The 57,671-nt window shown below is 67.7% G+C and carries 17 protein-coding genes (1 of these 17 running past the window's edge); 7 read left to right on the top strand and 10 right to left on the bottom strand.

The features are described 5' to 3' along the window. From WS68_RS28045 to WS68_RS23560, 7 genes are all read right to left on the bottom strand, one after another. Positions 1–12,133: the 5' portion of an SDR family NAD(P)-dependent oxidoreductase gene (locus WS68_RS28045; protein ID WP_156429637.1), read on the bottom strand. Its footprint begins 2,963 nt before the window's first position; the window shows 12,133 of its 15,096 coding nt (coding positions 1–12,133); the start codon lies at positions 12,131–12,133; its stop codon lies beyond the left edge, outside the window. Continuing rightward, complete coding sequence (locus WS68_RS28040; protein ID WP_059573046.1) at positions 12,123–27,815, bottom strand: non-ribosomal peptide synthetase; 15,693 nt, start codon at positions 27,813–27,815, stop codon at positions 12,123–12,125. The genes WS68_RS28045 and WS68_RS28040 overlap by 11 nt, the downstream gene beginning before the upstream one ends. After that, the gene (locus WS68_RS23575; protein ID WP_156429636.1) at positions 27,812–38,917 is read right to left on the bottom strand and encodes an SDR family NAD(P)-dependent oxidoreductase; all 11,106 of its coding nucleotides are present in this window, start codon (positions 38,915–38,917) and stop codon (positions 27,812–27,814) included. The genes WS68_RS28040 and WS68_RS23575 overlap by 4 nt, the downstream gene beginning before the upstream one ends. 144 nt (positions 38,918–39,061) lie before the next feature. Continuing rightward, positions 39,062–40,801, bottom strand: a complete 1,740-nt coding sequence (locus tag WS68_RS23570) for a fatty acyl-AMP ligase (RefSeq protein WP_156429635.1) — start codon at positions 40,799–40,801, stop codon at positions 39,062–39,064. 48 nt (positions 40,802–40,849) lie between these two features. Beyond that, positions 40,850–42,193, bottom strand: coding sequence for a cytochrome P450 (locus WS68_RS23565; RefSeq protein WP_231753097.1), 1,344 nt, complete (start codon positions 42,191–42,193; stop codon positions 40,850–40,852). Positions 42,194–42,691: 498 nt separating this feature from the next. After that, a complete protein-coding gene (locus WS68_RS29650) occupies positions 42,692–43,117 on the bottom strand; it encodes a hypothetical protein (protein WP_197419665.1) in 426 nt (141 codons plus the stop codon). A 458-nt stretch (positions 43,118–43,575) separates the two neighbouring features. Further along, entirely contained in the window at positions 43,576–44,541 is a 966-nt protein-coding gene (locus WS68_RS23560; RefSeq protein WP_059573163.1) for a hypothetical protein, read from the bottom strand. A 400-nt stretch (positions 44,542–44,941) separates the two neighbouring features. Here WS68_RS23560 and WS68_RS23555 point away from each other — a divergent pair, with 400 nt between their 5' ends. Beyond that, positions 44,942–45,436: an acyl-CoA thioesterase gene (locus WS68_RS23555; protein WP_059573042.1), complete on the top strand. Its 495-nt coding sequence runs from the start codon at positions 44,942–44,944 to the stop codon at positions 45,434–45,436. Between the two features lie 74 nt (positions 45,437–45,510). On the opposite strand, the gene WS68_RS23550 is transcribed toward WS68_RS23555, so the two are convergent. Continuing rightward, the gene (locus tag WS68_RS23550; protein WP_059573041.1) at positions 45,511–46,902 is read right to left on the bottom strand and encodes a sensor histidine kinase; all 1,392 of its coding nucleotides are present in this window, start codon (positions 46,900–46,902) and stop codon (positions 45,511–45,513) included. Positions 46,903–47,299: 397 nt separating this feature from the next. Continuing rightward, entirely contained in the window at positions 47,300–47,785 is a 486-nt protein-coding gene (locus WS68_RS23540; RefSeq protein WP_059573162.1) for an aminoacyl-tRNA deacylase, read from the bottom strand. Between the two features lie 320 nt (positions 47,786–48,105). Between WS68_RS23540 and WS68_RS23535 the strand changes: the two genes are divergently transcribed. From WS68_RS23535 to WS68_RS23510, 6 genes are all read left to right on the top strand, one after another. Beyond that, on the top strand, positions 48,106–48,315 hold the full coding sequence (locus WS68_RS23535) for a hypothetical protein (RefSeq protein ID WP_059573039.1): 210 nt from the start codon (positions 48,106–48,108) through the stop codon (positions 48,313–48,315). Between the two features lie 191 nt (positions 48,316–48,506). Continuing rightward, positions 48,507–49,853, top strand: coding sequence for a TolC family protein (locus tag WS68_RS23530; RefSeq protein ID WP_059573038.1), 1,347 nt, complete (start codon positions 48,507–48,509; stop codon positions 49,851–49,853). Between the two features lie 10 nt (positions 49,854–49,863). Beyond that, complete coding sequence (locus WS68_RS23525; RefSeq protein WP_059573037.1) at positions 49,864–51,321, top strand: efflux RND transporter periplasmic adaptor subunit; 1,458 nt, start codon at positions 49,864–49,866, stop codon at positions 51,319–51,321. Between the two features lie 53 nt (positions 51,322–51,374). After that, on the top strand, positions 51,375–54,632 hold the full coding sequence (locus WS68_RS23520; RefSeq protein WP_059573036.1) for an efflux RND transporter permease subunit: 3,258 nt from the start codon (positions 51,375–51,377) through the stop codon (positions 54,630–54,632). Positions 54,633–54,636: 4 nt separating this feature from the next. Continuing rightward, positions 54,637–55,320 (top strand): heavy metal response regulator transcription factor IrlR, encoded by a 684-nt coding sequence (gene irlR / locus WS68_RS23515; protein WP_059573161.1) that lies wholly within the window; start codon positions 54,637–54,639, stop codon positions 55,318–55,320. After that, on the top strand, positions 55,317–56,717 hold the full coding sequence (locus WS68_RS23510) for a heavy metal sensor histidine kinase (protein ID WP_059573035.1): 1,401 nt from the start codon (positions 55,317–55,319) through the stop codon (positions 56,715–56,717). The genes irlR and WS68_RS23510 overlap by 4 nt, the downstream gene beginning before the upstream one ends. Positions 56,718–56,836: 119 nt before the next feature. Here the strand turns inward: WS68_RS23510 and WS68_RS23505 are convergent, their stop codons facing one another. Then, positions 56,837–57,112 (bottom strand): DUF4148 domain-containing protein, encoded by a 276-nt coding sequence (locus WS68_RS23505; protein WP_059573034.1) that lies wholly within the window; start codon positions 57,110–57,112, stop codon positions 56,837–56,839. Between the last annotated feature and the right edge of the window lie 559 nt (positions 57,113–57,671).

The following is a 57,671-nucleotide window of genomic DNA, read 5'->3' as shown; positions in this document are numbered from 1 at the left end:
CGGCCGGAACCTCGGTGACGCCGTCGTAGCCGCGGGCGAGCTGCGTCCAGAACGCGTCGACCGAGTCCGCGCCCGGATAGCGGCCCGCGACGGCAACGATCGCGATGAGATCGTCCTCGCCGGCCGCGCGCCGTGGCGTATGTGACGGCTCGTGTGACGGCTCGTGTGACGGCTCTTGCGACCGCGCATCGGGGGCAAGCTTCGGCGGCGTGGGTGCGGGCGTCGCCTGCACGGTCGGCGCCGGCATAGGCGCTGGCGCTGACACGAGCGCCGGCGCGCGGTCTCCCGAAGCGCAGCCGGTGCCGCTGTCGCTGCCCCGCTCACTGCCGCTGCACGCGTCCGAGTTCGCGGCGGGCCAGCGCGCGGCAACGCGATCGCCGTGCTGTTCGACGAAATAATCCGCCAGTTCATCGAGCGTCTGATATTCAAAGAAAATCGTTTTCGGCAACGAACCGAAATCCGTCTCCAGTTCGGCGATCACCTTCATCATCATCACCGAATCGATGCCATAGCGGCCGAGCGGCGCGTCGGCACGAATCCGGTGCTCGGCCAAGCCAAGCTGGGCGGCGACGAGCCGAGTCAGATGCGTGCGGATTGCCGCTTGCCGCGCATCGCCGGGCCGCGCCGCAGGCGGCATCGACGGCGTGCGGGCCGCTGGCGGCGCAGACGCGGCGGGCGCGGCGAGCGCGCGCGCATCAGCTGTATGGTTCGCATCGGCCGCGCGCGGCGCATCAACCTCCCACTGCGCGGCAGCGGGCGCGCGCGCAACCGAACCGCCGCGTGCCGCCTGCGCGGCCGCGCGCAGCCGGGCTGCGTCGCCCGCGACGACCATCAGTTGCTCGGCGTCGAGCGCGAGCGCGCGGTAGAACGCCTGCAAGCCGTCCGGCGTCGACAACGGACGCATCCCGCCATCGCGCCACATCCGCTCGATCTGCGCATCGTCCATCCGCATGCCGCCGTCGCGCCAGTACGGCCAGTTGACCGACACCGTGCGGCCGTGCGCGAGGCCGTCGCGCACGGCTTGCGCTCGCAGCCGCGCGTAGCCGTCCATGAAGCCGTTACCGGCGGCGTAATCGGTTTGGCCGGCGTTGCCGAGCACGCTCGACACCGACGAAAACAGCGCGAAGAACGACAGCGGCACGCGGCGGCTTGCGTCGTCGAGATTCACCACGCCGCGCGCCTTCGGCGCGAGCACGGCGCGAAACTCGTCGGCCGGCTTGCGCATCAGCAGATTGTCGCGAATCACGCCCGCGCAATGCATGACGCCGTCCAGCCGGCCGCACGCGGCAAGCGTCCAGCCGATCAGCCGCTCGACCTGCGCGCGCTCGGCGACGTCGGCGCGCACGTAGCTGACCGGCAGGCCCTCGCGCGCCCAGCGCTCGATCAGCTCGCGGCCATCCTCGTCGAGACTCGAACGCCCGGCGACGACGACCCGGTTGCCAAGCCCAGCCGCGCCGATCGCGTCGACGAGCACCCGCCCGAGCCCGCCGAGGCCGCCCGCGATCAGATACGCGTGCCCGGCGCGCCAAGGCGGGCGCGCATCCGTCGCCGGCTGTTCTTCCCAGCCGAGCGCATAACGTGCGTCGCCGCGATACAGCAACGTGACGTGCGAATCACGCGCTGTCGCATTCGCATTGAGTTTCGATGCGAGCGACGCGAGCGTCTCGAACGGATTGACCGTGATCGCCTGCCCGCGAAACGCCGGATATTCGGCCCGGATCGACAGCAACTGCGCGGCCGTGCCCGCGCGCAACGCGTGCTGCCGCTCGTCGAGCACGACCTGCACGACGGGCGGTGCGCCCTCTTCCGACAGCGCGCGGCGCACGCCGTCGTGCAACGCGAGCACGAGGCGCTCGAGTGTGTCCGGCGCGTCGTGGCCGCCACCGCTGAAGTCATGACACGACGCGCCGGGAAATTGCGCGCTCAGCGCGTCGAACGGCTGCCCAGCCAGATGACAGAAGTACAGATGATGCGTTTTCGGCTGCATGCTTGATTCCCCGCAATTCAAAGATCGGCCGGCACCCAGCACGGCGCCAGCATCACGATTTCGTCCGGCCGCGCGGCCGCGCCCGCCGGCATGCCCGCGCCGGGAGAGCGCGTGGACAAGCCACGGATCGACAGGCAAACCTCGCCCGCGTCGTCGTACAGATCGATATCGAACGCCGCACCGAGCGCGCCGGCGCAGTTGCGCCCATAGCGCGCCGCAACAGCGCCGGTACAGTTCGATGCGCTCGGTCGCGAATGGCAGCGCGGCGAGCGTGCTGGAATCGTTCGCGCCGGCGGCGCTGCGCGCGTCGAACAGCGCGAGCGCCTGCAACGCGCCGTCGAGCAAACCGGGATCGATGGTCCAACGCGCGTGCGCCGTGCCCGCACCGGCAGCCGGCTGCGCCGACAAGCGCACGAGCAGGCTGTCGGGCGCCTCGCCCGCCCACGTGAGCGTGCGCAGCGACGGGCCGTAAACCATCCCGGCCGCCGCGAGGCGCTGATAGAACGACTCGGGCGTCACCGGCAACGGTTGATATCGGCGCCGCAACGCGTCGAGATCGACCGCGCGCGGCTCGGGCAGCACGTCGCGCGTTTCGATCGCGCCCTGGCAGTGGATCGCGGCGGACGAAGCCGGCGCACCGCTTTTCGGCCCGGACGTCAGCGCAAACGACAGCCGATCGCCGTCGCCGCGCTGCAAGCGGACGTCGAGCTCGATCGCAGCGTCGGCATCGACAGGCTCGACCCACGCGAGGTCGCGCAGACGCATCGGCAGCACGTCCTGCGCCGCCGCGCCGGTCGCGGCGTCGGCCGCCGCGCGAATCAGCTCGATTTGCACGGCGGCGGGCAAAAGGGCCCGGCCGTGAATCCGGTGGTCGGCGAAAACCGGTTCGTCGTCATCGATGCGGCTCGTGAAGCGCAGGCCGTCGAGCGTCGACCGGTTCTCGTGCAGCAGCGGATGCAGCGGCGCCGCGCTGCGCGGGCTCGGCGGGCCCGCGCGCATCGTGAGCGCGTGCAGCGATTCGACGCCGAGATCCAGCCAGAACCGCTCCTTGGCGAACGGATAGCTCGGCAAGCTCACGCGCCTCGCCCGCGCGCCGCGGTAAAGACGCGCCCAATCGACGTGCAACCCCTTGACCCACAACGCGAGCAGCTTCGTCCATTTCTCTTTTTCGAACCAACGTTCGATGGCCTCGCGCAAATCGTCGTCGCCTTGCAGCAGGCCGATCGACGCGCGGTGATCGTCGACGCAGCCGACGTGAATGTCGACGCGGCTCGCATGCCGGCCCGACAGGAACGCGTCGAGCGCGCTGCATACGGCTTCGTGCGACGCCGCCGTCAACGCAAGCCGGTGCTCCATCGCTTCCCGCCCGATCTGCAACGTGTACGCGAGATCCCGCAGCGGGACCGGCCGCGCCTCGTCGCGCAGGCGCTCGAGCAGCCGCTCGGCGCGCCCGGTCAACTGCTCGCGCGTGCGGGCGGACAGCACGATGGCCACCGTGCCGGGGTGATCGCCGCCGGCGTCGGCCGGCTCGCCGCGATACTCCTGAATCACCAGGTGCGCATTCGCGCCACCCGCGCCGAACGACGAGACGCCAGCCGTGCGCGGCAGTTCGTCGGCCGCGCCGCCAGCCGTCGGTATCGGACGCGGCCACGGCTCGACGCCGCGCTGTAGCCGGAACGGCGTGCGCGCGAAGTCGATGCGCGGATTCGGGCGCTCCGCGTGCAGCGACGGCAGCAGCGTCGCATGCTGCATTTGCAGCAGCACCTTCGTCACGCCGGCGATCCCGGCCGCGCTCTCGCAATGGCCGATATTGCCTTTCACGGAACCGAGCGCGCACGATGCGCCGCCGCCCGCGCGGGCAAAGGCGTCGGCCAGCCCCTTGATCTCGATCGGATCACCGAGCGGCGTGCCGGTGCCGTGCGCCTCGATGTAGCCGATCTGCGAAGCCGGCACGCCCGAGCGGCGTATCGCCTCGCCGATCACGTCCGCTTGCGCGGCGGGATTGGGCACCGTGAAGCCGCTGGTGCGGCCGCCCGCGTTCAACGCGCTCGCCTTGATGACGCCGTAGATGTGGTCGCCCGCGTCGACGGCTGCTTGCAGCGGCTTCAGGACGAGCGCGCCGACGCCCTCTCCGACGACGAAGCCTTCGGCGTCCGCGCCGAACGCGCGGCATTTGTCGTCGCCGGCGAGCATGCCCATCGTCGACAGGCCCATATAGTGGGCCGGACTCATGATCAGGCTCACGCCGCCCGCGATCGCGCAATCGCACGAGCCGGCGGCGATGCTCTCGAGCGCCAAGTGAATCGCGCTCAAGGACGACGAGCACGCCGTGTCGACCGCCAGGCTCGGCCCTTTCAGATCGAACAGGTACGACACCCGGTTCGCGATCGACCAATAGCTCGCGCCGTTCACGTAATCGGCGTTCATCACGCCGACGAATACGCCAACCCGGTTGCCGGGCGCGAGCGTGGCCGGCGTATAGCCCGCGTCCTCGATGCTGGCGTAGGCTTGCTCGACGAATAGGCGCGCCTGCGGGTCCATCCGCTCGGCTTCGGTCGGGGAAATTTGGAAGAACAGCGGATCGAACGCGTCGATATCGCGCACGAAGCCGCCCCATTTCGTGTAGTGCTTGCCCCACTTGCCGCGTTCGGCATCGAAGTGCGCGCGCCAGTCCCAGCGATCGTTGGGGATCTCGCTGATACAGTTCCGGCCTTCGCGCAAGTTGCGCCAGAATTCATCGAGATCGTCGGCCTGTGCGTAGCGCCCGCTCATGCCGATTACCGCGATGTCGCACGCGCGTGATGCCGTGCGCCGTGCGTCGTCGGCGTTTGGCGGTGACGGGAGCGTCGCGGCGGGCGTGGGCATGGGCTTAGACGCGGGCGACGTGAGCGCGGGCGCCGGCTGCGCAGCCGAAACAGCAGACGCGCCGGCCGCCGTTTCGGCGACAGGCGCGACGCCCACCAGCACCTCCAGCTCCCGGCGGTGCGACGCGACGAAATGCTCGACCAGCCCGCGTATCGTCTGCACCTCGAAGAACAACGTATTGCTGACGTCGCTGAACGACTGATTCAGCTTGGTGACGAGCCGCACCGAATAGATCGAATCGATGCCGTAGCCGTCGAGCGGCTCGTCGACATCGAGACGATCGAACGGAATGTCGAGTTCGGCGGCGATCAAGCCTTTGAAGTACGCGAGGCTCGCATCGACGAGGCGTTCGTATGCGCCATCGGCGGTGCGGACGTCAGCGGCAGTGTGCGCGTCAGCGGCGATGCGGGCGGCGCGCGTTTGCCCGCTGCCCGGCTCATTTGCCTGCCCGCCAGCCGGCGCGGCGGCCTCGGGCGGACGCGCGACGGCGGACGCGTCGTGCGAAATCGCTTGCGAGGACGGCGCATCCGACGCGCGCGCGGCTATCCGGACCACGCCGTCATGCGTCGCGAGCCAAATGCCGTCCACTGCCCGGCGCGGCGCGAACCCTTCGCGGCGCAACGCGTCGCGCACGGCATGCCCGGCCCCGCCGTCGCCGACGAGCAGCCGGCCACCGCGTTTCATCAAGCGTTTCAGGCGGCGCAGCAGCGTGTCACTGCCGGCTTCGCCATCGATGCGCGCCAGCACGAGATCGAACGGCGCATGCGCATCACGCGTCACATCGGACGCCGCGCCGATGCGCAGCACCGGCAAGCCAGACAAGCGCGCGGCGGCCGGCGCTGCCGGCGCGGCGCGCGCGTCGTCCACCGCGCCGATCACATACGCGCCGCATCGCCGCGGATGCGCGAGCAGCCGTTCCGGCAAGCCGGTATCGAGCGCGGCGCGCCCATCGACGTCGAGCAGCGTCGGCGCGGTGTCCATCCGAGCGGCGGCCTGCGCGAGCAGCGCCATCACGCAATCGGCAAAATCGCCGTCGAGTTCGGGCGGCGCGTCGGCAAGCGCGGCGTCGTGCGGCAACACTTGCAGCATCTCGTCCGGCGGCAGCAGCCCGCGCGGATAGGCGACCTGGTCGGTCACCTTCAGCAGCGCCAGTTCGCTGACATCCTGGCCGAAAAGTTGCGCGAGCGCCGCCATCCCGTCGTCGGGCTCGATCGACGCAATGCCGTTGCGCGCCATGATTGCCCGATAACGCGGTGTCGCGCCAACGCCGACACTGCCCCAATACCCCCAGTCCACGACCTTGACCGCGCAGCCCAGATCACTCGCGAGCCGCGCGGCAAGCGCATTCTGGAACAAGCAGCCGGCGCTGTAGTTCGCCTGCCCTGGCGGCGGCGTGAATACGACGGTCGACGAGAAAAACAGCAGAAAATCCGGCGGCGCGTCGCGCAGCGCGATGCCGAGATTGACACTGCTGTCGACCTTGCTGCAGTAGACCCGCCGGAACGATGCTTCGTCCATGTTCGCGAGCGCGCTGTCCTCGAGCACGACGGCCGAATGGATGACGCCGTGAATCGCGCCGAAACGTGCGCGGACAGCCGACAGGCAAGCGTCGAGGGCGGCGAGGTCGCAGGCGTCGGCCTGATAGTAAGACGGCGCGCGCGCGCCGTGCGTGCAGGCGTCGATGCGCGCGCGGATTTCGGCGTCGAGCGCCTTGCGGCCGACCCAAACCACCTGCGCGTCGCACTCCCGTATCGCGTGCGCGCTCCACGCCGCGCCGATCCCGCCCGCGCCGCCGATCACGACATAGACCCCGTTTCTGCGCAACGGCATGCGCTCCGAGCGGGCGTCGAATTCGGCGCGCAGCCATTGTTTCGCGTACCAGCGCCCGCCGCGCTGCATCCGCAGCGTGCCGAGCGCATCGCAAGGCTGAGCCAGCAACGCTTCGAGACGCGCGCCGCCGCCGGCTTGCGCATCTTCTACGCGTTCGATGTCGACATGGCGCACGCGCCAGCGCGGCATCTCCTTCGCGATCGTGCCGACGATGCCGTGCACGCCGCTTTGCGCGAAGTCGAAGCGATCGCCGGGAAAACCGTGCGCCTGCGTTTGCACGACCGTCAGCTCGAATGCCTGGGGCGCAGCCTTCAAATGCTGCAGCGCCTTCACGAGCCGGAACACCGGCAGCACGCCCGCCTGTTGCGCGCGCTCCACGGCGGCCCGGTCGAACGGCGATGCGTCGCTCGACGGCGCGATCCATACGAGATGATCGAAATCGCGCCGGGCGAGCCGCGCTTCGATTTCGTCGCCATCCAGATGAGATTCGAGCAGGATTCGCGCGGCGTGCGCACAGCTCGTCGCGAACCGGTCGAGATCCGCCTGGCTCGCGGCAGCGATGAGCAACCGCGTATCGGCTGTCCGCTCGGCGGCGGCAGCGGGCGCTTCGCTCCAGCGCGGCAGGAAGTAGTACGTCTGCGCGCTCGCGGTCGAATCGCCGCCGCGGTGCGCGGCAGGTGTGGCGGCAGCCGCGTCAGCAGTCTTGGCGGCCGGCGCGCCGCTCGCCGGCGCGTCGAGCCGCAGCGCACCGTAGCCGACGATCGCGACCCGCACGAGTCCGTCTTCGTCGCACAGATCGATGTCGAACTTCGCGACGCGCGCGCCGTCGTCGCGCCGGCGCGCGAGCGCCCACATCACGCGCTCGCACGGGCCGCGCCATTCGATGCGTTCGATCGAGAACGGCAGCAGCGGCCGCGTATCGTCGCCTGCGCCGGCAAATGCGGCGGTGGCCTGCAAAGCACCGTCCAGCAGCGTCGGCGGCATGCCGAACGGTGTCACCAGCGCCGCCGTCTGCGCCGCTTCCACTTCGAGCCGCGCGAGCGCGTGATCGTCGGCCGCGCGCAACGCCACGATGCTCTGGAACGCTGCGCCGTAGCCATAGCCGGCGCCGCGGTAGCGTTGGTACAGCGCGTCGCCCGACACCTCCTGGCCGCAGGCGGCCGATAACGCGGCGAGATCGTGCCGGCGCGCACGCGCGTCGACGAGCGATGCGCTCGCCTGAGCGTACTGTCGCTGCGCGTCGTCGCCGTCGACGCAACGCAGCGCCCATGCGTCGGCGCCGGGTTCGCCGCGCACCTCGATATCGAGCGAGAGCGCAGCGTCGCGCTGCCACGCCGGCTGCAGCCATGCGAGATTGGCGAGCTGAAGGGCGCGAGTGCCGGTCGGCCGCATGCCGCTCGATGCGGCGGCCGCCGCGAACATCTCGATGAACGCCGCGGCGGGCAGCAACCGTTCGCCGTCGATGCGATGATCGTCGAGAACGAATTCGCGGCCATCGAAGCGGCTGCTGAAACGCTGCAAGCCGACGCGCGACGTGTTCGCGTGTAGCAGCGGATGCAGCCAGCCCAGACGGACGGCGTCGGGCGCATGCGCATCGGGCGCGGCCCCGCCCGACTGCTCGATCAGATCCGTGACCCAATAGCGTTCGCGCGCGAACGGATACGCGGGCAACCCGATCTTGCGCGGGCGGGGCTCGTCATATCCCGCCAGCCAGTCGATCTGCGCGCCGTCGACCCACGCGCTCAGCGCGGCATCCAGACCGTCGCGCGGCGAAATCCGCGGCTGCTCCGCATGTGCCGCGCGGGCCTTGCCCGTGCGCACGTTCGCGGCGGCCGCGTCGCCCGCGACGTAGGCGGCAAGACGCGCGCCGAGATCGTCCAGCGACGACGTGATCAGCCCGAGCCGCTCGCTCATCGCCTCCCGGCCGGTCTGCAGCGTATAGGCGATGCGCGGCAGTTGCGCGTCGCGCCAACCGTTGCGGCGCACCGCGAGCAACAGCCGTTCGGCCGACTGCCGCAACGCCGCCGGCGTCTTCGCGGACACGATGATGGCCACGGGCTGCGGCGCGCGCGCCTGCTCGACAAGCTCCGCCCGAGGCTCGACGTATTCCTCGATCAACACGTGCGCGTTCGCGCCGCCCGCGCCGAACGACGAAATCCCCGCGATGCGCGGCAGCTCCGTGTCGACGCCGTGCACCGGCACGACCGGCCGCGGCCACGGCGCCAGCTTGCGCTGCACGCGAAACGGGCTGTGCTCGAAGTCGATGTTCGGGTTGAGCGTGTCGGCATGCAGCGAAGGCGCGAGCTGCCGATGCCGCATTTGCAACAGCACCTTGCTGATTCCCGCGATGCCCGCCGCGCTTTCGCAATGGCCGATGTTCGACTTCACCGAGCCGATCGCGCAGAACTGCCGGTCCTGCGCGTCGCCGCCGAACGCGCGCGCGAGCCCCGCTATTTCGATCGGATCGCCGAGCGCCGTGCCGGTGCCATGCGCCTCGATGTAGCTGACCGCGCGCGGCGCGATGCCCGCCTTCGCGAGCGCGCCCGCGATCACGGCGGCCTGCGCGGCCGGATTCGGCACCGTGTAGCCGTTGGTCTTGCCGCCGTGATTGAGCGCCGATGCGCGAACGATCCCGTAAATCTGATCGCCGTCGGCGATCGCGTCGCGCTTGCGCTTGAGCAATACCGCGCCGACGCCCTCGCCCGGCACATAGCCCTCGCCGCCTTCGCCAAAGCTTTCGCAGCGCCCCTTCGCCGACGCGAAGCCGCCTTGCCCGAGCATCAGGTACTTGTTCGGATGAATCGACACGTTGACGCCGCCCGCAATCGCCATCGCGCATTCGCCGTCGCGAATGCTGCGGCACGCGAGATGCAGCGCGGTGAGCGACGACGAGCACATCGTGTCGAGCGCGAGGCTCGGGCCTTGCAGATTGAACAGGTACGACACGCGATTCGCGATCGACGCCGGATGGCCGGGCACCGCGAACGGCTGTCCGCGCGCCGCGGACTCCGCGCCGAACAGCGGATATTCCTCGTACATCACGCCGACGAACACGCCGACGTGCCGCCCCTTGCCGCCCCCCGGCGCGCCCGGCAGGCTTGCGCGGGTGTAGCCCGCGTCCTGCATCGCTTCATACGCGCACTCGACGAACAGCCGCTCCTGCGGCTCCATTCCAACCGCCTCGCGCGGCGAAATACCAAAGAAAAGCGGATCGAACTTGTCGACATCGTCGATGAATCCGCCGTGCCGGCAATATGTTTTGCCGATCTTGTTGCGCTCGGGATCGTAAAAACGCGCGTGGTCCCAGCGTTCGGGCGGGATCTCGCGAATCATGTCGCATCCGCCGGACAGGCGCGCCCAGAACTCGTCCATGTCGCGCGCGCCCGGATAGCGGCCGGCCAGGCCGATGATCGCGATGTCATCGTCGGAGGCATCGGCCGCACCGGAAAGCGCGGGCGCGGGCGCGGCGGCGCTCGCAGCCGGCAAAGCCGGCTGCGGGCCGGCTCTCGGAGCGTCGGGTAGCGCGCACGCGTCGAGCACGGCGCTTGCATCGCGTGGCTCGGGCTGCGCCGACGGCACCCGCAGGTCAGCCGCGTCAGCTTCGTCAGCCGGGCCGGCCATGCTCTGCCGCTCGGCCGCAATCGCGTCGCCCAGCCGCTGCGCATGCACGCTCACGAAGTAATCAACCAGCTCGCCGAGCGTCTGATGCTCGAAAAAGAGCGTTTTGGACAAACGGCCGAACGTTTGCTCCAGATCGTCGGTGAGACGGATGATCATCAACGAATCGATCCCGTATTGCTCGAGTTGCGCATGCTCGTCGAGCGTGCCGTCATGAAGACGCAGAATCCGGGCAAAGCGGTCGCGAAAGAATGCGAGCGCGCGCTCGCGCAGCCCGGCGTCCGGCGATGAAGGCGATGCGGCCGGCAGGGCTGGTGCGGCTGGTGCGGCTGGTGCGGCTGGTGCGGCTGGTGCGGTTGGTGCGGTTGGTGCGGTTGGTGCAGTCGGTGCAGTCGGTGCAGTCGGTGCAGTCTGCACGGTCGGCGCGCGCCCGATCGGTTCAGCGGCGGCTGGCCGCGATGGCGTTCCGAATGCCGCGCCATCGCCCGGCATCGACGCGCCGGCGTCATCGGCCGCCGCCTCGCGCGGCAACGTCCGGACCGCCAGGCCGTGCAGCAGCGCGACCGCCCGCCCTCGCGCATCGATCAAGTCGACGTCGATGCGGCGCACCACGCCCGCCGCTGTGCCTGCCCGATAGCGACCCCATGCCCACAGCGGGCCGTCGGGCACCGGCGCCGCGAGTTCGAAGCGCTCGAGCGAGAACGGCACGGCGGCAGCCGGATGCTCGACGTCGAGGATGTCGAGGCCGAACGCCGCTTGCAGCGCTGAATCGAAGAGGCCGGGATGCACGACGAACGGTTCGTCCGCCGGCATGCGTGGATTGCGCAGTTCCGCGAGCACCCCGTCGCTGCCGGCCCACAGGCGCTCGATGCACTGATGGCCCGCCCCGTATTCGAAGCCCGCTTCCGCAAGCCGCGGATAGCAGTCCGCGCCGTTCAGCTCGCGTTTGGCGCGCGCGCGCAGCGCGGCGAGATCGACGGGTTCGCGCGCCGGCTCGCCGCGCGGCTCGGCGGCCTCGCCCCGGCCGTGGACGACGCTCGTTCCGGCGGGGCCGTCCGACACGAGTTCGAGCAGCCCGCCGCCCGCCGCCGGCTGGACACGCACACGCACGGTAATCCCGTTCGCGCCGGCCCATGCGGGCTGCAACCAAACGACGTCGCGCAGCACGAGCGGCGGTATCGGCCGGCCGATGGCCCGCAGCGCGCGGCCGAACAGTTCGAGATACATCACACCGGGCAGGATCGACCGGCCGTTGACACGATGATCGCGCAGATAGAAAGCGCCGGCGTCGAGCCGGCATTCGTATGCCGCGTCGATCGGGCCCGGCTCGTCGCTTGCCGCGCCGCGCGCCGGCGGCGTGCCGGACAGCGACGCCGCCGCCCAATGACGGCGCCGCTCGAACGGATAACCAGGCAGACTCACGCGCTTGGCTCCGCCCGTCGCGCCAAGCCGCGCCCACGGAATGACCGCGCCGCCCGCCCATGCCGCGGCGAGTTCGGCTGCGCTTGCGCGGCGGCAGCGTTCGACGTCCCATTCGAGCGCGCCGGCGTCGCGCGCGACACCCCGGACGATGCCCGGATGCGCGGCGTCGGGCGCGGCGGCGAATGCACGAAGCTGCGCGCACAGCGCGTCGAGCGACGTCGCGCAGATCGCGACACGGACCGGCAGCGCCTCGCGCCCAACCTGCAACGTATGCGCGATGTCGTCGAGCGCAAGCGAGCGGGTGTGCGTCAGGTGCGCGCGCAATTGTTCGGCCATCACAGGCAGCGTGTCGGCCTCGACGGCGGACAACAGCACGAGCCGAGGCTCGCGGTCGGCAATGTCATTCAGCATGATGATTTCCCGGAAATTCTTCGAAGAGCACGTGTGCGTTCGTGCCGCCGATGCCGAACGAACTCAACCCGGCAAGACGCGGCGCGCCGCGCTCGGACGGCCACGGCGCCGCGCTCGACGGCAGGTGGAACGGCGTGCCGCGCAGATCGATGTAAGGGTTCGGCGTCGCGCCATGCAGATTCGGCGCGAGTGTGCGGTGCTTGAGGCTCAGCACGATCTTCAGCGCGCCGGCGATTCCCGCGGCGGCTTCGAGATGGCCCACGTTGGTTTTGACGGCCCCGAGCGCGCAACGCGCGGCCGGCCCGCCCGACGCGTCGCGCCAGACCTCCTTGAGCGCGTTGATTTCGATCGGATCGCCGATCGGCGTGCCCGTGCCGTGCGTCTCGACATAGCTCACGTCGCCCGCGCGTATGCCCGAACGCCGGTAAAGCCCCGACACGAGCGCCGCCTGCGCGGCCGGGTTCGGCGCGGTCATCGAGTTCGCGCGGCCGCCGTGATTGACCGCGCTGCCGCGTATCACCGCGTGCACCGGATCGCCGTCCGCCAGCGCGGCCGCGAGCGGCTTCAGGATCATCGCGCCCGCGCCCTCGCCGCGCACGTAGCCGTCGGCGTCGGCCGCGAACGTGCGGCAGCGGCCGCCCGGGCTCAGCATCCGCGCTTTGCCCATCGACAGCGTGATGCGCGGCTCGAGCAGCACGTTGACGCCGCCGACGATCGCCAAGCGGCAGTCGCCGCGGCGAATCGCGCTAATACCTTCGTGAATCGCGACGAGCGAACTCGAACAGGCGGTGTCGAGCGCGACGCTCGGGCCGTGCAGATCCAGCAGATACGACACGCGGTTCGCGATCATGCTGTGGCCGTTGCCGAAATTCGCGAGCGGATCGACTTCGCCGCGCGTCATCAGCATGCTCGCGTAATCCATCGAGCTTGCGCCGACGAACACGCCCACCGAGCGCTCTGGCAGCGACCGTGGCGCATAGCCCGCGTCTTCGAGCGCATGCCAGGCCGTCTCGAGGAAAAGCCGATGCTGCGGGTCCATGTATTCGGCCTCGAGCGGCGACAAGCCGAAGAACGCGGGCGAAAATTTGTCGACGTCGTTGACGAAGCCGCCCCATCGCAGCGCGTCGCCGCCCGGCTGGCCCACGTAGTCGCGCCAGTTCCAGCGTTCGGCCGGCGCCTCGCGAATCAGATCGACGCCGTCGCGCAGGCTGCGCCAGAAGCTGTCCAGATCGTCACAACCGGGCATCACGCCCGCGATGCCGATCACCGCGATCGCGCCGTCGCTCGCGGCAGACGGAACCGGCGTGACGCCGGGCATCGCGGTGGGCGCGCGTACCGGCGCGGCAGGCGCTGCCGCAGCGGCGGCTGTCTGCGCGGCCGGCATCGGGGCGGCGGCGAGGACCGCCGCCGGTGCCATCGCCGTCATCTCGGCGGCTGCGGGCGTCGGCTCGACTGACTCGACTGACTCGACTGGCTCGACGGTCGATGCCGGCGCGGCGAAGGCCGTCGGCTCGTGGATGGCCGCTTCCGCAGCCCCCGACGCAGCCCCCGATGCAGCAGTGGATATTGCCGCCGATGCCGCCGTATCGGACTCAGCAGCGGCAACGCTCGCCAGCCATTTGCGCGTGGTGCCGTGCCGATAGAAGTCGGCGGGCGTGCTGCGCGTGCCGAAAGCGCCGTTCAACGCATCGGCCAAACGGACGAAGCGGAACGAGTCGAAGCCGAGCTGATGAAAGTCCTGATCCACGTCGAGCGTTTCGGCCGGCACGCCAAGCACGCCCGCAACGACCGCGAGCGCACGCGCTTCGCCGCCGGACGCCGCGCCGCCCGTCGCAGCGGCGTCAAACGGCAAAAGCCGCGCGTTGGCCGCGCGCACACTGGCCCGATCGAGCTTGCCGCTCGCCAGGCGCGGCAGCGCCGCGACATGGTGGAACCGGCCGGGCAGCAGCGCCAACGGCAGCGTGCGCGCGAGATGCGTGCGCAGCGTGGCGCCGTCCGTCGGCTCGCGCAGCTCGACGAACGCTTCGAGCGCGATACCGCCAACGCCCGGCTCGACGATCGCGTCGACGACGCTCGCGTGCGCGCGCAGCGCGGCCTCGATTTCTCCAGGCTCGACCCGTTGCCCATTGACTTTCACCTGGCGATCGCGCCGTCCGATCAGCACGAATTCGCCGTCCGAGCGCCGGTAGCCGAGATCGCCGCTGCGGAAATAGCGCTGCGGACCGGCGCCGTCCGGATCGGCCATGATAAAGCGTGTGTCCGATCCGGCCGATTCGCCGGCATAGCCTTCGGCGAGCGCGAGCCCGCCGACCAGCACCTCGCCTTCGACGCCGTCGGCGCAGAGGCGGCCGTGGGCGTCGACGACGAGCATCCGCACGCCATCGATCGGCCGCCCGATCGACACGATGCCCGGCTCGTCGCGACCGACGCGCTTGCAGCTCGCATCGGCGCTCATCTCCGACGAGCCGTACAGGTTGACGAGCGCCGCATGTTCGCAGCAAGCGTGAAACGCGTCCGCCAGATCGCGCGGCAGCGGCTCGCCGCTGCTGAAGCAAAGCCGCAGGCTCGCGAGCGAGCGCGCGGCCTCTGGCTCGCGCAGCAACACGCGCAGCAGCGACGGAATCGCGACGATGCGCGTCACACGGCGCCGCGCCAGCTCGGCGGCGAACCACGCCGCGCCTCGTTCGCGCAATGGCCGGTCGCCGAGGATCAGCGTCGGAATGCCGCGCAGCAGCGGCGAGAAGAGTTCCGCGACGTGATCGACGAAATTCAGCGACGTCTTTTGACAGCAGATGTCGTCGTCCGCGTAGGGGAATGCCCGCCAGCCCCATTCGAGCCGGTTCAGCGTGCCGCGCACGCCTTTCGGCTTGCCGCTCGAACCGGACGTATAGATCACGTAGCAGCATGTCTGGCCGGCGTCGGGCTCGCCCGCGCCCGCCGACGCGCCGGGCATGCCGGGCGCGTCAGCGTCCACGCACGGCAACGCGCCCCAAAACGGCCCGTCTTCGAGACGGCCGCGCGCGGCCGCATCCGTCACCAGCAGTGCCGCGCCGCTGTCGGCGCTCATCTGCGCCAAACGCTCGGCGGGCAGCGCAGGATCGAGCGCCAGATAGGCGGCGCCCGTCTTCCATGCGGCGAGCGCGGCCGCGACGAACGCGAAGCCCGGCTCGAGCAGCAGCGCCACCACGCGATCCGCGCCCGCGCGCGGCGGCAGTGCCGCGCGCATCGCGCGGGCGAGCCGATTCGCGTGGGCATCGAGCGACGCATAGTCGAGACGGCGCCCATCGTGGATCAACGCAGTGCCCGACGGCGTGCGCGCCGCCTGCGCGTCGAACAGCGCGACGAGCGCGCGCGTATCGACAGCCGCGCGCGCGCCGTCGAACGACGCCGGGCCGCCGGCCGCTGGCAGCCCCGCATCCCGCGCCGCATGCGCCGGCCACCGCGCGAGCAGCGCCAGATAGTCTGCGCGAATCGACTCGATCCACTCCGTCGAATAGACGGCCGCATCGAAGTGGCACAGCAGCGTGACGCCGCGCGCCGTTTCGAGCGCCTCGAATGCGAGAGGAAAATCCACCTGCTGGCGCACGTCCATCACCGGCCGCATCTGGACCGGCGTATCCGCGAGCCGGCGCTGCATCGGGCGAATCCAGTTCTGATACATGAACACGGCGTCGAACAGCGGCTGCGCCGGATGCCCGAGCGCGTCGTGCAGACACGCATACGGGTAGTGCCCGTGCTCGAACGCGTCGAGCAATTCGCGCTGCAGCGATCTCAACCGTTCGACCGGATCGTGCGGCACGCGCGCGTCGACGGGGATGACGAGCAGGTTCACGAAATAGCCGATCAGATCCTCGAAACGTTCGTGTGGCCGCCCGAAGAACGGCGTCGCAATACGCACGTTCTGGCCGTGCGCCGCATCGGCGCGCTCGCGCAACACCGACGCGAAAGCGGCCAGCATCACGCAGTAGCGGCTCACGCCGCCGCGCGACGCCAGCGCGTCGAGCCCGTCGAGCGTGGCGGCCGGCACGTCCGCGACGAGCGTGAGCTGGCCGCCTTGCCCGCCTGCGCGCGCGTTGCACCCGCCCGGCAATCGCAACGGCTCACGCTCGCCGCCGAGCCGCTGCAGCCAGAACGCACGCGCGTGCGCGCCGTCGTCGCTCGCGAGCCAGTCGCGCTGCCACGCGGCAAAATCCGCGTAGCTCGCGCGCGGGGCCGGCAACTGCGCGTGCGCACCCGCTTCGTAACAGCGGACGAACGCGTCGAGGAAAACCGGCAGCGAGCTGCCGTCGAACACCGCGTGATGGAACGTGAAGAGCACCATCGTCTGATCGCCGGCCGCACCCGGCACGACGTCGACACGCAACAGCGCGTCGCGTTCGAGATCGAACGGCTGCCGCGCGAGTTCGCGCAGCCATTGCGTCAATTCGGCAGGCGAGCCGCTCCATCGCGGGTGCGCCGTGCAACGCGGGCTTGCATGCCCGCCGACGCGCAATCGAAGCGCATCGCCATCCAAATGAAAATTGGCGCTCAACAGCGGATGCTGCTCGAATACGCGCCCGGCCGCGGCGAACACGCGTTTTGGTTCGACATCGCCGTCGATCTCGAACGCATACGGCACGTTGTAGCCGACGCGCGCCGGATAGTGACGCTGCTCGATCCACAAGCCGCGCTGCCCGATGCTGCACGGATAATCGCGCTCGCCGGACTCGTCCGGACCGCCTGGCTCGCCTGACGAAACCGCCGGTTTCCCCGCGCGCCGAACGTTTGCGGGAAGACGTTCGGCCAGTTCCGCGAAGGTACGGCAATCCGTCAGCTCCGCGAGCGTCAGGCGGGTTCCGTATGCGTCGTTCAAGCGGTTGCGCAACATCACCGCCAACAGCGAATCGACGCCGTACTGCCGGATCGGCCGCTCGAAATCCAGCTCCTGCGGCGCGAGTTGCAGCAATGCGCCGAGCAGCGAGCGCAATTCGGCATGCGAATCGTCGGCGGATGGCGAACCGGCGTTATTGGCGTTATTGGCGTTATTGGCGTTATTGGCGTTATTGGCGTTATTGGCGTTATCGGCGTTATCGGCGTTATCGGCGTTATCGGCGTTATCGCGCGCACCGGTGGCGCGGTCAACGCCAGGCGGCGCGGGTTCGGCCGTCGTGTCAGCCGCGCCCGGCAGGGCCAGCCAGCCGGCCGCGGACGGCAGCCGGCAGATCCGCTCGTCGAACGCATAGCCCGGCAGATGCAGCCGGCGCACGCCATCGAGCGCCGGCTCCGCGCCGATGTCGACGCCGCCGCACCACAGGCGCGCGAGCATGGCGTCGTCGCCGGTGTCGCGCACGGACCGCACGAGGGTCTCCACGGCGGCGCTGCCCACGAAGGTCGCGCGAATCCAGTCGGAGCCGGCGGTGGCGCCGACGTGCAGGCCGGCGTTGGACTCGCCGGCGACGAACGCTCGCAACGCGTCGATCACACCGCCGACATCCGGCGCAACGACGGCGAGCCGGCACGGGAACACGGTGCGCCGCCACAGCGTCGCGGCGAGCGGTGCCAGATCCGTGTCCGGCGAGCGTTCGAGATACGCAAGCAGCGCGCGCGCATTACCGAGCAGCGACGCGTCGCTCTTCGCGGACAGCGGCAGCAGCCACGGCCGGCTCGCCGCGCGCCGAGCTGGCGCGGCCGGCGCGACAGCGCTCTCCTCCAGCACGGCGAACGCATTGACGCCGCCGAAGCCGAACCCATGCACGCCCGCCCGCCGCACCGCCGCCGGGCCGGCCGGCCAATCACGGCACGCCGCGCGGATGCTGAACGGACTGTGCTCAAGCGGCACATGCTCGCCCGGCCCTTCGAAGCCGGGCACGCCGGGCCGCACGCGCCGGCGCAGCGCAAGCGCGGTTTTCATCAGCGCGGCGATGCCCGACGCAATCTCCGCATGGCCGATCACAGGCTTGAGGCTGCCGAGCGCGCATTCTCCATCGGACGACGGACCCCACGCCGACTTGAGCGCCTGGAATTCGATGCTGTCGCCGATTTCCGACGCGATGCCGTGCGCTTCGACATACGTCAGCGAAGCGGCCGGCACGTCCGCGCGTTCGAGCGCCTGCGTGATCGCCGTTTTCATGCCTTGCGCGTTCGGCGCCGTCAGCGATAAGCCCTTGCCGCCGTGCGCGACGCCCGTGCCCTTGACGATCGCGTAGACGTCGTCGCCATCCGCGAGCGCGACGTCGAGCGGCTTGAGCACGATCACGCCGACGCCTTCGGCGCGCACGAAGCCGTCCGCGCCCGCCTGAAACGATCGCGCGCGACCGCTCGGGCTCAAGAAGCCCACCGCGCCGAGATTGATCGCGCCAAGCGGCGACAGCACCAACTGCACGCCGCCCACCAGCGCCTGTTCGCACTCGCCCGCGTCGATCGCGCTCATCGCACGATGCAGCGCGACGAGTGATGACGAGCACCCCGTATCGCAATGCTCGCTCGGCCCGCGCAGGTTCATCAGATGCGACAGCCGGTTGGCGACCATCGACGACGACAGCGCCGACGCGACGAGCGGACTGCCCACCGGCAGTTGCGCGGTATATGCATACTCGGACGCGCCGATCGCCATAAACACGCCGGTTCGCCGCTCGGCGAACGCCTTCGGCGCGATGCCCGCGTCGTCGAGCGCAAGCCACGCGTGCTTGATGAGCAGGCGCTGCTGCGGGTCCATCACGGCGGCTTCGTAAGGAGACAGATCGAAGAACAACGGATCGAACGCGTAGACATCGTCGATGAAACCGCCCCACTTCGACAGCGTGCGCGGCGACACGCCGTCGCTTTGGCCAAAGCACGCGCGCCAGTCCCAGCGCTCGGCCGGCACTTCGCCCGTGCAGTCGACGCCTGCTTCGATGTTGTGCCAGAACGCGTCGAGCGACGGCGCGCCTGGAAATTGCCCGCTCATGCCGACGATCGCGAGATCACGGCGGCGTGGCGCGCGGGATTCGGGCGATGCGGCGTTCTCGGGCGACGCGCCCGACGCGGCGGCCGGGCTCTCGGCTGCGGCGTGCTCGGTCCGCGGCGCGACCGATTCGACGGCGCGCGCCGACGCGGCTTCCGCCCGGCTGCACACATCGTCGATCGGCCCGCGCGCAGATGATACCGACCTGCGCTCGCCGGGCATCCCGTCGAGTCCGACGTATGCCGCTGCTGTATTTGCCGGCGGGGCCGCGCCAGGTTCGGCGGTTTCGGCGGTTTCGGCGGTTTCGGCGGTTTCGGCGGTTTCGGCGGTTTCGGCGGTTTCGGCTGCTTCGGCTGCTTCGGCTGCTTCGGCTGCTTCGGCTGCTTCGGCTGCTTCGGCTGCTTCGGCTGCTTCGGCTGCCTCAGCAGCCTTGTAGACTGCGCCGCCGCGCCCGGCCGGACGGATCTCGTTCGCGCCGTGCGTGCGCACCTGCGCGACATGCCGCGCGAGCTTGTTCAGCGTGTTGAATTCGAATAACGCACCGGCGACGAGTTCGGCGTCCAGCGCATCATTGATCTGCTGGACGAGCTTCACGCCGACAATCGAATCGAGCCCGTAGTCGCCGAGCGATTCGTCCGGATCGATATCGGCGGGCCGCTGCTGCAACGTTTCGCAGATGATGCGCAGCAATGCCGCGCGCACGGCGTCCACGGCGTCGGGCGACGGCGGCGCGGCGGGCGCTTCGATGGCCTGCGGGCTGCCGGCATGGCGTGCGTCGCCGCTGCCGGGGGCGTCACCGCCGTAGGAGGCCTCGCCGCCGGCGCGCGGAACGCCTGCCTCGCTCGCCGGCGCCGGCGCCGCGCCGCCGCCGGCGGGGGCGGAATCGCCGCCGCTCGCCCACGCGGAATCGTCTCCATGCGCATCTTGCGGCGCGCCCGCGTCGGGCCACGCTTCGTCGTCGCCCCGCGGCCCGATTCCGTAGCCCGCGGCGTCGCCGGTCACGATCTGCAGATCGCTGCCGTGCAGCCGCCCGCAAGGAAACGCGATGTGCTCGTAGCCCTGATCCAGCAGCACGTCGCGCCAGCTTGCCGCCGACAGCGCCGGGCCGTATGGCTCGCGCAGCTCGCCGTCGCCGAAGCGCCACCAGCCCTCGAGCAGGCCGAAGGTCAAATGCGAGAACAGCGAGTTCTCGGACAGTTCGAGCAACAGCAGACGACCGCCGTGCTTCATCAGCGACTGCATATGCCGGACCGACGTCCGAATGTCCTGCGTCGCATGGACGACGTTCGCGGCGATGACGAACTCGTAGCGCTCGGCGGCGAACCCCTGCTCGAACGGATTCTTTTCGAGGTCGAGAATCTTCGTCGTCAGATACGGATGCTCGCCGCGATAGCGCCGCTCGGCGCGCTGCAAAAACAGCTGCGACAGGTCAGTGAAGCAGTATTCGTCGACATGCGCGGCGAACGGCTTGAGCGCGCGCAGCACATGCTCGCTACAGCTTCCGGTTCCCGCGCCGACTTCCAGCAGCCGGATGCGCGCGGCGGGGTTCGCGGCGACGAGCGCCTCGATTCTCGCCGCGACGAGCGCGGCGACAACCGTGCCGTAATAATGAACGACGGGATTTTCCTTGTAGATCGATTCGACGAGTGCCATCGAGCTGGCCGAGAAGAACACGTCGGTTGCCTTCTTGCGGCCGGCGAGCACATCGGGCGTCGCTTGCAGCGCGACGTCGATGAAGCGCGCAACGGACGTCATGAACGGATCGCCCGCCATCCCGGCCCGGGTGGCTTCCCAGCGCGGCCCGCAAATCGCCGCGCGGGCTTCGAGGTCTGCCGACACGATCAGCGCGTCGCCTTCGATCATGACGTCGTCGCGATCGGCGAGAATCCTGACGCTCGCATCCACCCAGCGCGCGAGATAGTTGTCGCGGCCCAGCGCCGCGCGCAACGCGCCGAGCGAATAGCGGCCGCGCCGGCCGTCTGCCGCCAAGCCGGCATCGGCGGCGAACGCGGCGATCTGCCGCCACAGCAGCGCGCAAAGCAGCGGCGCGATGTCGTCCACCCGGCCGTAGATCACATCGATCATGTCCTGGGCTTGCGCCAGCCCGGCCGGCTGCGGCGCGTCGTGCACCGGCACGGCCGCCGGCGCCTTCGCGTGCAACGCCATGTCGCTGAAATGCAGCGGCGCGGCGCCGCCCGCGTGGACGATGCTGAACGCCGCAAGCCGCTCGAACGGCTGCGCGAGCAGCATATCGAGCAACGCCATGCCGTTGGCCGGCTCGAGCGTGCCGAATCCCGCACGCGCCAAGTGCCGCCGCGCGCCGTGGGCGTCGTCGCGCAGCCGCGGCGTCTCCCAATGCCCCCAGTGGATCACCTTCGCCCGCCCCGCGCCGCGCTGGTTCAATTGATCCGCGAACGACGCAATGAAGGTGCCGCCCGCCGCATACGCCGCGCAGTTCGGATTCAGATAAAACTCGTTGACCGACGAGAAGAACAGCAGAAAATCGAGCGCGCCGAAATCGAATGCCTCGACGAGATTCAACGCGACCGTCACCTTCGCCGACAAATTCCGCTCGAACGCGTCCGCGTTTTGCCGGTGCAGCGGCTGGTTCTCGTGCAGCATCGCCGCATGTACGACGCCATGCACGTGTGCAAAGCGCGCACGGATCTCGTCGCAGGCGCGCGCCAATTGCCGCGCATCGGCCGCATCGGCCTGGATATAGACGGGCGCGCGGCCGAGCGCTTCGAGCCGGCGGATCGCAGCGGTGATCGCGTCATCCTGCGCGCGGCGGCCGATCCACACGAGTTGCGCGCGATGCGTGCGCATCATGTGCTCGCTCCAGTCCTGGCCGATCGCGCCCGCGCCGCCTACCACCACATAGACACCGCCCTCCCGGCCGCCCGGCGCCGCCCGCGCGACGAGCGCATCGTCAACGGGACGCAGCGCCGGGCGGAACCAGTCGCCGCGGCGGCGCGCCCACGGCCGGCCGCCGCGCTCGAACGGCAGCGCGTCAAGCGCGCGCGCCGCCGCCTCGTCAGCGCCGCCAGCGTCATCGAGATCGACGATCCGCGCCCGCCAATGAGGATGCTCGTTGACCACCGTGCCGACAAGACCATGCACGCCCGCGTGCGTTGCCGTGACAGGGTCGCCCGCGAGAATCGCGACGGCGCGCCGCGTCACCACCGTCAGCTTTAACGGCTTCGACCCATACGCACCGCCGAGCGCGCGCAGGAACGCCGCGCCCCAGAGCACGCCCCAACGCTGCTGCGCGGCCATCTCGGCCGGCGTGCCGGGCGCGTCGTCAGGCAGCAGCCAGACCCAGTGATCGACGTCCGGGTGCGCTCGCACCAGCCGCTCCAGCGCGGCGGCGTCACCGTGTTCGCACGGATCGACGCGCCGCGCGTGCATGAACGGCAGCGGCACCTCGCGCCCGGCGCAGGCCACGGCCGTCAAGCCCGCGTCGTGCGGGCCGGCCGGCATGGCCGCGCAACGCTCCCAGCACGGCACGGCGGCCACCACGCGGCCGCGCGCAATAGGCGCGACCGACGTGTTCGATGCGACCGATGCGCGGGTCGCGGCCGCAACCGGCGCGACGCGGGACGGAGGAGCAGCCGTGCTCGACGCCGTATCGGCGTCGCGTGCGGTGAGTGGCATGTCGATGAGTTCCCTTGCGGTGATGAATGGATAAGTCGGAAGATGAACGCGCGGTGGCCGCAGCGGCCCGCGCGCCCAGCAGACCTCGCCGCCCGCCGTCCAGTGACGCGCGAGCGCGTGCGCATCGTCGTGCGCATCGAACGTGCCGGCGGGCGGCGCGCTGCGCTTCGTGTCGCCGACGTGGACGGCCGCGTTGGCGTCGCCCGCGACGAACGACGCCAGCGCGCGGCGCGCGTCGTCCCAATCGCGCGCGACGATCGCCAAGCGATGCGTCCACGCAACGCGTCCGGTCTGCAGCGTGTATGCCGCCGCGCGAAAGTCGGGCAGCGGGCCGGGGCGCCGCGCGAAGGCGAGCATCCGCTGCGCGACGGCGACGAGCTTGTCGCGCGTCTTCGCGGACAGCACGACGCACGCCGCCGGCTCGCCGGTCGCCGCGCACGGCGACGTTGACGGCGCATCGTCCGCGCTCCCGAACAACGCATGCGCGTTCGTGCCGCCAACGCCGAACGAGCTGACCGCGGCATAGCGCGGCTTGCCGTCGCGGCTCGGCCACGCGCGTGCACGCTCGACGAGCGCGAACGGCGAATGTTCGAGATCCAGCCGTTTAGCGGGCGCGTCGACGTGGAGCGTCGGCGGGATCACGCCGTGGCGCAGGCTCAGGATCGCCTTGATCGCGCCCGCCAGCCCCGCCACGGTGTCGGTGTGGCCGATGTTGCTCTTGACCGAGCCGATGCCGCAGCGCTCGCCGTCGCGCGCGAGCGCGCCGAACGCATCGCTGAGCGCCGCGAACTCGATCGGATCGCCAAGCGCCGTGCCGGTGCCGTGCGTCTCCACATAGCCGACGTCGGCGGGCGCGACGCCCGCGCGCGCGAGCGTGCCGCGAATGACCTCCGCCTGGCCCGCCGCGCTCGGCGCGAAGAAACCGGCCTTCAGCGCGCCGTCGTTGTTGACCTGCACTTCATCAAGCCATGCGTAGATGGCGTCGCCGTCCGCGAGCGCGAGTTCGGCGCGCTTGAGCAGCAGCACGGCGACACCCTCGCCGCCCACCATGCCGTCCGCTGCGTCGTCGAACGCGCGGCACTGGCCGTTACTCGAGAAATTGAGGCCCGGCTGGTGCAGATAGCCAGCCATCGGCGCGGCGAACACATTGGCCGCGCCGACAAGCGCATAGTCGGCGGCGCCGCTGCGGATGCTTTCGAGCCCCGCCTGGAGCGCGACGAGCGACGACGAGCAATTGGACTGCACGAACACGCTTGGGCCCGTCAAGCCGAGCTTATGCGAGATCATCGTGGGGATGCTGCCACCCTGCGCCATCAGCCAGCGCACGTATTCGTCCGCCTCCTCGATCCAGTACGCGCCGCGCGCGGCGTCCGCCCCGCCGGACGCGCCCTGTCCCGCCGACATATAAACGGCCGTGCGCGGCGCGTCGGACGGCACCTGCCCCGCATCCTCGAACGCACGCCACGCATGCATCAGCAAGTGCCGGAATGCCGGGCTCATGAAGCCGGCGTCGCGCGGCGACAGGCCGAAAAACGCGGCGTCAAACGCGCCGCGATGCTCGATCACCGCTTTCGCCGGCACGAAACGCGGATCTCGGCGCGTTGCTTGCGGCACGCCGAGCGCTTCGAGTTCCGCATCGCTCCAGCGCGTCACACATGCGCGGCCGTTGCAGAGATTTGCCCAAAACGCGTCGACATCCGAGCTTTCGGCGAATTCGCACGATATGCCGATCACCGCGACACTGCGCGAGCGCGCGGGGCCGCTCGCCGGCGCGCCAGGCGCTCGCGCGGCCGGGCCCGGCCGGGCGTCGCCGGCCACGCGGGCCGCCGCGACCGCGCCGCCGTCGGCATCCGCGCGCTCCGTTTGCGTGGCACGCACGGTCGCGCCCATTTCGTCGAGCACCGCGCCGAGCCGGGCGATTGTCGGATGCCGGAACAGCAGGGTCACTTCGATCTTGCGTCCGACGCGCTCGCCAAGCCACTGCGCGACCTGCACGGCGCTCACCGAATCCCCGCCGAAATCGAAAAAGCCCGCCGCGTCGTCGTCGATCGGATAGCCGAGCACCGCCTCCCACGCCGCCCGCACGAGTGCCGCGCCCGCGCCGCCATGCGCGGGCGCAGGCGCAGGCGCGGCATCGTCGGCGGCCGGCTGCAGCGGCCGTTCGATCAGCGCGCGGCGATCGATCTTGCCGTTTGCGGTGGTCGGCAATCGCGTGTCGAACACGATGCGCTGCGGCACCATGTACGCGGGCAAACGCAAGCCAAGCTCGGCCTTGAGCGCCGCGGACGACACATCGTCCGCGCGCGGCACCACATACGCGACGAGACACGGCGGCCGCGACGGCGCTTCGTGCAGCACGACGGCCGCCGCATCGAGCGTGCCCTGCCGGATCAGGCAAGCCTCGATCTCCTCGACGTCGATCCGGTGGCCGCGCAGCTTGATCTGATGATCGCGGCGGCCGAGGCAGCGCAAATCGCCGTCGCCGTCGCGCACGGCGAGATCGCCCGTCAGAAACATCCGCTCGCCCGGATGGAACGGATCGTCGACGAACTTCTCGTCGGTCTGCGCGGGCAGCCGGTGATAGCCGGCCGCGAGCCCCGCGCCCGCGATCGCGAGTTCACCCGGCGTGCCGGGCGGCTGCATCCGGCGGTGCGCGTTCAATACGTAAAGCCGTGTGTTCGCGATCGGCGCGCCGATCGTCACGCGAGATGCGCCGTCGAGCCGCTTCGCGCTCGACCAGATGGTCGTTTCGGTCGGTCCGTACAGGTTCCAGCAGCGCGCGCCGGATGCGGCGAAGCGCTCGAGCAGCGCGGGCGGCAGCGCCTCGCCGCCGCACAGCACCTTCAATGCGGGCGACGGATGCCAGCCGACCTGGAACAGCATCTGCCAAGTCGTCGGTGTCGCCTGCATCGCGCTCGGCCGCACCGTCTCGACGAACGTCTTCAGCCGCTCGGCATCGGCCGCGACGTCCGTATCGCACAGCACGCACTCGGCGCCTCGCACGAGCGGCAGAAACAGTTCGAGCGCGGCGATATCGAAGCTGAAGGTCGTCAGCGCGAGCATTGTGTCGCCCGCTCGGACGTCGAGCAACTCGCCCATCGCGCTCAGGAAGTTGTTCAGCGCGCGATGCGTGACCATCACGCCCTTGGGCGTGCCCGTCGAGCCGGACGTATAGATCAGGTACGCCAGCGCGCCCTCGTCGAGCGCGGCCCGTTCCGGCACGACGCTGTCCGCATAAGCGGCGATCCGCTCGCGCTCGCGATCGACAAAGAGCGTCGGGCAACCGGGCAGCCAGTCGCGCTCGATCGCGGCCTGCGTGAGCAGCAGCGCCGCGCCGCTATCGTCGAGCATGTAGCGCTGACGCTGCGCGGGGTAGCGCGGATCGAGCGGCACGTATGCGGCGCCGCTCAGCGCGACGCCAAGCGTCGCGCGCAGCAGATCCGGCGAGCGCTCGACGCAGATCGCAACCTTCGCGCCGGGGCCGATGCCGCGCGCGCGCAGATAATTGCCGAGCGCCGTCGCGTCGCGCATCAGCGTCGCGTAGTCCAGCGCGACGTCGCCATGGCGAACCGCGATCTTCCGCGGCGCGTGCGCCGCCTGCCCGGCGATCCATTCGACGAAATGCGCGATGCGCGGTATCGGCCGCGCCGTCGCGTTGCAACGCTCGATCAACGCGCGCTCGCCATCGGTCAGGATGTCGTGATCGGCGAGCGGTCGCGCCGGATGCGCGAGCACGCCATCGAGCAGGCGCAGGAAATGCGCGATGATCCGCCCGGCGCGCGCGCGATCGTAAAGCTCGCCCGCGTATTTCAGATTGAGCGTCGCGCCGCCCGCGCGTTCGATCACCTCGAGTTCCAGTTCGTATTCGCCCTCCTGCCGGATGTCGTCGATCATCCGCACGCCGAGCGGCGCCGCGTAATCGCGCTCGATCTGCTCGAGCCAATGGCCGTGCGCGAAATTCTGATACGCGAACGCGACATCGAAGAGCGGCCGCTGGCGTCCGTCGCGCGGCACCTTCAATGCCTCCAGCAGCGCCGGAAACGGATAGTCCGCGTGTTCGAGCGCGTCGAACAGCGTCTCGCGCAGATCGCGCAGGTAATCGAGCGCCGGGACGTCCTGCACGTTCCGGCTGCGGATCGGCAGCATGTTGACAAAGTAGCCGACGCAGGATTCGAAGCGCGCATCGGGCCGGCCGAGCGCCGGCATGCCGACGACGATGTCCGCGCGCTGCGCGTATCGGCTCAGCAGGCCGTTGAACACGCCGAGATACAGCACCGCCCGTGACACGTCGTGCGCGTCGCAGAACGCGGCGACGCGCGCATGCAGCGCGGGCGGCACGGCTACCCGCAGGCTGCGGCCGTCGAACGACGCGTGCTCGCCGCGCGGCTGGTCCGTCGGCAGCGCGAGCGGCGCGGGCGCACCGTCGAGCGCGCCGCGCCAATGGTCGAGATGGCGCTCGCCTTGCGGGCCGTCGAGCATCGCGCGCTGCCAATCGACGAACTCGCGAAACGGCGCGGCGGGCGCCACCGCGCGAGGCGGCGCGCCGCGCAACAGGTTCAGATACGCGTCGAACAGATCGTTCAGAACCAGCACGGCGGAGGTGCCGTCGAATACGATGTGATGAACGCGGATCAACGCATACCAGCACGCATCACCGACGCGATGGATCTCGGCGTCGATCAGCGCGTCGCCTTCGAGCGGCAGCGGCCGTTTGGCCAACGCGCGCAGGCGCTCGACCATCTCCTCGTCGCCGGCGGCGCCCGCGTCGTGCACGCGCAGGCCGAAGCCCTCGGGCGAGCGGGGTTGCAGCGCCGGCTCGCCTTGCACGTCGATGAGCCGGGCCGTCAATAGCGGATGCGACGCGAGCGTGTGCCGATACGCGCGCTCCAATGCGGCGACGTCGAGCGGCCGTTCACAGCGCAACGCGAGCGGAATCACGTAAGCGCCGATGTCGGGCCAAGTCTTGTGCAAGGCCCACAGGCCCTTCTGCCCGACCGACAGCGGAATCGGCGCAAACGCGCGCAGCGCGCGCTTCAGTTCGTCGGTGGAAATCTCGCCGGCCCTGTAAGCAGCGGCAAGTTGCGCATGGGTATCGACAGCATTCATTTCAGCAACTCCCTGACATCGGCGAGTGACGGATCGAGACCGGCGATTCGATCGAGCATGTCGAGCACGCGCTCGTCCCGGAATCGCGCGAACGCGCCGGCTTCGTCCGCCGCGCGCGTGGCGGAGCCGGCATGCATGCCGATGTGCCGGACGAGCGCCGCGATCGACGGATTCTCGTGGAAGGTTCGCGGCGTCAGCTTCACGTGAAAACGGTTCTCGATCGCGTGGCCCAGCTTGAGCGCGAGCACGGAATCCATGCCGTACTGGCGCAGCGGCTTATCGTCGAGAATCTGCGACGGCGCGAAGCCGAGCTGGCGTTCGACGAACGCGTGCAGGAACGCGCGGACGGTTTGAGCGTCCGATTGGCCGGCCGTGGGTGACGGCGTGGCGGTTGGGATCGACGGCGACGATAGCGATGACGCTGCCGCTTCAGGCGGAAGCGGCGCTGGAGCGGGCGCGCCGCCATCGGCTCCATCGGCGGCCGCCGGATCGCGTGCGGCCCAACACGCGATGCGCGCGAATGGGGTCGTCGGCAGCGTGATGCGGCGTCCCACGTCCGGCCGGCCGCCGTCGAGCTGCGCGCCCGCGGCCCAGGCCGCCGCGACCTCGCGCAGCGCCTCGGCCGTCGGCTGAGCGGGCCATGCGATCCGCCGGCGCGGATCGAGCACCGGGTGGTCGCCGCGATAGCCGTTGCCCGCGCCAGCTGCCGGCGCGTCGAGTGCCGCGCGCAGTTCGTCGCGCGACGTCACCACCCACGCGACGCGCGATTCGAGCTGCGCGCGGCCTGCGAGCAGCGTGAACGCGATGTCCTCGATCCGCGGCGGCTCGGGGGCGTCGAGGGTTTGCCGCAGCGCGGCTTCGAGCCGTGCAAGCCGCGCCGCGTCGGGCGCGGACAACACGACGAGGTGCGCGCGGCCCGCAGGCGCCGCAGCGACGGCCGGCCGCGGCGGCGCTTCCTCGACGATCGCGCACGCGTTCGCGCCGTTGATGCCGGTCGTGCTGACGAAACCGTAGCGCGCGCCGCCCGCCGGCGCGTCCCACGCTTGCCGCCGCCGCACGGGCGCGACGGCGCCCGGCGTCGAGAAATCGACGTATTCGTTCGCCGTTTCGAAGCCATGCAACGCCGGCACGCTGCGATGGTGCAACGCCATCATGAGCGCGAGCAGATCGACGACACCGGACGCCGCGAAACTATGGCCGAGCATCGGTTTGGTCGACGTCAATGCGCACGGCGCGCGGAACACCTGCTGCAACGCGTCGATCTCGACGGAATCGCCAAGCCGCAAGCCGATGCTGTGCGCGAGCACCATCCCGACGTGCTCGGCGGCCAGCCCTGCCGTATCGAGCGTGGCGCGGAAAAGCCGCACCTGGCTCGCCGGATTCGGCGCGAGCATGCCGTTGGTCCGGCCGTCGTAATTGATCGCGGTGCCGCGAATCACGCCGTGAATGCGGTCGCCGTCGGCGAGCGCGCGCGACAACGGCTTGAGCACGACCGCCGCGACGGCCTCGGCCGGCACGAGCCCCGTCGCGCGGTCATCGAACACGCGGCATGCGGGCTCGGTCGCAAGCGCGATCGCAGCGGCCAGGCTGCCGAGTTCGCGCGCGGACGCCACCACGCTGACCGCGCCGGCCAGCGCGACCGAGCATTCGCCGTTCTGCAGCGCGCGGCACGCCTGATGCACCGCGACGAGGCCCGACGAACACGATGCGGTGACGCTGCAATTCGGCCCTTTCAGATCGAGTGCATAGGCGATCCGCGCCGGCAGCGTCGCGTTGCGGTTCGCGGTGATGTATTCCCGGCGCGCAAGCTGCTCGCCATACAAGCTTTCTTCCGCGCCGACGAACACGCCGCAGTCGCTGCCCCGGATCGCGTCCCCGACATAGCCCGCATCCTCGAACGCGTGCCATGCCGTTTGCAGGAAAAGGCGCTGTTGCGGATCGATCTCGGCCGCCTCGTTCGGCGACAACTCGAAGAACAGCGGATCGAACATCTCGACGTCGTCGAGAAAGCCGCCGTACAGCCGCTCGCGCGCGGCGAAGCCCAGGCTCGACGCACGCGGGCCTTCGAGCGTCGATGCGGCGCGAATCCCCGACACGCCGTCTGCCCAGTTGCGCCACAGCGCATCGATCGATTCGGCCCCCGGAAAGCGTCCGCTCATGCCGATCACCGCGATCGGCTCGTAGCGCGGCGCGGCGCGGGGGGCGCCGCGTGTCGCCGCATCCGGCGGCGCGGATGCGCAATCGCGCGCCGGCGAATCCGGCGTCGCATCCGCCTGCACCGGAGAATCCCGGTGTGCGTCGGAAAGCGCCCGCTCGGCGGCTGCCGAGCGCGCCGGCTGCGCCGCGCGGGCCGACACGCCAGCCTGCGCGAGATGGCCGATGAGATCGTCGACGCTCGGGTTGGCGAAGAACGTCGCGGGCGTCACGCGCACCCCGAGCGTTTCGCCCAGCCGCTTGCCGAGCGCCGCGAGGCGGATAGAGTCGAAACCGAGTTCGACCCAGTTGAGCCCCGTGCGCACGCGTTCGGCGGGCAATTTGAGTTGGGCTTCGATGGCGTCGAGGACAATCGCGCGCAGCGTCGCCTCGTCGGCGTTCATCGCGGCGGCTGGCATGGGCGATGCGGGCGGCGCGTCCGGGCCGGACGCGTCCACTTCGTTCATCGCAGCTTCGTTCCTTGCAGCTTCGTTCGGCCCGCCCGCGCGGCGGCGCAACGGATTGCCGTCGCCGACGAGCACGATCGCCTGCCGCGGCGACGCGGCGAGGATGCGCTCGAAACACGCGAGCCCCGCGTGCGTTTCGAGATAATCCTGGCCGCTGCTCGCGAGATAGACCCGCTCGCGACGCTCGCCGCCCAGCCCCATCGAACCGTCGCGCCATAACGGCCAGTTGATCGTGATATGCCGGGTGGGGCCGTCCGGCTGCGCGAGCGCATGCGCGGTCTGAAAGCGGTTGGCGACCGCGTAACTGCATGAGCCGAAATCGCCGAGCACGGCGGACGATGACGAAAACTGCACGAGCCAGCGCCAGCCCTCGCGCTCGGCAAGCCGCGTCAACACGCGTGCGCCGTCGACCTTCGGCGCGAGCACGCGCCGGTAATCGTCGAAATCGATCGATTCGATCGTCGTGGTCGGCGCGACGCCGGCCGCATGAATCACGCCGTCGATCCGGCCGAAACGCGTCTTCGCCAGTTGAATGGCGGCCCGCATCGCCACTTCGTCGCCCGCGTCCGCCTGCACATACAGCACGCGCCCTGCACCGCGATCGCAAGCATCGAGCTTGCGATTCTGTTCCGCGTCCGGCGCGGAGCGGCCGGTCAGCACGACGTTCGCGCCCTGTGCATGCAGATGACGCCACAGCAGCGTGGCGAGCGCGCCCATGCCGCCCGTGACGAGCCAAGTCTGTCCGGCGTGTCCGGCATGCGGCCCGGACGGCGCATCGGGCAGCGCGAGCGGCTCGACGTCGGCGACATGACGCACGCCGTCCCGGTACAGCACGCTTTGCATCTTCTGCGCGCGCGCCTCGGCAATCGCGCGTTGCGCGAACCAGTCGGCAAACGGCGCACCGCCCGCCGCCGCCGTATCGTGACACGCGAGCAGTGCCGCATCGGTTTGCGGCAACACCATCGGCAGCGACCGGCACAGGCCGATCCAACTATCCACCTGAGGTTGCAGACGCGTCTGCTTGCAGCGCGCAAGCAGCAGCAAACGCGCAACGGGCAGGCCGGCCGTGATCATCCCCTGGATCGTGTACAGCAATGCGTGATCGCGTTCGCAATAGTAGACATCGCACGCGGCGAGCGCGTGATAGCAGACGTCGACGGCCGGCCAGCGCTCGCGCACCGCGGCGAATGCGTCGCGGTAATCATCGGCGGCCTCACCGCGCAGCGCGATCCGGTCCGGTCCTGCAGCGGCGGCGTCCGCGCAAACGATGAACAGCACGTCCGCGCCGGGATGCCCTTGCGCGACGACGGGCGCCAGCACGTCCGCGGCCGCGGACGTGTCGACGATGCACAGCACACGCCGCGCGGCGTCGGCTAACGCGTCGCCGGGCGCCTGCGGCCGCCAGGTCTCCCGATACAGATACACCGGCGCGGCTTCGGCCGGCGGCGCGGCGCGCGGCAGTGCAGCCCGCGGCGGCGCCACGCTATCGCGCCGCTCATCTGACTGCGCCAGCGCCAGCGCAGTCAAGCGCCGGATATCGTGGCTCGGCGTAATCCAATAGCGTTCCCGCTTGAACGGATAGGTCGGCAAGCTGATCCGGCGCGGCTTGCGGATATGCCATGCGTTCCAGTCGACGCGCGCTCCGGCCGCCCAGTCGGCGACGAGCCCATTCAGCGCCCGCACATCGCCGGGCGTGACGAGACGCGCTTGCACCGGTGTGCGATCGCGCGGCCGGCCGCTGCCGAACGCGAGCCCGTCGAGCGTCGCCCAATCGGCGTCGACGATACTCGCGAGCCATGCGGCCAGCGCGCCAATCGAGTCGACGACGAACCCGAGCCTCACATCGAGCATTTCCCGGCCGACCTGCAGCGTGAACGCGATCGAATGCAGCCGATCGTCACCGAGCGCTTCGTCGCGAATCTGCGCGAGCAGCGCGCTCGCGCGCTCGCGCACTTGCTCGCGGCTCTGCGCGGACAACACGATCGCCTGAGGACCGGGCGCCGCCAACGGCGCGTCGTCCGGCAAGTTCGCCTCCGCGATGATGGCGTGCGCGTTCGCGCCACCCGCGCCGAACGACGACAGCCCCGCGATCCTTGGCAGCGTCCACGCGCGGCCGTCACGCTCGACGGTCGGCCGCGCCCACGGCTGCGCGTGCAGTGGCAGGCAAAACGGCGTGCGCGCGAAGTCGATGCGCGGATTGACCGGCTGCGCGTACAGCGTCGGCGCGAGCGTGCCGTGCTTCATTTGCAGCAGGATCTTGGTCAGTCCGGCGAGACCCGCTGCGCTCTCGGCATGGCCGATGTTCGATTTCACCGAGCCGAGCGCGCACGTCGAACCGTCGCGGCGCGCGCCGCCGTAGATACCGGTGAGCCCCTTGACCTCGATCGGATCGCCCAGCGCGGTGCCAGTGCCATGCGCCTCGACATAGCTGATGCTGTCCGCGCCGACGCCCGCGCGCGCCAGCGCGCGCTCGATCACCGCGCTCTGCGCGCGCGGGCTCGGCACCGTATACCCCGACGTGCGTCCGCCGGCGGCGACCATCGTCCCCTTGACGACGCCGTAGACATGATCGCCGTCGCGCTTGGCCGCGCGCAACGGCTTCAAGAGCACGATGCCGACGCCCTCGCTGGCGACGAAGCCGTCCGCGCCGTCACCGAACGCGCGGCATGCGTCGCCGTGCGACAGCATCTGCATGTACGACAGGCTGGCCAGATGCGCCGGATCGGTAATCAGATTGACGCCGCCGGCGAGCGCGCTCGCGCACGTGCCGGCGCGCAACGCCTCCATCGCGACATGCAGCGCCGTCAGCGACGACGAGCATGCCGTATCGATCGTCATGCTCGGCCCTTGGAAGTCGAACACGTATGACACGCGATTCGCGATCGACCACGCGCGCGACGCGAGCGGATAGTCGCTGTTCATCGCGCCCGCGAACACGCCCACCTCGCCCGCCGCGTTGAGGCTCTCGGGCGTATGGCCCGCATCCTCGATGCATGCATACGCGTACTGCAGGAACAGACGTTCCTGCGGGTCCATCAGTTCTGCATCGGCGGGCGCGATATGAAAGAAGTCGGGATCGAATTCGTCGTGCCCGTCGATGAAACCGCCCCAGCGCGAATAGGAACGTCCGACCGTCTCCGGATCGTCCGTGTGCAGTGCGCGCCAATCCCAGCGGCTGGCGGGAATCTCGCGAATGCTGTGCACGCCATCGCGCAGATTCGCCCAGAAGGCGCGCAGATCCGAGGCCTCCGGATAACGTCCGGACAGGCCGACGATCGCGATGTCGTCGTCACGTTCGAGTGCGAGCAGCGGCGGCGTCGCGTCGTGGTGGGGAGGTGCCGGAGTTGCCGTCGGCGATGGATCGCCGCCGACGGCCGCCGCTTCCAGCGGCCCGAACCTCGCATCGCGTCGAGTTTCAGTTTCGATCCCGGCCTTGGCACTGGCGCATAGCGCCGCGCAACGCGCCGCGTCGCGCTCGAGGAAGTGATCCGCCAATTCCTCGATGGTTTGCAGATCGAACAACAGCGTACTGTCGACGCCGTCGAACACCGTGCCGAGCGCGTTCGTGATGTGAACGCCGGAAATCGAATCGACGCCGTAGCGCACGAGCGGCGTGCTGTCGTCCAGCGCATCGAACGGAACTTCGAGCGCGTTCGCCACCAGCGTCTTCATGTAGGCGATCATCGCGACGCGCAACGCGTGCGGTGCGTCCGCTACCTGACCGGTGGCGTCCGCATGCGGGCCGATTTCGCCGCTTCGTACCGCGCAGGCGTCCACGGCAGGGTGCGCCGCCGGATCGGCGGATTGCGCCGCTGGTTCGGCAGCCTCATGCGCGGGGAACGCATCCGGATGCGTCGCGAGAAAATGATCGGCGAGATCCGCGATCGTTTGCAGATCGAACAGCAGCGTGCTGTCGACGTCGCCGAACCGTTCATTCAGCGCATTGGTGATGTGAACGGCGGAAATCGAATCGACGCCATAACGCACGAGCGGCGTGCTGTCGTCCAGCGCGTCGAGCGGCACTTCGAGCGCGCGGCTCACGAGCGCCTTCATGTATGCGAGCGCGGCGCCGCGACGCTCGCCCGCGCCGGACGCGGTTGAAGCCGGCTCGGGCGCCGGCCGGGGTGCGGTCGCCGACGGTGCGGCGGCGGCCGGCAGCGGCGCTCGCGCGTGTGACGCGCTCTGCGCGGCGGCAAGCGCGACGCCGCGCTCGCCGCGCGCGCGCACAATGCCGCCATCCTCGACGCGCAGCGCCACGAGCTGCCGCTGCGCGTCGTCCAGCACACGCGCGACGTCGCGGCGCGGATGTGCGCGGCCGCCTACGATTTCGACGGCCTCGTCGAGCCGCGCCGACGGAATGATCGCGACACGCGCCAGATCGAGCATCCGGATAAAACCCATCTGCGGCAGCGAGCCGCGCAGCAGCTGCTCGAGCGCCGCCATGCTGTCCGCGATCCGCACCGACGCCACGCCGATCGCCGCCATGCGCTTGCGATAATGTTCGGACGCGCCCGCGCCAAATTCGCTCCAGTAGCCCCAGTTCATCACCTTGACCGGGAACCGGCCGACTCGGCCCAGATAGTGCGCGAACGTGTCCTGGAACACCGAACCGGCCGCGTAGTTGCTCTGCCCCGGCATCTTCAGATAACCGGCGAGCGACGAGAAAAACAGCATGAAATCGAGCGCATCGCCACCGAACGCGCTCGCCACGTTGACGCTCGTCGCCACCTTCACGTCGAGCACCTGCGAGAACTGCGCTTCGTCCATCGTCATGATGCCCTGGTCGCGCAGCACGATGGCCGAATTGATCACGCCATGCACCGCGCCGAAGCGCGCGGCGATCTCGCCGCGAACGCGCGCGAGCGCGTGCGCGTCGGTCGCATCGACCTGCCAATAGGCGGGCTGGCGGCGCGCGGCCGCGAACCCGGCGAGATCCGCGTCGACGCCCTGCGCGAGGCTGCGCCGGCCCAGCCATACCACCTGCGCGTCGTAACAGTCGATCAGATAACGGCTCAACACCTTGCCAATGCCGCCCGCCCCGCCGACGATCACGTACACGCCGCCTTGGCGAAACGCTGGCGCTTCGTCACGCAGCGTCTCGCAACACGGCACAAGCTGCTGCCGATACCACCCCCCCGCGCGCCGGCTCCACGCCTCGCCGTCCCGATCGAACGGCATCGACAGGATTTCGTGCATCGGCCGCGGCTCCGAGAGTTCGAGATCGACGAGACGGAACCGCCACGCGCGCATCTCCTTCGCGAGCACGCCGACGAAACCATGCACCGACGCATGCGTCGGCTCGAGCGGCTCTTCATCGAGCACCGCCTGCGCGCCACGGGTGACGATCGTGAACGCGAGCGGCTTGGTGAGATACCCCTGCGCGATCAGCGCCTTCGCGAGGCGGAACAGCACGCCTACGCCGTGCCGCTGTATCCGCGCGATGTCCTCGCCTGCGGGCGGCGCAATCCAGACGATCTCGTCGACGGGTCCTTCGCGCTCGAGCAGCGCCGCGCATGCGTCGATGCTGCCAAGCGAATCGCGCCCGACGCGGACACGGCGCGCTCCGTATTGCGCCAGTTCGCGGTCCGCCGCGTCATCGCCGCCGATCTGCCAGACGAGCGCCGGACGCGCGCCCGTCTGCGGCTGCCAGGCGGCGCGCACCCAGCGCATCGCGAGCGGCACATTCAGCTCGACGCGAGCGGCGGCGCCGTCGGCGGCGCCGGACGGCGAATCGGCCGCGCGCACCCGCGCGAAATTACGGATCTTCAACATATCGAAGCGCGCGCACAGTTCGCCCTGTGCGTCGAGCAGTGCGATGTCGAACGTATCGTCGCCGTCCGCGCGCGACGCAATGCACCACATATCAGTGCCGCAGCGCCGATGCAGATCGGCGCGCGCGAGCGAGAAAGGTACCGGCACCCAATCGCGCGCGTCGTCGAGATAAAACCCGATGATCGACTGCAGCGCACCGTCGCCGATCGACGGATGCAGCCAATAATTGTCGTCCGTCCGCGGCCGCGACAAGCGCGCAACGACATGCCGCGGCCCCGCATGCAGCCCGGCGATGACCTGGTGCGCGGGACCGTATTGCAGGCCCACGGCGGCGAAGCGGCGGTAGCAGGCGTCAGCGTCGTAGGTTTTGTCGCAATGACGCGCGATGAATGCGTTCACATCGATGCGCGCGGACGCCGCTTGCGTCAACGCGTCGACACGGCCCGTCGCGCAAACGGACGGCTTGCCGTCGCCGATGTGTTCGACGACGAACGCATCGCGCTCGCCGTGTTGCGCGGAAAACGCGATGCGCATCGCGAGCGCCGCACCGTCGGCGCGCGCGGGGCGCATCCACGTCACGTCGGCAACGCGCACGGCCGGCTCGGCGTTCATTCGCGCGGCAAACGCCGCGCGGGCCATTTCCAGATAGGCGACGGCAGGCAGCATCGGCCGGCCGTCGATCTGATGATCCGCAAGAAACGGCTCGCGTGCGCTGAAATGCGAGGCAAACGCGTCGCCGGCCGGCTCACGCCGATGCAGCAACGGATGACCGCCGTCACGCGTGTTGCTCGACGATGGCGCAGGCTCGGCGGCCTGCAAGCGCGTATCCGCCTTCATCCAGATCTTGCTGCTTGCAAACGGATAAGTCGGCAAACTGATCCGGCGCGGCCGCGCGTCGCGATGCAAATGGGTCCAGTCGACCTGCGCGCCGTCGACCCACGCGCGCGCGATCCGCTGCGCATCCCGTTCGGCGGCGGGCACCGCGGCCGTTTCCGCACGGGCCTTGCCGGCATACACATGCTGTGGCAGCGCGCCCCCGGCGACGTATGCCTCAAGACAAGCCTGCGCAAGCGCGACGTCATGTGCGACAAACGCGATGCGATGCAAAAACGCGTCGCGCCCGACCTGCAGCGTATAGGCGCAGTCGTGTAACGCACTGTCGCCGGCCGCGCCACCTTCGCGCAAAAACGTCAGCAACTGCTGCGCTCGCGCGCGCAACGCGGCCGGATTCGGCGCGGACAACACGATAATCGGCGGCAACGCCGCCGCCGTCCGCAATGCCGCATGCGCCGTTTCCGGCACATGCTCGGCGACGATCAGGTGCGCGTTGGAGCCGCCTGCGCCGTAAGACGACAGACTCGCGAGCCGCGGCAATTCCCGGCCCGCCGCGTCGACGGCGCGCGGCCATTGCGCGAGCGAGCGCTGCAGGTAGAACGGCGACGCGGCGAAATCGAGCGCCGGGTTGATCTGCTGCGCATGCAGCGACGGCACGAGCATGCCGTTTTTCATTTGGAGGATCACTTTCGTCAACGCGGCGATGCCCGCCGCGCTTTCCGAATGCCCGATGTTCGATTTCACCGAGCCGAGCGCGCAGAACTGCTTATCGGACGTATAGGCGGAAAACGCATCGGTCAACCCTTGCAGTTCGACCGGATCGCCGACAGGCGTGCCCGTGCCATGCGCCTCGACATACTGGATGTGCCGCGGGTCCACGCCCGCCAGCTCGATCGCCTCGTGAATCAGCGCCGCCTGCTGCCGCGCGTTCGGCACGTAGTAGCCCTTCGAGTGTCCACCGTGATTAATCGCGCTCGCCTTGATCACCGCGTGAATCCGGTCGCCGTCGCGCAGCGCCTTGTCGAGCCGCTTCAGGACGACGATGCCAACCCCCTCGCCCGGCACATAGCCGTCGCCGTCCGCCGCGAAGCTGCGGCAGCGGCCGGTTGCGGCGAGAAACTTGTTCTCCTTTAGCAGCCGATATTTGTTCGGGTGGATCGACACGTTGACGCCGCCCGCGAGCGCCGCCTCGCATTCGTCGAACATGAGGCTGCGGCACGCGAGATGGATCGCCGTGATCGACGACGAGCACATCGTGTCGAGCGTAAGGCTCGGCCCTTGAAAGCCGCCGAAGTAGCTGACCCGGTTCGCGATCGACGCGGCGATGCCAGTCGCGGCCGTCGGTTCGCTCGCGAAGGACGCCTCTACGCCATAGAGCTGGTACTCCTGATACATCGCGCCCGCGAACACGCCGACACGGTTATGCTCGTGCGCGCCGCCAGGCTCGCCCCGCCCGAGCGTCGCGCGGGTGTATCCGGCATCCTCGATCGCCGCATACGCACATTGCAGAAACAGGCGCTCCTGCGGGTCGAGCTTCGCGGCTTCGCGCGGCGTAATGCCGAAGAACAGCGCGTCGAAGCTGTCGACGTCGTCGAGAAACCCGCCCCAGACATCACCGAAACCGCTCAGTTGCGGGTGATCCGCCAGCCAGCGGCCGGGAGGCAGCGGCGACACGCAGTCGCGTCCGTCGACCAGATTGCGCCAAAAGGCATCGAGATGCTCGGCCATCGGGTAACGTCCCGCGAGGCCGATGACCGCGATGTCACGCCGCGCGCGATCGGCCGCCCGCGCTGCATTGATCGTGTCGATCGCGGGAAGAAGAGTCGGCTTGTTCATGATGTCCACCAGTAGTCCGGAAGAGATGTTGCGCGACGACGCAGCGACAACCGCGCGCCGTGAGCCCCGGAGCGCGGCGGCACGCAAGTCAGACGAAATCGCGAAAAGGAAGGCCGTGAGGAAAAGCGCACGCGGCGCCGAGCGTCAGCCTGCGCCGTTCCAGTAAGCGAGCACCTTGAGTTCGCCCGCTTCGAGCGCCCGGCGGCACGCCTTGCGGCGCACCTTGCCGCTCGACGTCTTCGGCAGTTGCCCCGGAGAGACGAGGAACACCGAATGCGGATTGACTTCGTGCTTGAGCCAGATTTCTTTTTGGATGTCCGTCACGACATCGTTCAGATTGCCGTGACGCTCGACACGCTCGATCTCGGCGACGATGACGAGGCTCTCCCGCTCGTCATCGTCCGCGACGAACGCCGCGCAGCCGTTCTGAACCACTTTCTCCTGGGTCGCCGTGACCGTCTGCTCGAGATCTTCCGAGTAGTAGTTCCGCCCCGAGATCACGATCATGTCCTTCAGACGCCCTGTCACGTACAGTTCGCCGTCCAGCAGAAAGCCGAGATCGCCCGAGCGCATGTATGCGCGGCCGGCCACGCCGTCGCGCACCGTGCGGAACACCGCATCGCTCAGCTCGGGACGCCGCCAGTAGCCCTGCGCGATGCTCGGCCCGGCGACACAGATCTCACCGACCCGGCCGTCCGCGCAACGCTCGCCCGACTCCGGATCGACGATCAACACATGTTGGTCGCCCGTTACGCGGCCGATGCAGGCAATCGAGCGCCAGCGCGCCGCGTCGCCCCCGGCCATCGGCGATGTGTCGCGCGCGGGCGCCGCGCGGCCTTCGTCCTGCAAAATTTGCCGATCGACGTCGAGCCCGTGCGCCAATGTGTGCGGCTCACGCCCCGCGACCAGCAGCGTGGCCTCGGCCAGGCCGTAGCACGGCGCCATCGCGGAAGGCTCGAAGCCCGCGGCCGCGAAACGCGTCGCGAACGCGTCGATCGTCTTTTGCCGCACAGGCTCCGCGCCATTGAACGCGAGCCGCCAACGGCTCAGGTCGAGTGTCGCGATTTGCTCGTCGGTCAAGCGCTTGCAGCACATCCCATACGCGAAGTTCGGGCCGCCGCTGATCGTCGCGCGATGGCGGCTCACCGCATCGAGCCACACAAACGGATTCTGCGCGAACGACTCGGGCGGCATCAGCACACACGGATAGCCGCCCGCCACCGGCGCAAGCAGGCCGCTGATGAGCCCCATGTCGTGATACGGCGGCAGCCAGCTCACCATCGTGCCGCCGGGCGCGCCGCCCAGCCATGCGTTGAGCATCGTAAGATGATGGGCGAGATTGCCGTTCGAGATCATCACGCCTTTCGGATCGCCTGTCGTACCTGACGTGTATTGCAGGAACGCGAGCGCGTCGGCGCGCTGCGCGGCCGGGGCGTTCGGCTCGGCATCGCGAAGCGCATCGCCGTCGACGGCGACGAGCATCGATTCGGATACGCCTTGCTCGGCAAAGAACGCGCCGCACCGCTCAATGCTCTGGCGGCTGGACAATACGAGGCTCGCGCCCGCGTCGCGCAGCACGCTGACGATCCGTGCGACGTGAAGACGGTTTCTCGGCGGGTAAAGCGGCACCGCAACCGCGCCGGCATGCAGACAACCGAAGAACGCAGCGACGTAATCCGGCCCCGGCTGACACAGCAACAGCACGCGCGCGCCCGCGGGCACGCCGCGCGCGCGCAGCACCGCCGCCACGCCAGCCGCCGCGCGCTCCAGCGCGCGATAGCTCAGCGCCGCGAGGGGCGCCCCCGTCGTCGACAGAAATTCGAACGCCGTTTGTTCGGGCCTCGCCGCGGATCTCGCGCACAAAGTATCGATGATCAGCTGCATCTGATAATCCTTTTGGTTTCCGCCGGCGGGAGCGATCACGCCCGTCGGTCATTGGTCATCCTGGGAATCGTTCGCCGCGCAGGCGAAGACCCTTGGTGCATTGACATTGAGCGCGTCGACGCGGCGCGTGAGAACGATTTCCACCGGCCGTTCGGGCCGTAACGCGACCGTGAACGTCCAGCCGGGGTCCGTCTGAGCGTGCGCGAGCCGCAACTCGAAGCGTTGCAGCAGCAGCGCATAGACAATCGTGAGTTCCATCAGCGCGAAGTTCATCCCGACGCAGGCTCTCGGCCCCATGCCGAACGGGAAGTACGCGCCGCGGGCGATGCGCTTCGTGTTTTCGGGCGCGAAGCGATCGATGTCGAATCGATCGGGATCGGGATGCCAGCGCGGGTCCCGATGAACCTCGAAGTTTTGCAGCGCGACGAACGAGCCCTTAGGCACGTCCCAGCCGCCGATTTCGACGTCGCGCACCGCCTGACGCATGAACAGCGCGGGCGCGACGGGATAAAGACGCATCGTTTCACGAATCATCTGGCCGAGCACCGGCAGCTTCGCGATGTCGTCGTAGCCCGGCATGCGGCCTTCCAACACCGCATCGACCTCGCCCGCCGCGCGTGCGGCAAGCGCGGGGCGAGACGCAAGCACCCAGCCGATCCATTCGAGCGTGGCGACGGTCGTTTCGTGACGCGTGAGGAACAGCGTGATCGCCTGATCGAAGATTTCCTGTTCGTCGGGCTGCCCGCTGTCCCTGCCCTGCCCTTCGAGCAACAGCGAGACCCAATCGCGATAGCCGCCGGGGTGCTGCCGGCGGTCGGCCACGCATTGACCGATCAACCGCCGCAGCATCGCAAGATGCCGGCCGCGCTCGGTCGGAAACGGCAGCCAGTCGGGCCACCGAACCGGCATGAACATATCGCGATACGCGGCTTCGGCAAGCGACGTCACCGCGTGGTCGACCTCACTGCCGGAAAATTGCGCCGCGTTGCGGAACATGCTGCCTAGAATCACGTCGACGGCCAACGCGCCCATCGCGGAACCATAGCGGAACGGCACGCCGACCGGCAGTTTTTCCAGCGCGGCATCGGCCGCGCTGGCGACCTGCTTCGCGAAATCGGCCAGCGTTCGGGTGGAGAACACCGGCTGCAAAAAACGTCGCTGGCGGCGCCACACATCGCCTTCCGACGTCAATACGCCAAGTCCGTGGGTCTTGGTGAAAATGCGAATTCCGGTTTCCCAGCGGACAAAAGCATCGCCGTTGTCGACGAGCACCTCCCTGATCAAATCCGGATGAAAAAAACTGAAATATCGGCGCCCCAGTATTCGCATATGGACGGCGTCACCGTATAGCCGATGTAAATTCGAGAAAAATTTCAGGAAATTCCGCCTCATCCCCCAAATGTGCGGCACGCCCAGCAATCGATCTCCCGGACCGTTTGGTATTCTCAGCGTCTTCATTACACTGCAAACCTTCTTAGATATATCCTGCCCCCGAAAAATCAGCGGATACAGCCGCGGGCATACCTCGTCATTCGCATGTCTCGACACTCCAGGAACGCGACGCAAAGAGGCATTGAATCGCACGCATCAGCTCGCCAGCACGTTCATCCGATTTACTCCGATCAACTCATCAACAACCAATCCCATTGCAAATTCATGAGTTACAAATGAGGCACAAAAAATCTTCCAAAATAATGTTATCAATCAAATTTTTAAAATTATCCAATCAAAATCAAATCCCGTTTACTATTTTACTTTCACAACCAACGACATGGCCAACTTTCTCTTTTTCACACCCAAACAAAATTTATCGAATGCGCTCCATTCCTCATAAATAGAGTGATCTATGCCCGCGATTTTTTCTATTTTTGAAAAACATAATTTAAAAAATCACAGCGAGACTGTGCACGTGTTACGGACCTTCGAACGGATCTGACGAGATTCGGGGTGATGCCCTGCACTAGCTATTTGCGTGATGAGCGGCACCGGTGGCGAAGAACAGTCGTGTGTTACGCCGCGTCCGACATCAGGCAGATCGTGTGTGGATCGGCCACGCCTCGGAAATCGGAAAAACCGTATGTGCGCAGCTGCGGCGTGCAGCGCGGACAACGGTATTGACGCGAAACCGAAACCGCTCAGCTGGAAGCGGAACGACTCATTGGAGCGATCCCACGCTGGACTTTCCAATGGGTGCGCCGCGATGAACCGGTCATCGAAATCGGTAAAGCGCCGCTTGCTCTTCGCAATTCGCACCGGGGCGAAGGCGCCTTCATGCTCACGCGGGATCTCGACGTCGAATGTGCCGTCGTCGGTCACAAAGCGCTTGTTGCACGGCCGGTGCGGTAATGACCCGGCGAAACCTGCACTGGTTAAGATGCGTGAGCCGGGGCTTCGGCTTTGGGGGCGAGGAGGCAGTGCGGCTGAGCACGGGCCGCGTGCCTGCGGTATCGCGTTTCACGTCGCCAAGTACGTCGGCTGATGACGGATGCCAGGCTATGAGTACCGCGCCGGCAGTGACCGCCGAAGATCGATCAGCCGCGAGCGCGACGCACGTGCCCAGGCGAACTGATTGGAGTCGTCCCCTGAAACGCAGGACATAGCCTCTTATTTAAACTGGCGGGTAGGCATAAGATTTATGCCCACCTTCGGCCCGACTCCTGGCGTCATTTGGCAGCGTTCTGGGCCTCGCCGCCGGATGCCGGATCTGACCGACATCTACAAGACATTACCGGCATCTGCATACCTACTTAAGCAACAAATGGAGGCAACGCTGCTCAGCGCCCTTGCCCGACATGCGCAGCGCGCCAGCGAGCAAACGTCCACGTGTCGACGTCGAGCACCGGCGCATCCACCGGGCACCAGCCATAAAAAGCGCCATCCCAGCCAGGGATGGCGATCGGCAAGGTCGATCGAATCGACGTCATCCCGGACCGGTAAGCCTGAAATGGCCAGAATAGCGGCATCATACGGCGCGCCTCCATGTCGCGCCGCATATCGGCATCTCCGCCCTCATCGGTCAGAACGTCGCACTGGAACGCCCATTCGTCGTCGTCCCAGGCAAGAAAAACGCTCGGTTGGCCATGGGCATCGAACATCAGAACGACATTTTGTTCAGGACGCCAGTAATACTCGATGATGCGCTCGCGCTCGACAATCGTGCGCATCGCCGCTATCGCCCTGGAGTCGCAATACGCCGACCCGATACCGTGCACGCCGATGTGCCCTCTTTCAGCGCAGTGCCGCATCTTTGCGTCAGCAAGCGCCGCGGTCAGCTTCCGGGTCATGTCCGGCGCGGACTTCTTCAGATACAAATCGATTAACCCGTCATTGAATGCATCGACGGCTTCGCGCTCGCTCGCCACACTGGTGAGCAGGATTTTCGCGCAGGCAATGTCGCCGAGAGAAGCAAGGAATTCGACGCCATTGATCTCACCCATTTGATAATCGACGACGATTGCTGCCACTTCGTCGAATCGCGCGGCGTCGGTCAGCGGGTCCTGGCCGAATGCATTGAGGCCTTTCTTTTCGAACTCCGAATATTCCGTGCCCGATAAACGCCGTGGCGTCGCACGGCGGCCATGCTTCAACATGAAATTCAACGCGTCGTCCGGCGCGTTAAAAAAACGGTGCAGGCGTTCATTGCGGAAGATTCCGCGCAATGCGTCGAGGAAATCCGGATTGTCGTCAAGAAAAACCACCGACACGGGATAGAACACCGGTTGCTTGGCAAAGCGGCTCATAGCGGGCCCGAAAAACGTGAATAGAACAAGGCCCATGTCGTCATCAGGCGGCGATTCCGCGCAAGAGCCCTCTTTCTGGAAGCAAATTATCGAACATCTCGACGACCGCCGGCAACTACGCGCCCCATGCGCACGGATGCGCCCTATTCGCGCCGCGTGCCACGGTTCAGGGCGCGCTCGACGATCGGATCGCCGCAACGTCGGGTAAATCCGGGTGAGCCGGCTGCGCGGTCTAGGCAAACCCCGCAGCCTGATTTCTCCGGACATTGCGCTTCAAAATCCCGGAATACGGCTCAAGCGGCCCGGACCACCTCTGCGTGCCGCGAATTCAAAATAGGACATGCCCTCATCTCGAAGGCGTGCGCCGCTGCCGCAAGCAGCCGTTCCTCAGGAGCATTTCATGTTGTCCAAAGACATCATCCCTCAAGCCCTGTTTCGTCACACCGCGCTGCTGTCGTCGGAAATCCAGACGACGACGCGCAAGACGTTTCATCATGTTATCGATATTTACCTGAAGGATTCCAATGCATTCATGAATACCTACTTCTCCCGATACTTTGAATGGCAAGGTATATGCCGTGAGCGCTGGTTTCACGAATGCGTCGACGGCAATCTGCTGGCCGCCGGCGGCACATTCATCACGAAGCGCGCGCACCAGGAATACGTGCAGGAGACGTTTCCGTTTCAGCGCGTCGACTGCTATTTGAATACCTTCCAAATCAGGCAATGCTCGGCCTACCTGCTGTTCCGTTTCTACGTGGATGGGCGTCCCGTTTCGCTCGGCTACCAACAAATCCTGTTCGCGGGGCCGGACAAGCGCATTCGACGCTTCCCGGCAGGCGTGCTGGAACGAGTCAAGGAATATGAATTGAGCCTGCCGTCATTCGATAACTAACCGGCTCCGGCTGGCATCGTCCAGCCCGGCGCTCTCGCGCCGGGCTGGATGATGCGGGATCGCACGAACCCCGATCATGCCGCCGTCTGTGGTTCCGGCAATTTGAGCGTGAAGGTGGTCGGCGATCCCGGTATCGATTCGCATGAAATATTGCCGCCGAACACCTCGCATACACGGCGGCAGAACGCCAATCCAAGCCCGGCACCGCGGCCGTGCGATTTAGTGGAGAAAAACGGATCGAAGATATGAGGCAGCACGTCGGCCGCGATGCCGGGCCCCGTATCGCAAATGCGCAACGCGCAATATCCGCCCGCGCGCTCGGCGCTGATCTCGACGCGGCTGCCCTTTGCGCCCGTCGTTGCATGCAACGCGTTCTTCAGCAGATTGAATACGACGAACAGCATCAACGAATCCGAGCCGAAGAAGCGCAGTTGCGGGTCGATCGGCATCACATGGATGCGCTCGCGCTCGCCTGCGGAAAACGGATAGCTGGCAAGCGCCGTATCGATACAATGCCGGATCGAATGTGAAGCGAAGGTACGGCGGTCCACGCGGTTGATCGTAAACATCGCAAGAGACATTTCCACCATCGCGTGCGTGCTGTCGACCTGCCGGCGAATCGCGGCGACCAGCGAGGGCAGACGCTCGAGCTGCCCCGGTTCGAAATCGCCGTCGACGAGCTGGTGCTTCACCGCAAGCTGATATCCGCTGAGCAACGCCGGCAGCGCACTGCCCAGTTCCTCGCCGTACATGCCGATCGCCGCGAGCGGCGTCGCGACCTCGTGCGCGACGGTTGCCGCCACCAGAAACGGCCGCATCAGCCGGTAACGCACGATCGTCACCGCGAGTATGCCGAGGCTGATCGCGATGAAGATGACGCCAGGCGGATAGAATGGATAACCATAGTTGACGGCATAGTCGATCGCGGCGAGCGAATACAGACTCAAGCTGAGCAAGCAAAGATTGAAGAGCCTGCGCTGATCGCGCGTGCGCGCCGCGCGCCGCGCGCCGATCAGCAGCCATGCACTGCGCACGGCGAGCGCCATCGTTTGCAGGACATGCACGGGATGCAAGCGCCCGGCTTTCGGATAATCGCCGAAAGCATAGCGGCGAAAGCCGTCGACGACTTCGTCGCCTGTCAGCAGCAACACCACTAGAATCACGCACAAGCCATACGAAGCGAGCAGCAACGGACGTTCATCGCGCTTGCCGACCACTTCCGTCATGAAGTGATAGAACGTCGTCGGCAAAAACAGAATGAACACATAGCCGATCTTCACCAGCGCGGCGGCAATGTCCGGCTGGGTAGTCTGGAACAAAAACGACCAGCTTCCCTGCCATGCGAACGTCGCCATGCACATCAGCACGAACGGCATCGATCGCCGTGTCATGCCGTCGGTCAGCCACACATAGGCGCCAAATCCGAGAAAGAGCGCAGACACAAACGCTGGCAAGATCGAATACATGCAGCTCGGTTCCGTTTTTGCTGGTTTTTCGTCGTGGGTCGAAACGCATCCGGCCAAGAAGATGCCTTGGGCGCCCATTCGCGCCGTCATGCTCCGCGGGCTTGCGTGTGATCACAAGTCCCTGACGGGCAAACGTTGCCGGCGCCGGCGCCGAAACGAATTTCAAATCGGATCGAGTATATGACAGGTCGCGCTAGAGTGATTACCGTGCCGTCCGGTTCGCTGATCCGGATTCGATGCCCAGCGGCACCGATATGCATCGAACCATGCGCTGGCGCGGATAACCGGCGCGCGGCGTGCTACGGCACGACCACCTGCCGCAACCGGTTGCATACATGGCCGGTGCGCGCGCCATTCCATTCGGATGACGAAGCACCTGCCGCCGCGAATGCGACGCTCATCCCGCCACATGCCGGATTCTATGCGCGAAGTTCGCACGCTCGGCCTTGTCCATTAACGCGAGAAATTCGTCGCGCTCCATATGGATCAATTCCCGATGATCGCCTGCTTCGAAATAAATATCCGGCTGCCGCGCGAGGCTTTCGTCGAGGAAAGTCTGCATACCGTATGCCATGCACACGGGCGGCACCGCGCCCCAATCGCAATCGTTGAAAAGCGCTCGCAACTCGCTTTCCTTCGCGAGCACCAGATGACGCCCGGTGCGGGTCCAAAGCTCGGACAGCCGTATCGCATGCGTCGCCGGCAGCACCGCGGCGACATAGCCGTCCTCGTCCTCCAGCAGGACTGTCTTAGCGAGCCGGTCGCCGGGAATATGCGCGGCCGACGCCGCTTCCATATTCGAATAGCTGTACGGGTGATAAATGATTTCGTAGCGCGAAGCTTTTTCGCGCAAGCAGTCCTGCAACTTGGTCGACATTGACATCGCACACCTCGTCTGAAAAAAGCGCCGCATCTTGCGGCGGCCCCATACGCGCAATATTTCCAGCATAGGTCGCATTCGCCGGCATGAATAACGGCAACGTCGACAGCCTCAACCCGGCTCCGATCCCTTTTTCGTTCGCCGGCTGCGTGCGCGGATGAAAGGCTTCCCAGCCAACACACTGGCACGGGTCCGGCCGATGATTGGGTGCTCTGGAGCGCAGTTTGTGGTCGATTTTTCATGTTGCGGTCATCGCCACGCTTCGCGCGCGCGTCAGACTGAAGCCATTCCCTGAGCCAGGGTCACCAAGGAGCGACAAACTCATGAAACCTCTTGCCTTCGTCGCCGCCGCGGCCATGCTCGCGGCAGCATCGGGTTCCGCGTTTGCGCACGGCATGCCCGAGCGCGTGTTCAAGGAGCACAAGTCGGTTCGCAGCGAAACGCCCGCACCGAGCCCCGACGCCCCCTCGTCCAACTGCGAAGCGCCGAGCTGCCGGGCAGCAGACGACGCGCCCGCGCAGCCGGCGGATTGATCGGCAAATCGACCGATCGCGCTTGTATCGTCGTTGCATCGCCTTGCAAACGGCGGCCCATACGGGCCGCCTCTTTCGCATGGGCGCACGCCTCGCCGCCGGCAAACATGACGGAAATATCATGTTCATCTCATGTTTGCATTGCACCACGTCCGTAGCATCGATCGCGTTTCTCCAGGACACGATCGACCATGCTCAAGCGTATTCTCGCCGCGGCCTTGTCGGTCGCGATCGTGGCGCCAACGGCCTGGGCATTCGCCCAACCCGTTTCGCCTCCGGTCGCGCCCGTCTCGCCCGCCACTGCCGCGCCATCCGACGAAGGGCCGCCCACCTCCCCATCGGCTGCCGCACCCCGTGCGCTGTCGCTTGACGACGCGCTCAGTCTCGCCGCCGCGAACAATCCGCTGCTGCGCAGTGCGCGCGCCGAAGCAGATGCGTCGGTCGGCACGCTGATCCAGGCCGGCGCGCGGCCGAATCCCAGCGTATCGGTGCTGCAGGAAGGCTTCGGCGCGCGGGAGCGCACTACCACCGGCATGATCAGCCAGACGATCGAGCTTGGCGGCAAGCGCCGCTCGCGGCTCGACGCCGCGTCATATGGCCGCGAATACGCGCTCGCCTCGCTCGACGTCCGCACGGCGGCGCTGCGAGCCGACGTGACAAGCGCGTTCTACGGACTCCTGGCGGCGCAGCGGCAACAGCAAGTCGCGGAGGAATCCGCGACGATCGCCGCCCGCTCCGCCGAGCTGGCCGACAAGCGCGCCCGCGCGGGCAAGGTGTCGCCGGTCGAGGCAACCAAGGCGCGTGTCGCACAAGCAGGAGCGCAGATCGAGCTGATGAGCGCACAAACGCAAACGGCAGCAGCGCTTGCCCGGCTGGTCAACGTAACCGGCAGCGCGGACGTGCGCGGCCGCACCGCAACCGGAGATCTCGAAACCGTGCCCGACGTCGAGCCGCTGAGCGAGTTGCTCGCCCTGCTCGACGACGCGCCGCTCACGCGCGCGGCAAAAGCCGACATGCAGCGCAACAACGCGCGAATCGCGATTGAGCAGGCCAAGCGTATTCCTGACATTACCGTCAGTGCGGGGTTCAAGCGTGTCGTCGCGGCCGGTTCGCCGTATAACCAGGCCGTCGTCGGCGTGTCGATTCCGCTGCCGCTGTTCGACACCAACCGGGGCGCGCTGCTCGAAGCGGTGCACCGGGCCAAGAAAGCCGATGCCGATTTCGATAGCGAGCGCGCGCGGCTGCGGCTCGAGCTGACGCAGGCGTATGCGAATTACGAACGCGCAACAGCGCAGGCCCGGCGTTTGAAAGACGAAGTGCTGCCCGCCGCGCGGCAAGCGCTCGACGCGATGTCGCGCGGCTATCAGCTCGGCAAGTTCGGCTTTCTCGACGTGCTCGACGCCCAGCGCACACTGTTCGCCGAGCAGTCGCGCTACGTGCAGGCGCTCGCCGACGCTCAACAAGCCCGAACGGATCTCGACCGACTGGTCGGCGCACCGATGCCGGCCCCGTCCCGCCCTCTAGCCCAACTTCCTTGAAATTTTCGCCATGCGACGCAAGAACCTGATTCTCTCCGCGGCACTCGCCGCTTGCGCGCTCGCCATCGTTGTGGCAATCGCTCGCGCCCCGTCCCAACCGGCCGCGCCCGGCCCAGGCACGGCACCCGACACACGCGGCGCGCAACCCGGCCAAGATGGCGGGGTCGTGCTCACGCAAGGCCGGCTGGCGGCAAACATCCAGCTGTCGGAAAAACCGGGTGACGCACGCCTGGTCGTCGTCCCTCTCGTCGACGGCAAGCCTGTCGCAACCGGCGCCGCCGTTTCCGGCACGTTGACGCGCTACGACGGCAGCCGCATCGCGCTGCGCTTCACGCAGTCCGCCGCGCGCTTCACGTCCGAGGCGGCGATCGCCAAGCCGCACGTCTTCGACGCTGCGATCGAGGTAAAAGCCGACGGCATGGTCGCGACGTTTGCGTTCTCACGAACCGATGGCGCGATCGCGCTGACCGGCGAACAAATCGGCGCAGCCCGGATCGGCGTCGCGCAAGCCGGCCCCGCGCAGATCGTCGACAGTTTCCAGCTTCCCGGAGAAATCAAGTTCAACGAAGACCGCACCGCGCATATCGTGCCTCGCGTGGCGGGCGTCGTCGAGCGAGTCGGGGTGTCGGTCGGCGAGCAGGTGTCGAAGGGCCAGGTGCTGGCGGTGATCGCGAGCACCGATTTGTCCGACCGGCGCAGCGAGCTGCTCACCGCGCAAAAGCGGCTGACTGGCGCACGGCAGGTCTACGAGCGCGAGAAGAAACTGTGGGAGGAGCGTATCTCGGCCGAGCAGGATTATCAGGCCGCTCAGGTGCAGCTTCGCGAGGCGGAAATCGCCGTGCAGAACGCCCAGCAGAAGTTGTCGGCGATCAATGCGCCGGCCTCCGGCGCGCTCAATCGCTATGAATTGCGCGCCCCGTTTGCCGGCACGATCGTCGAGAAACATGTCGCGCCCGGCGAAGCGGTGAGCGCCGAGGCAAATCTGTTCGTGCTGGCCGATCTGTCAACGGTTTGGGCCGAGATGGCCGTGCCGCCGCAGCGGCTCGGCGACGTGCGCGTCGGCAAGCAAGCGACTGTGAGTGCAGCCGCGTTCGAATCGCAGGCGCGTGGTCAGATTGCATACGTGGGCGCCCTGCTCGGCGCGCAGACCCGCACCGCCCCCGCGCGCGTCGTGCTGCCGAATCCGGGCAGCGCGTGGCGTCCCGGCATGTTCGTCAACGTGGCAGTCGATGCGGGCGCGCAAACGGTGCCCGTCGCGGTCGAGACTGACGCGCTGCAAACCGTCGACGGTCAGCCGACCGTATTCGTCGAATCGAAGCGCGGCTTCGTCGCGCAGCCTGTCGAAATCGGCCGCCGCGACGGCAAACGCACTGAAATCGTAGGCGGCCTGGCCGCAGGCCAGCGTTACGCGGCGGCGAACAGCTTTGTGCTGAAGGCCGATCTCGAAAAAAGCGCGGCCGACGACTGAGCCGCGCCCGCCCGCGCGGCCGTCCGTGAATTCATCGCATTGGATTTCCCCTCATGTTCGAACGCCTGATTCGCTTTTCCATCGCGCACCGCTGGCTCGTTTTGCTGGCGGTGCTCGGTCTCGCCGCGCTCGGCGCATACAGCTACCAGCGGCTGCCGATCGACGCCGTGCCCGACATCACCAACGTTCAGGTGCAAATCAACACGCCTGCTGCCGGCTATTCGCCGCTCGAAGTCGAGCAACGCGTCACCTACCCGCTCGAGACGGCCATGGCGGGCCTTCCGCATCTCGAGCAAACGCGTTCGATCTCGCGCTACGGCATCTCGCAGATCACCGTGATCTTCAAGGACGGCACCGACATCTATTTCGCGCGCCAGCTCGTCAATGAACGATTGCAGCAGGCGAAGGACCGTTTGCCGGAAGGCGTCACGCCGACCATGGGCCCGACGTCGACCGGGCTGGGCGAGATCTATATGTGGACGATCGAGGCCGACGCGAATGCGCGAAAGCCCGACGGCACCCGCTACACGCCAACCGATCTGCGCGAATTGCAGGACTGGGTGGTCCGGATGCAGCTGCGCAACGTGCCCGGCGTGACCGAGGTAAACTCGATCGGCGGCTACGTGAAGGAATATCAGATCGCCCCCGATCCGGCCAAGCTGATGTCGTATGGATTGTCGCTATCGGATGTGATGCGCGCGGTTCAGGCGAACAATGACAACGTCGGCGCCGGTTACATCGAAAAGCGCGGCGAGCAATACCTGGTGCGCGTACCGGGCCAGGCGCGCTCGCTCGACGATCTCGCGAACATCGTGCTGACCAATGTGGGCGGCGTGCCAGTGCGCATGCAGGATATCGGGCGCGTCGAGATCGGCCGCGAGCTGCGCACGGGCGCGGCCACCGAAAACGGCCGCGAAGTCGTGCTCGGCACCGTGTTCATGCTGATCGGCGAAAACAGCCGGACAGTGGCGAAAGCGGTTTCGAAACGAATGGAGGACGTGAACCGGTCGCTGCCACCCGGCGTGCGCGCGATCGCCGTGTACGACCGCACGGTGCTCGTCGACAAGGCCGTCGCGACTGTCAAGAAGAACCTGCTCGAAGGCGCGCTGTTCGTGATCGCGATCCTGTTTCTGTTTCTCGGCAACCTGCGCGCGGCGTTGATCACCGCGCTCGTGATTCCGCTCGCGATGCTGATGACGTTCACCGGCATGGTCAACGCCAAAGTCAGCGCGAACCTGATGAGCCTAGGCGCGCTCGATTTCGGGATCATCATCGACGGCGCGGTCGTGATCGTCGAGAACTGCGTGCGGCGCCTGTCCCATGCGCAAGCCGCGCTCGGCAGGCCGCTCACGCGCGACGAGCGTTTCACCGAGGTCTATGCGGCGTCGCAGGAAGCGCGCCGCGCGCTCATCTTCGGGCAGATCATCATCATGGTCGTCTATTTGCCGATCTTTGCGCTGTCAGGTGTCGAGGGGAAGATGTTTCATCCGATGGCGACGACCGTCGTGCTCGCGCTCGCCGCCGCAATGGTGCTGACTGTCACGTTCATTCCGGCCGCGGTCGCCGTGCTCATCGGCGAGAAGGTCGAGGAAAAGGAAAACCGGCTGATGACCTGGGCGCGCCGGCTGTACGGCCCGGTGCTCGACTATTGCCTGCGATATACCCGGCGCGTGCTGATCGGCACCGGCGTCGTGGTGGTCGCAACCGCGCTGGTGGCCTCGAGGCTCGGCAGCGAATTCATTCCAAGCCTGAACGAAGGGGATTTCTCGGTGTCCGCGCTGCGCATTCCCGGCACGAGCCTCACGCAGTCGCTCGACATGCAGCGGCAGATCGAAGCCACGCTGAAGGCGCGCATCCCCGAAATCGAACGTATCTTCGCACGCACCGGCACCGCCGAGGTTGCGACCGATTTGATGCCGCCGAACCAGTCCGATGCGTACATCATGCTCAAGCCCACGAAGGATTGGCCCGATCCGGCCAAGCCGCGTGACGTGCTGCGCGCGCAAATCGAGGCCGAACTCGACAAGATTCCAGGCAATGTGTACGAATTCTCGCAGCCGATCCAGCTTCGCTTCAACGAGCTGATTTCAGGCGTGCGCAGCGACGTCGCGGTAAAACTGTTCGGCGACGACATGGCCGTGCTCGACTCGAGCGCGAAACGCATCGCCGACGCACTGCAGCAAGTGCCTGGCGCAGCCGAGGTCAAGGTCGAGCAGACCACCGGCCTGCCGGTACTGACGATCCAGCTCGATCGCGGCAAGCTCGCGCGCTATGGCATCAACATTGCCGACGCGCAGGCCACGATCTCGGCCGCGATCGGCGGCAAGGCCGCGAGCACGCTGTTCCAGGGCGACCGGCGCTTCGACATCGTCGTGCGCCTGCCCGAAGAGCTGCGCTCGGACCTGGACGCAATCAAGCGGCTGCCGATCGCGCTGCCGGCGGCAGCCGCCGCGCCCGTGGCATTCCCGCTCACGCAGGCAAGTGGCCCGGCGGCCGCCAATACGCCGCCCGGCGCCGGGTTCGTGCCGCTGTCGGAAATCGCGACGATCACGCTCGCACCAGGCCCGAACCAGATCAGCCGCGAAGACGGCAAGCGGCGGATCGTCGTCAGCGCGAACGTGCGAGGCCGCGATGTCGGCTCGTTCGTCGCCGACGCGCAGGCCAAGCTGCGCGCCGAGGTGCCGATCCCGCCTGGCTATTGGATTACGTGGGGCGGCCAGTTCGAACAGTTGCAAAGCGCGAGCGAGCGGCTGAAGATTGTCGTGCCGGTGGCGCTGCTGATGGTGTTCGTGCTGCTGTTCGCGATGTTCAACAACGTCAAGGACGGGCTGCTGGTGTTCACCGGCATTCCGTTCGCGCTGACGGGCGGCGTCATGTCGTTGTGGCTGCGCGGCATTCCGCTGTCGATCACGGCGGCCGTCGGCTTCATCGCCCTGTCGGGCGTCGCGGTGCTCAACGGGCTCGTCATGATCGCATTCATCCGTAATTTGCGCGAACAAGGCATGCCGCTCGACGCGGCCGTGCGCGAAGGCGCGCTGACCCGCCTGCGCCCCGTGCTGATGACGGCGCTCGTCGCATCGTTGGGATTCCTGCCGATGGCGTTCGCGACCGGCACGGGCGCCGAGGTCCAGCGCCCGCTCGCGACAGTCGTGATCGGCGGTATTTTGTCATCGACTGCGCTAACGTTGCTCGTTTTACCGGTACTCTATCGCGTAGCGCATACCATATCGCTGCGCACGGTGCTCGGCGGGCGTGCCGGGCGGCTTGCGGCCGCCGTGTCGCCGCGCCGTCAACGCGAATCATCGAGGTGAAATCATGCGAATACTGATCGTCGAAGACGAGCCGAAGACCGGCATCTATCTAAGCAAGGGACTGACGGAGGCCGGGTTCGTCGCCGATTGGGTCGACGACGGCGTAACCGGGCTGCATCAAGCGCAGACGGAAGACTACGATCTCATCATTCTCGACGTGATGCTGCCCGGCCAGGACGGCTGGACCGTGCTGGAAAAGTTACGCCGCGAGCGCTTGACGCCGGTGCTGTTCCTGACCGCGCGCGACGATGTCGGCGACCGTGTAAAAGGACTCGAACTCGGCGCGGACGATTATCTCGTCAAGCCGTTCGATTTCGTCGAGCTGGTCGCGCGCGTGCGCTCGATCCTGCGCCGCGGCCAGGGGCGCGAATCGACGATCATGAGGATCGCCGATCTCGAACTCGACCTTACACGGCGTAAGGCAACCCGCCAGGGTGACGTCGTACTGCTGACGGCGAAGGAATTCGCGCTGCTGTGGCTGCTGATGCGGCGCGAAGGCGAAATTCTGCCGCGTGCGACGATCGCCTCGCAGGTGTGGGACATGAATTTCAACAGCGATACGAATGTCGTCGACGCGGCCATCCGCCGGCTGCGCGCGAAAATCGACGATGCATACGAACCCAAGCTGATTCATACAGTGCGCGGGATGGGCTATGTGCTCGAAGACAGGAGCGCCGCGGGCCGATGATCAGACGCATCATGCCTCGCACGCTGCGCGCCCGGATGACGGCGCTGATCATCCTCGCGACATCGGCAACGCTCGCGCTGAGCGGCATCGCACTGTATGGTGCGCTGCGCAATCGCATCGAAAGCACGTCGGCGCATGAGATGGCCGCGACGCTCGATGCAATTCGCACGCATCTTGTAGACATCGGCGGCATCAATGACATCGCGCTCAACGCAGCCCTGTGGACTGATCAATTGCACGGGCATCAGAACCTGGACATGGCGATCATCGACGCCGACGGCCGCAAGCTGTTCAGCACGCGCGGCTTCGTTGCCGCCTCGCTGCGCACGGCCTGGCCGTCATCGCCGGCAACGAGCGGATCGTCGTCGCCCGGCCTGATGTTGCACTATCTCGGCGCCAATGTGCCGCTACGCCATGCCGACAACCGCACGGTCAGCGTCGTCGTCCAATACGACGGCAAAAACGATCGCGCCCTGCTGCGCGCGTATGCGTATACCGTCGTGCTGATCGAAGTGCTCGGCGTCATGCTGACCGCAGCGCTCGCTTACGGCATCGCGATGCTCGGCCTGAGCCCGCTGCGCCAGCTCGCCGCGCGCGCCGAGCAGATGTCGACGAGCCGCCTTGCGCAGCCGTTGCCGGCGCTCGATACGTCAGGCGAATTGAAGGAAATGGAGCACGCGTTCAATGAGATGATCGCGCGTCTTAACGATTCGTTCGCACGCCTGAGCCAATTTTCATCGAACCTCGCGCACGACATGCGCACGCCGCTGACGAACCTGTTAGCCGAAGCGCAAGTCGCGCTGTCCAAGCCGCGCACAGCGGACGAATACCGCAGCGTGATTGAATCGAGCATCGACGAGTATCGCCGTCTGTCGAGGATGATCGAGGACATGCTTTTCCTCGCGCGCTCGGACAACGCGGAAAGCAATCTGGCCATCCGCACGCTCGATGCGGCCGAGGAGGCCGAACGCGTTGCGGGGTATTACGAGGCGGTCGCGGAAGATGCGATGGTCAGCGTCGTGGTGCGCGGACAGGCATGCGTGCAGGCGGACCCGCTGCTCTATCACCGCGCGCTCAGCAATCTGCTCAGCAACGCGCTGAATCACGCGCCGCATGGCTCGACGATCACCATCGAATGCCAGCAGACGGCCGACTTCACGACGGTCAGCGTCTCGGACACCGGCCGCGGCATCGAACCGCAGCATCGCGAACATATCTTCGAGCGCTTCTATCGCGTCGATCCCGCCCGGCACAATTCGGCTTCAGGCACGGGGCTCGGGCTCGCGATCGTCCGTTCGATCATGCAAGACCACGGCGGCACGTGCGGCGTCGACAGCGAGCCGCACGTGCGCACGACCTTCTGGTTGAAATTCCCGGCCAATCCGCGCTCAGCGTGAGTGATGCACGGTCCGGCCGCGCGATCGGCGCGGTACGCGCGGTTCGGTATCGCAGCCGCGAATCCGAGACACGCGCGTCGCGCGCCGGCTGGCCGCAAGCAAGCGAGCGGCGCGCCGGATCAGCGCCCGGCGGCTTGCTTGTCATGCTCATCAAGCGTCGCACTCGGCTTGCCGCCATGCACGGAAACCGCATGCGTCGCTTGGTTTCGCTTGACGAGCGCATTGCTCGGCGGGTAATCGTTCTTGCCCGCGGGCACGATGCCTTCGTGTTGAGCCTGGACCAGCTCCTGTTTGACCTCGGCCCGCGTCTTGCTCTGCGCCCATGCGGCCTGCGTGGACACCAGCATCGACAACGCAATCGCCACGCTTCCTGCAACAATCGTTTTCGTCTTCATAGTTCGTTCTCCATCAAGTAGAAGCTGTCAAGTGACAGCGCCTCCACTATGAAGAACGGTCAACACGCCAAGATGAACGCTGGATGAGAATTTCGTCATGAAGCATTCGGCATGAATGACAGAAATTTCATGTTCGCGTCAGCTTCGCGCTTTGTCCGCTCGCTATGATTCGTCCTACCCATCCATACCACACACGACGACGAGGAGATTCAAGCGAGTCATTGTGTTCCCCCAGAACACGCGAGGCGCGCGGCATTCCCCCAAATGCTGCACGCCGTCTGTGCCGGACAGCTTCACGCTGTCCGGCATTTTTTTTTGATTTGCCGTGCGATAGCGGGCATGCCATGTGAGACCGGGTTGAAGCACGGCGCGCCATGCCCATGGCAATGGATGGCACGAACGGGCCGGCAAGCGGCTTACCGTCCCGCCATCGTGCGAGAAGCCGGCGCGCTGCGTTGCGCATCGCCATTCGCCATTCGCCATTCGCCATTCGCCGACAATTTTGTCATGTCGCGCTCATGCTCGCGTAGAGGGCCTGCCCGCAATATCGATGCATCGA

Origin of the sequence: Burkholderia sp. TSV86, assembly GCF_001522865.1 — a bacterium.
Lineage (GTDB): Bacteria > Pseudomonadota > Gammaproteobacteria > Burkholderiales > Burkholderiaceae > Burkholderia.
This window is presented reverse-complemented; position numbering and strand designations above follow the sequence as displayed.

Coding starts and splice junctions, on each gene's coding strand:
- WS68_RS23510 (WP_059573035.1), top strand. CDS start 55,317: ATGATCAGACGCATCATGCCTCGCACGCTGCGCGCCCGGATGACGGCG.
- WS68_RS23525 (WP_059573037.1), top strand. CDS start 49,864: ATGCGACGCAAGAACCTGATTCTCTCCGCGGCACTCGCCGCTTGCGCG.
- WS68_RS23565 (WP_231753097.1), bottom strand. CDS start 42,193: ATGAGGCGGAATTTCCTGAAATTTTTCTCGAATTTACATCGGCTATAC.
- WS68_RS23560 (WP_059573163.1), bottom strand. CDS start 44,541: ATGAGCCGCTTTGCCAAGCAACCGGTGTTCTATCCCGTGTCGGTGGTT.
- WS68_RS23505 (WP_059573034.1), bottom strand. CDS start 57,112: ATGAAGACGAAAACGATTGTTGCAGGAAGCGTGGCGATTGCGTTGTCG.
- WS68_RS23540 (WP_059573162.1), bottom strand. CDS start 47,785: ATGTCAATGTCGACCAAGTTGCAGGACTGCTTGCGCGAAAAAGCTTCG.
- WS68_RS23530 (WP_059573038.1), top strand. CDS start 48,507: ATGCTCAAGCGTATTCTCGCCGCGGCCTTGTCGGTCGCGATCGTGGCG.
- WS68_RS23555 (WP_059573042.1), top strand. CDS start 44,942: ATGTTGTCCAAAGACATCATCCCTCAAGCCCTGTTTCGTCACACCGCG.
- WS68_RS28040 (WP_059573046.1), bottom strand. CDS start 27,815: ATGAATGCTGTCGATACCCATGCGCAACTTGCCGCTGCTTACAGGGCC.
- WS68_RS23575 (WP_156429636.1), bottom strand. CDS start 38,917: ATGAACAAGCCGACTCTTCTTCCCGCGATCGACACGATCAATGCAGCG.
- WS68_RS23550 (WP_059573041.1), bottom strand. CDS start 46,902: ATGTATTCGATCTTGCCAGCGTTTGTGTCTGCGCTCTTTCTCGGATTT.
- WS68_RS23520 (WP_059573036.1), top strand. CDS start 51,375: ATGTTCGAACGCCTGATTCGCTTTTCCATCGCGCACCGCTGGCTCGTT.
- irlR (WP_059573161.1), top strand. CDS start 54,637: ATGCGAATACTGATCGTCGAAGACGAGCCGAAGACCGGCATCTATCTA.
- WS68_RS23535 (WP_059573039.1), top strand. CDS start 48,106: ATGAAACCTCTTGCCTTCGTCGCCGCCGCGGCCATGCTCGCGGCAGCA.
- WS68_RS23570 (WP_156429635.1), bottom strand. CDS start 40,801: ATGCAGCTGATCATCGATACTTTGTGCGCGAGATCCGCGGCGAGGCCC.